Annotated in this window: 45 protein-coding genes and 1 pseudogene (1 of these 46 only partly in view); 14 read left to right on the top strand and 32 right to left on the bottom strand. The window is 70.7% G+C overall.

The window, feature by feature from the left end:
* Nucleotides 1-212: the 3' portion of a helix-turn-helix transcriptional regulator gene (locus GVL05_RS07005; protein ID WP_123937069.1), read on the top strand. The gene continues 676 nt to the left of window position 1, outside the view; only the last 212 of its 888 coding nucleotides appear in the window; its start codon lies off the left edge, out of view; the stop codon is at nucleotides 210-212.
* An 18-nt stretch (nucleotides 213-230) separates the two neighbouring features.
* On the opposite strand, the gene GVL05_RS07010 is transcribed toward GVL05_RS07005, so the two are convergent.
* Genes GVL05_RS07010 through GVL05_RS07025 form a run of 4 tightly spaced genes read right to left on the bottom strand, consistent with a single transcriptional unit; the run spans nucleotide 231 to nucleotide 4,225 of the window.
* Nucleotides 231-1,205: a S1C family serine protease gene (locus GVL05_RS07010; protein ID WP_131877841.1), complete on the bottom strand. Its 975-nt coding sequence runs from the start codon at nucleotides 1,203-1,205 to the stop codon at nucleotides 231-233.
* 16 nt (nucleotides 1,206-1,221) lie between these two features.
* The gene (locus GVL05_RS07015) at nucleotides 1,222-2,217 is read right to left on the bottom strand and encodes a VWA domain-containing protein (protein WP_123311449.1); all 996 of its coding nucleotides are present in this window, start codon (nucleotides 2,215-2,217) and stop codon (nucleotides 1,222-1,224) included.
* Nucleotides 2,214-3,128, bottom strand: coding sequence for a DUF58 domain-containing protein (locus tag GVL05_RS07020; protein ID WP_133938153.1), 915 nt, complete (start codon nucleotides 3,126-3,128; stop codon nucleotides 2,214-2,216). Before GVL05_RS07020 ends, GVL05_RS07015 begins: the two co-directional genes overlap by 4 nt.
* Nucleotides 3,125-4,225, bottom strand: a complete 1,101-nt coding sequence (locus GVL05_RS07025; protein WP_235035891.1) for a MoxR family ATPase — start codon at nucleotides 4,223-4,225, stop codon at nucleotides 3,125-3,127. The genes GVL05_RS07020 and GVL05_RS07025 overlap by 4 nt, the downstream gene beginning before the upstream one ends.
* 138 nt (nucleotides 4,226-4,363) lie before the next feature.
* Here GVL05_RS07025 and GVL05_RS07030 point away from each other — a divergent pair.
* Nucleotides 4,364-5,053 (top strand): annotated as a pseudogene (locus GVL05_RS07030) (response regulator transcription factor); the annotation flags it as partial.
* 101 nt (nucleotides 5,054-5,154) lie between these two features.
* Complete coding sequence (locus tag GVL05_RS07035; RefSeq protein WP_200849173.1) at nucleotides 5,155-6,420, top strand: cell wall metabolism sensor histidine kinase WalK; 1,266 nt, start codon at nucleotides 5,155-5,157, stop codon at nucleotides 6,418-6,420.
* 72 nt (nucleotides 6,421-6,492) lie between these two features.
* On the opposite strand, the gene GVL05_RS07040 is transcribed toward GVL05_RS07035, so the two are convergent.
* Nucleotides 6,493-7,377, bottom strand: a complete 885-nt coding sequence (locus GVL05_RS07040; protein ID WP_131920877.1) for an aldo/keto reductase — start codon at nucleotides 7,375-7,377, stop codon at nucleotides 6,493-6,495.
* Nucleotides 7,378-7,463: 86 nt separating this feature from the next.
* Here GVL05_RS07040 and GVL05_RS07045 point away from each other — a divergent pair, with 86 nt between their 5' ends.
* From GVL05_RS07045 to GVL05_RS07060, 4 genes are all read left to right on the top strand, one after another.
* A complete protein-coding gene (locus GVL05_RS07045; protein ID WP_159572499.1) occupies nucleotides 7,464-8,336 on the top strand; it encodes a helix-turn-helix transcriptional regulator in 873 nt (290 codons plus the stop codon).
* The gene (locus GVL05_RS07050; RefSeq protein ID WP_159572501.1) at nucleotides 8,333-8,536 is read left to right on the top strand and encodes a hypothetical protein; all 204 of its coding nucleotides are present in this window, start codon (nucleotides 8,333-8,335) and stop codon (nucleotides 8,534-8,536) included. The genes GVL05_RS07045 and GVL05_RS07050 overlap by 4 nt, the downstream gene beginning before the upstream one ends.
* A 570-nt stretch (nucleotides 8,537-9,106) precedes the next feature.
* Nucleotides 9,107-9,538, top strand: coding sequence for a hypothetical protein (locus tag GVL05_RS07055; RefSeq protein ID WP_159572503.1), 432 nt, complete (start codon nucleotides 9,107-9,109; stop codon nucleotides 9,536-9,538).
* 77 nt (nucleotides 9,539-9,615) lie between these two features.
* A complete protein-coding gene (locus tag GVL05_RS07060) occupies nucleotides 9,616-10,245 on the top strand; it encodes a hypothetical protein (RefSeq protein WP_159572505.1) in 630 nt (209 codons plus the stop codon).
* A gap of 83 nt (nucleotides 10,246-10,328) precedes the next feature.
* On the opposite strand, the gene GVL05_RS07065 is transcribed toward GVL05_RS07060, so the two are convergent.
* The gene (locus tag GVL05_RS07065) at nucleotides 10,329-11,075 is read right to left on the bottom strand and encodes an SDR family oxidoreductase (protein WP_159572507.1); all 747 of its coding nucleotides are present in this window, start codon (nucleotides 11,073-11,075) and stop codon (nucleotides 10,329-10,331) included.
* Nucleotides 11,072-12,088, bottom strand: a complete 1,017-nt coding sequence (locus GVL05_RS07070; protein WP_123292981.1) for an aldo/keto reductase — start codon at nucleotides 12,086-12,088, stop codon at nucleotides 11,072-11,074. The genes GVL05_RS07065 and GVL05_RS07070 overlap by 4 nt, the downstream gene beginning before the upstream one ends.
* Before the next feature lie 123 nt (nucleotides 12,089-12,211).
* On the opposite strand from GVL05_RS07070, the gene GVL05_RS07075 reads away from it, so the two are divergent.
* Entirely contained in the window at nucleotides 12,212-12,910 is a 699-nt protein-coding gene (locus tag GVL05_RS07075) for a carboxymuconolactone decarboxylase family protein (protein WP_159572509.1), read from the top strand.
* Nucleotides 12,911-12,926: 16 nt separating this feature from the next.
* On the opposite strand, the gene GVL05_RS07080 is transcribed toward GVL05_RS07075, so the two are convergent.
* A complete protein-coding gene (locus GVL05_RS07080; protein ID WP_159572511.1) occupies nucleotides 12,927-13,898 on the bottom strand; it encodes an NAD(P)-dependent oxidoreductase in 972 nt (323 codons plus the stop codon).
* Nucleotides 13,898-14,386: a DUF4126 family protein gene (locus GVL05_RS07085; RefSeq protein ID WP_111083622.1), complete on the bottom strand. Its 489-nt coding sequence runs from the start codon at nucleotides 14,384-14,386 to the stop codon at nucleotides 13,898-13,900. The genes GVL05_RS07080 and GVL05_RS07085 overlap by 1 nt, the downstream gene beginning before the upstream one ends.
* A 107-nt stretch (nucleotides 14,387-14,493) precedes the next feature.
* Here GVL05_RS07085 and GVL05_RS07090 point away from each other — a divergent pair, with 107 nt between their 5' ends.
* On the top strand, nucleotides 14,494-15,144 hold the full coding sequence (locus GVL05_RS07090) for an SDR family oxidoreductase (RefSeq protein WP_123292977.1): 651 nt from the start codon (nucleotides 14,494-14,496) through the stop codon (nucleotides 15,142-15,144).
* 64 nt (nucleotides 15,145-15,208) lie between these two features.
* Here GVL05_RS07090 and GVL05_RS07095 read toward each other — a convergent pair whose 3' ends face one another.
* The 6 genes from GVL05_RS07095 to GVL05_RS07120 form a co-directional block, all read right to left on the bottom strand.
* The gene (locus tag GVL05_RS07095) at nucleotides 15,209-16,222 is read right to left on the bottom strand and encodes a matrixin family metalloprotease (protein ID WP_159572513.1); all 1,014 of its coding nucleotides are present in this window, start codon (nucleotides 16,220-16,222) and stop codon (nucleotides 15,209-15,211) included.
* Nucleotides 16,223-16,347: 125 nt separating this feature from the next.
* Complete coding sequence (locus GVL05_RS07100; RefSeq protein WP_123937079.1) at nucleotides 16,348-17,439, bottom strand: acyl-CoA desaturase; 1,092 nt, start codon at nucleotides 17,437-17,439, stop codon at nucleotides 16,348-16,350.
* 96 nt (nucleotides 17,440-17,535) lie between these two features.
* Nucleotides 17,536-18,252, bottom strand: a complete 717-nt coding sequence (locus GVL05_RS07105; protein WP_123339354.1) for a GAF and ANTAR domain-containing protein — start codon at nucleotides 18,250-18,252, stop codon at nucleotides 17,536-17,538.
* Between the two features lie 12 nt (nucleotides 18,253-18,264).
* The gene (locus tag GVL05_RS07110; RefSeq protein WP_131845127.1) at nucleotides 18,265-18,963 is read right to left on the bottom strand and encodes a GAF and ANTAR domain-containing protein; all 699 of its coding nucleotides are present in this window, start codon (nucleotides 18,961-18,963) and stop codon (nucleotides 18,265-18,267) included.
* A 118-nt stretch (nucleotides 18,964-19,081) separates the two neighbouring features.
* The gene (locus GVL05_RS07115; RefSeq protein WP_123339352.1) at nucleotides 19,082-19,540 is read right to left on the bottom strand and encodes a hypothetical protein; all 459 of its coding nucleotides are present in this window, start codon (nucleotides 19,538-19,540) and stop codon (nucleotides 19,082-19,084) included.
* 150 nt (nucleotides 19,541-19,690) lie between these two features.
* Complete coding sequence (locus GVL05_RS07120) at nucleotides 19,691-20,392, bottom strand: SDR family oxidoreductase (RefSeq protein WP_159572515.1); 702 nt, start codon at nucleotides 20,390-20,392, stop codon at nucleotides 19,691-19,693.
* 96 nt (nucleotides 20,393-20,488) lie between these two features.
* Between GVL05_RS07120 and GVL05_RS07125 the strand changes: the two genes are divergently transcribed.
* Nucleotides 20,489-20,884, top strand: a complete 396-nt coding sequence (locus tag GVL05_RS07125; protein WP_159572517.1) for a MerR family transcriptional regulator — start codon at nucleotides 20,489-20,491, stop codon at nucleotides 20,882-20,884.
* Nucleotides 20,885-21,036: 152 nt separating this feature from the next.
* Here GVL05_RS07125 and GVL05_RS07130 read toward each other — a convergent pair whose 3' ends face one another.
* The 7 genes from GVL05_RS07130 to GVL05_RS07160 form a co-directional block, all read right to left on the bottom strand.
* Entirely contained in the window at nucleotides 21,037-22,719 is a 1,683-nt protein-coding gene (locus tag GVL05_RS07130; RefSeq protein ID WP_132099210.1) for a CBM35 domain-containing protein, read from the bottom strand.
* 86 nt (nucleotides 22,720-22,805) lie between these two features.
* Nucleotides 22,806-24,083 carry a family 1 glycosylhydrolase gene (locus GVL05_RS07135; RefSeq protein WP_159572519.1) on the bottom strand — a complete coding sequence of 426 codons (1,278 nt, stop codon included), beginning with the start codon at nucleotides 24,081-24,083 and terminating at the stop codon, nucleotides 22,806-22,808.
* Between the two features lie 53 nt (nucleotides 24,084-24,136).
* Nucleotides 24,137-25,009 (bottom strand): carbohydrate ABC transporter permease, encoded by an 873-nt coding sequence (locus GVL05_RS07140; RefSeq protein ID WP_133938137.1) that lies wholly within the window; start codon nucleotides 25,007-25,009, stop codon nucleotides 24,137-24,139.
* On the bottom strand, nucleotides 25,006-25,959 hold the full coding sequence (locus tag GVL05_RS07145) for a carbohydrate ABC transporter permease (protein WP_111083634.1): 954 nt from the start codon (nucleotides 25,957-25,959) through the stop codon (nucleotides 25,006-25,008). The genes GVL05_RS07140 and GVL05_RS07145 overlap by 4 nt, the downstream gene beginning before the upstream one ends.
* Nucleotides 25,960-25,968: 9 nt before the next feature.
* Entirely contained in the window at nucleotides 25,969-27,231 is a 1,263-nt protein-coding gene (locus GVL05_RS07150; RefSeq protein ID WP_123937085.1) for an ABC transporter substrate-binding protein, read from the bottom strand.
* Between the two features lie 110 nt (nucleotides 27,232-27,341).
* Complete coding sequence (locus GVL05_RS07155; protein WP_235035892.1) at nucleotides 27,342-28,361, bottom strand: LacI family DNA-binding transcriptional regulator; 1,020 nt, start codon at nucleotides 28,359-28,361, stop codon at nucleotides 27,342-27,344.
* A 112-nt stretch (nucleotides 28,362-28,473) separates the two neighbouring features.
* Nucleotides 28,474-28,974, bottom strand: a complete 501-nt coding sequence (locus tag GVL05_RS07160) for a MarR family winged helix-turn-helix transcriptional regulator (protein WP_159572523.1) — start codon at nucleotides 28,972-28,974, stop codon at nucleotides 28,474-28,476.
* A 107-nt stretch (nucleotides 28,975-29,081) separates the two neighbouring features.
* Here GVL05_RS07160 and GVL05_RS07165 point away from each other — a divergent pair, with 107 nt between their 5' ends.
* A complete protein-coding gene (locus GVL05_RS07165) occupies nucleotides 29,082-29,873 on the top strand; it encodes an SDR family NAD(P)-dependent oxidoreductase (protein ID WP_131845123.1) in 792 nt (263 codons plus the stop codon).
* An 8-nt stretch (nucleotides 29,874-29,881) separates the two neighbouring features.
* Here GVL05_RS07165 and GVL05_RS07170 read toward each other — a convergent pair whose 3' ends face one another.
* Entirely contained in the window at nucleotides 29,882-31,108 is a 1,227-nt protein-coding gene (locus GVL05_RS07170) for an FAD-dependent monooxygenase (protein WP_159572525.1), read from the bottom strand.
* 59 nt (nucleotides 31,109-31,167) lie between these two features.
* Between GVL05_RS07170 and GVL05_RS07175 the strand changes: the two genes are divergently transcribed.
* The gene (locus GVL05_RS07175; protein WP_235035893.1) at nucleotides 31,168-31,707 is read left to right on the top strand and encodes a MarR family winged helix-turn-helix transcriptional regulator; all 540 of its coding nucleotides are present in this window, start codon (nucleotides 31,168-31,170) and stop codon (nucleotides 31,705-31,707) included.
* Here the strand turns inward: GVL05_RS07175 and GVL05_RS07180 are convergent, their stop codons facing one another.
* From GVL05_RS07180 to GVL05_RS07190, 3 genes are all read right to left on the bottom strand, one after another.
* Nucleotides 31,708-31,965 carry a hypothetical protein gene (locus GVL05_RS07180; protein WP_131920855.1) on the bottom strand — a complete coding sequence of 86 codons (258 nt, stop codon included), beginning with the start codon at nucleotides 31,963-31,965 and terminating at the stop codon, nucleotides 31,708-31,710. It abuts the gene before it with no gap.
* Nucleotides 31,966-32,086: 121 nt separating this feature from the next.
* Nucleotides 32,087-32,737 (bottom strand): dihydrofolate reductase family protein, encoded by a 651-nt coding sequence (locus tag GVL05_RS07185; protein WP_159572529.1) that lies wholly within the window; start codon nucleotides 32,735-32,737, stop codon nucleotides 32,087-32,089.
* A gap of 17 nt (nucleotides 32,738-32,754) precedes the next feature.
* The gene (locus GVL05_RS07190) at nucleotides 32,755-33,477 is read right to left on the bottom strand and encodes an SDR family NAD(P)-dependent oxidoreductase (RefSeq protein WP_159572531.1); all 723 of its coding nucleotides are present in this window, start codon (nucleotides 33,475-33,477) and stop codon (nucleotides 32,755-32,757) included.
* 138 nt (nucleotides 33,478-33,615) lie between these two features.
* On the opposite strand from GVL05_RS07190, the gene GVL05_RS07195 reads away from it, so the two are divergent.
* Entirely contained in the window at nucleotides 33,616-35,025 is a 1,410-nt protein-coding gene (locus GVL05_RS07195) for a hypothetical protein (RefSeq protein WP_159572533.1), read from the top strand.
* Between the two features lie 23 nt (nucleotides 35,026-35,048).
* Here GVL05_RS07195 and GVL05_RS07200 read toward each other — a convergent pair whose 3' ends face one another.
* From GVL05_RS07200 to GVL05_RS07210, 3 genes are all read right to left on the bottom strand, one after another.
* A complete protein-coding gene (locus GVL05_RS07200; RefSeq protein WP_123937103.1) occupies nucleotides 35,049-35,618 on the bottom strand; it encodes a manganese efflux pump MntP family protein in 570 nt (189 codons plus the stop codon).
* A gap of 175 nt (nucleotides 35,619-35,793) precedes the next feature.
* On the bottom strand, nucleotides 35,794-36,444 hold the full coding sequence (locus GVL05_RS07205; protein ID WP_159572535.1) for an NADPH-dependent F420 reductase: 651 nt from the start codon (nucleotides 36,442-36,444) through the stop codon (nucleotides 35,794-35,796).
* A gap of 64 nt (nucleotides 36,445-36,508) precedes the next feature.
* Entirely contained in the window at nucleotides 36,509-37,294 is a 786-nt protein-coding gene (locus GVL05_RS07210) for an inositol monophosphatase family protein (RefSeq protein ID WP_159572537.1), read from the bottom strand.
* Between the two features lie 105 nt (nucleotides 37,295-37,399).
* Here GVL05_RS07210 and GVL05_RS07215 point away from each other — a divergent pair, with 105 nt between their 5' ends.
* On the top strand, nucleotides 37,400-38,311 hold the full coding sequence (locus GVL05_RS07215; protein ID WP_159572539.1) for a LysR family transcriptional regulator: 912 nt from the start codon (nucleotides 37,400-37,402) through the stop codon (nucleotides 38,309-38,311).
* Between the two features lie 100 nt (nucleotides 38,312-38,411).
* On the opposite strand, the gene GVL05_RS07220 is transcribed toward GVL05_RS07215, so the two are convergent.
* The 3 genes from GVL05_RS07220 to GVL05_RS07230 form a co-directional block, all read right to left on the bottom strand.
* Nucleotides 38,412-39,266: a LamG domain-containing protein gene (locus GVL05_RS07220; protein ID WP_159572541.1), complete on the bottom strand. Its 855-nt coding sequence runs from the start codon at nucleotides 39,264-39,266 to the stop codon at nucleotides 38,412-38,414.
* Nucleotides 39,263-40,147 (bottom strand): S26 family signal peptidase, encoded by an 885-nt coding sequence (locus GVL05_RS07225; RefSeq protein ID WP_159572543.1) that lies wholly within the window; start codon nucleotides 40,145-40,147, stop codon nucleotides 39,263-39,265. The genes GVL05_RS07220 and GVL05_RS07225 overlap by 4 nt, the downstream gene beginning before the upstream one ends.
* Before the next feature lie 149 nt (nucleotides 40,148-40,296).
* Nucleotides 40,297-40,950: a hypothetical protein gene (locus GVL05_RS07230; protein WP_159572545.1), complete on the bottom strand. Its 654-nt coding sequence runs from the start codon at nucleotides 40,948-40,950 to the stop codon at nucleotides 40,297-40,299.
* Nucleotides 40,951-41,130 lie beyond the last annotated feature (180 nt).

Consider the following 41,130-nt stretch of genomic DNA (forward strand, 5'->3'; position numbering starts at 1 on the left):
ACGCCGGCGTGAAATCCTTCCGGCACGCTGTCGTCGGTCCGCTCGAGCTGCACTTCCAGACGCTCGAACTCGCCGAGGACCCCGGGCTCGCGCTCACGATCTACCCGGCGACCCCGGGCAGCCCGACCGCCGATGCGCTCCGCCTGCTCGCATCGTGGGCGGCGACGGAGCAGATCGCGGAACGTGCGCGCAGCGCGGTCAGCCCCGGATGAGCGGTGCCCCGCGGAGCGTCAGCCCCGGATGATGTCGTCCGCGATCCGTGCGGCGTCGTCGATGGGCACCGCGAAGCCGATGCCGATGTTGCCGGAGGAGTAGCCGAGTGTCGCGATCGACGTGTTCACCCCCACGACGCGGCCGTCGAGCCCGACGAGCGGCCCGCCGGAGTTGCCGGGGTTGATCGACGCGTCGGTCTGCACGAGCGGCTGCGCCGATCGCTGCGAGGTCCGTTCGAGGGCGCTGATGATGCCCGAGGTGACGGTGCCGTTCAGGCCGAGCGGGGACCCGACCGCGATGACGGACTCGCCGATCCGCAGGTCGGCGCTGCGTCCGAGGTCGGCTGCGGGCACGGTCAGGCCGGTCGCCTCGATGACCGCGATGTCGCTGTCCTCGTCGCTGCCGACGACCCGGCCGTCGGTGCTGGTGCCGTCGGGCAGTACGAGCCGGACGGCCGACGATCCGTCGACGACGTGGTGGTTCGTCATGACGTGTCCGGCGTCGTCGATGACGAAGCCGGAGCCGCTCCCGCCGGTCGTGCGGACCTGCACGACGCTCTGCAGCATCCGCTGGGCGGCGTCCTCGGCGTCGGTCGCAGTACCGCCGGACGAGCCGGACGTCCCCGACGAGCCGGACGTACCGGACTGCTGCCGACCGGCCACCGGGGCGCTGACCGGGGAGTCCGGGGTGACGAGCAGGGCGCCGGTGACCCCCGCGGTGCCGCCGAGGACGAGCGCGGCGACGAGGACGGTCGCGGTCCGGCCGCCGCCCCGCCGCTCGCGGCGCGGTGCCGGCTCGTCGAACTCGGACCGGCGGGTGGCCGGGTCCGGTGGGGGGCCCTGGACGGGCGTGGGGACGGACGGGAGGCCCGTTGCGAGCTGGTCCCGGGCCTCCCGTCCGCCGTCTGGTCGCGCAGATCGCTCGGGCGGTGCGCCGGTGGACCAGTGCTGTGGACCTGCGGGCCGGCCGATGCCGGGAGGGGTGTCACTCATGGTCGTGTCCTCGTGTTCAGACGATGCGGGCGAACCAGCGGAGGGAGAGCGCGCCGGCGGTGAGGGCGAGGAGCATGCCGAGCAGGGCGAGCCACGGCGTGATCTCGACGGGTTCCTCGTGCCAACCGATCGACGAGCCGATGTCCTGGTAGACCTCGCGGAGTTCGTCGGTGCTGGACGCCCGGTAGAACCGTCCGTCGGTCTCGTCCGCGAGCTGGCGGAGGGAGGTCTCGTCGACGGGGACGGCCTGCTGCGTCCCCCAGAGGTTCGCGACCCCGGAATCGGTGCCGTAGGCGATGGTGGAGACGGGCATGCCGGCTTCGCGAGCTGCTTCGGCGGCCGCGGCGGGTTCGCGCCCGGTGGTGTTCGCGCCGTCGGAGAGCAGCACGAGTCGCGCCGGGATGCGCTCCGGTTCCCCGGACCCGCCGGGGGTCGGGGACGGCGACGCCGAGCCGGTGGCACCCTCGTCACTGAGGCGGTCGACCTCGCCGACCGCCTCGAAGACGGCCTCGCCGATCGCCGTCCCACCGCCGCCGTCGTCCATGCCGGCGATGGCCTCCCGGACCGCTTCGTGGTCGCGGGTGGCCGGAGCCAGGACGTCCGCGCCGCCGGCGAAGGCGATCGCCCCGACGTTGAACGTCTCCGGCATCTCGGCGACGAAGGACTCGGCGGCGGACTTGGCGGCCTCGAGCCGGTTCGGGTCGACGTCGTCGGCCTGCATCGAGCCGGACGTGTCGATCGCGACGATGACCGTGGCACGCTCGTACGGCACCCGGACGTCGATCTCGGGGCGCGCACCGGCGAAGCCGAGGGCGGTCAGGCCGACCAGGACGAGCGCCGCGGGCAGGTGCCGACGCCACCGGGGCTGCTTCGGGACGAGCTTGTCGAGCATCGGCAGGGTCGCGAAGCGCACGGCGTACCGCCGGCGTCGGCGCTGGACGAGCAGGTACGCGACGGCGAGCGCCGCCACCGGCACCAGGGCGAGCAGGAACCAGGGTGTGAGGAAGGTCATCGGGTCCTCCGTGCCGATCGGGCGGGCGTGCGGTGCCGGCGGTGGATGAAGCGGGTGAGTTCGCGGCCGAGGTCATCGTCGGTGCGCAGGACCAGGTGGTCGGCCCCGGCGGCGCGGACGGCGGTGGCGGTGGCCGCGCGGTGGGCGGCTGCTCCGGCGGCGTAAGCGGTGCGGAGTGCCCGGTCCGAGGTGGCGACGACGCGCTGGGCGCCGGACTCCGGGTCGACGAAGACGACGTCGCCGACGTCGGGCAGGTCGAGTTCGCGGGGGTCGAGCACCTCGACGACGATGACCTCGTGGCGTGCCGACAGCCGACGCAGGGCGGGCTCCCACGGCAGCCGCGCGCTGTCGGTCGCCGGCTGGTCGAGCAGGTCACTGATGACGACCCGCAGACCGCGGCGGGGCGCCTGGGCGGCGAACACGCGGAGCGCTGCGGACAGGTCGGTCGTCGGGACGCCGTCGCGGGGGCCTGGATCGGCACGGAGCACGCGGCGGGCGGTGGTGCGACCGGCGCGCGGAGGGGTCCAGCGGATCCCCTCGGTGCCGACGACGCCGAGTCCCACCCGGTCACCCGCGCCGGTGGTGAGCAGGCCGATCGCCGCCGCCGTCCAGGTGGCGACGTCGGCCTTCTCACGGTCGGTGGTGCCGAAGGCCATGCTCGGCGAACGGTCGACCAGCACCCACGTCTCGAGCGCGTGCTCAGCGCGGGTGAGCCAGACGTACGGTTCGCCGGCGCGAGCCGTGGCGTTCCAGTCGATCCGGCGGACGTCGTGCCCGGGCTGGTAGCGCACGAGTTCCTCGGGGTCGCTGCCCGTGCCGAGGGACAGGCCCTGGTGGTCGCCGTGCACCGTGCCGTCGACGCGGCGCCGGACGGTGAGCTCGAGGCGGCGGAGCCGTGCGTCGTCGCTCACGGGGTCGCCTCGTACGGGGTGGAAGCGGCCGCGGCGGGGGACTGCGCAGCTGGGGGGTACTGCGTGTCACCGCCCGCCGCGACCGCGCTCGGGTCCTCGGACGACGCGATCCGAGGCTGCGGGACGGCCGCGAGCACGGCCTCCACAGCGGTCCTGGGGTCGACGCCGTCGGCGACGGCGTCGAAGGTGAGCACGAGGCGGTGCGCGAGCACGTCGGAGGCGACGTCCGCGATGTCACCGGGCAGCACGTAGTCGCGGCCCCGGAGGAGCGCGAGCGCACGGGCCGCGGCGACCAGGCCGAGCGACCCGCGGGCACTGACGCCGTACTCGAGCACTCCGTCGAGGGTGTGCACGCCGTACCGGTGCGGGTGGCGGGTCGCCATCACGAGCTGCACGGCGTACATGGCGACCGCGTGGTGCACGAAGACCTGCTCGGCTTCGGCCTGCAGCCGGACGATGTCGGGCACCGTCAGGATCTGCTGCGCGCGTGGCCGGTCGGCGCTCATCCGCTGCACGATGGTCAGCTCCCCGAGCTCGTGGGCATGGTCGACGTCGACCTTGAGCAGGAAGCGGTCGCGCTGCGCTTCGGGGAGCGCGTACACGCCGTCGTTCTCGATCGGGTTCTGGGTGGCGAGCACGATGAAGGGGTCGGGGAGCCGGTGGGTCTGCCCACCGATCGAGACCTGCTGCTCGGCCATCGCCTCGAGCAGCGCCGACTGCACCTTGGCGGGAGCGCGGTTGATCTCGTCCGCGAGCACGAGGTTGGCGAACACCGGTCCGGGTTCGACGTCGAAGGTCTCGGTGGACGGCCGCCAGACCCGCGTGCCGACGATGTCGGACGGCATCAGGTCGGGGGTGAACTGCAGGCGGACGAAGTCCCCGCCGACGACGGTGGCCAGGGTGCGCACCGCGAGGGTCTTCGCGACGCCGGGGACGCCCTCGAGCAGCACGTGGCCCCGGGCGAGCAGCCCGATCATCATCCGTTCGACCATGGCGTCCTGGCCGACGACCACGTGCTTGACCTCGAACAGTGCGCGTTCGAGGACGGCTGACGCGGACGGCATCGTGAACGGGTCGGCGTGGGCGGCTTCGGTCATGGTGTCCTCCTGTCGTTCGGGTGCGTCCCACTCCAGTCGCCAGGGGCGAAAACGACGGGAAGCCGGATCGAAACCGGACCGAAAAGGGGGAACGGACAGTACCTGTCAGTCGCCCAGCCGCCCTGGTTACCGTGAGGCATGCGCGTGCTGATGGTGGAGGACGAAGCCGGTCTGGTGACCGCGTTGCGCGTCGCCCTGCAGCGTGAGGGGTACGCGGTCGACGCCGCCGGCACGCTCGGGGACGCCCGCGCGAAGCTCGCCGTCACGCACTACGACATCGTCCTGCTCGACGTGAACCTGCCGGACGGGGACGGCTTCGAGCTCGCCGGCGAGCTCCGGTCGACCGGCGAACCCGGTGGGTCCGGTGGGTCCGGTGGCCCCGGCCCACGGATCCTCATGCTCACCGCCCGCGGCCAGCTGCGCGATCGGGTCCGCGGGCTCGACCTCGGTGCCGACGACTACCTTGTGAAACCGTTCGCGCTCGTCGAGCTCACCGCCCGGATGCGCGCACTCACCCGGCGCTCGGGCGAGGCCGCGTCCTCCGTGCTCGTCGACGGCCCGATCGTCGTCGACACCGCGCGGCAGCTCGCGCGCCGTGGCGACCGCGAACTCGCGCTGACCCTGAAGGAGTTCGGGGTGCTCCGGTACCTGCTCGGCCGTGTCGGCTACGTGGTGTCGGCAGAGGAACTGCTCGAGCACGTGTGGGACGAGAACGCCGACCCGTTCACGCAGACCGTCCGGGTCACGGTGGGCACGCTCCGCCGGAAGCTCAGCGTCGCAGACGAAGAGCCGGCGATCGAGACCGTCGTCGGCCGCGGGTACCGGCTCCGGGAACTCACCGAGGACGGCACCGGGGACTCGTCGACGCTCGGAGCGCCAGCCGCGCCGGTACGGGCGGTCGGCGCGGCCGGCGCTGCCGGCGCTGCGTCGTGAGCGCGCTCGACCGCGCCAGGCGCGAGGTCGGCCACCGCCGGTTCCTCCGCCTGCCGGCCTGGGCACGCACGATCCGGATGCGCCTGACCCTGACGTACAGCGCCGTCCTGTTCGGGATCACCGCACTCGCCCTCGCCGCCGTCTACGTCGCCCTGTCGAGCACGGTCAGCGCCGAGCCCCTCAACCCCGTCACGGTGAAGAAGTTCTACAAGGCCGCCGACGGCACGATCGTCTACAAGCCCGGCGAGCAGTTCCAGGTCGCCGACCTCGAGACGGTGCAGCGCGCCGTCAACTACACGTCCCTGCAGTCGCTGCAGCAGTACTCGATCATCGCCCTCGTCGTGATGTTCGTCCTGAGCCTGGCGATCGGCTGGTGGGTCGCCGGCCGCGCGCTCCGCCCCGTCGGTGCGATCACCCGGGCGACGCAGGAGATCACCGCGACCGACCTGTCACGCCGCATCGACGCGTCAGGACCTCCCGACGAGCTGCACACCCTCGCCGACACCATCGACGGGATGCTCGACCGGCTCGACCGCGCGTTCCGGGCCGAACGGATGCTCGTCGAGGACGTCTCCCACGAACTGCGGAACCCCGTCGCCGTCGTGCAGTCGAACGTCGAGGCCGTCCTCGCCGACGACGCCGCCACCCCGGCCGAACGGCAGGCGTCAGCCGACGTCGTGCTGCAGTCCACCCGGCGGATGAGCCGCCTGCTCGAGGACCTGCTCGCGACCGCCCGCACCCGGTCCGAGGCCTTCACCGACCGCGACGTCGACGTCGCGCGGCTGGCCGCGTCCGCTGCTGCGGAGTACGGGATCCTGGCGAGCCGCCGCGACCTCACGATCCGCGAGCGGATCCACGGTGGCCCGGTGGTGTTCGCCGATCCCGACGCCCTGTCGCGCGCACTCGGCAACCTGCTCTCGAACGCCGTCCGGCTCGCACCCGTCGGCTCCACCGTGACGATCGGCGTCGGGAGCGTCCGTGGGTGGGCGTGGCTCGCGGTGCATGACGAGGGCCCCGGCATCGCCGACGATGCCCGGCCACGGGTGTTCGACCGCTTCTACCGGGAGTCCTCGGACGCCTCCACCGGCAGCGGCCTCGGGCTGTCGATCGCGCGCCAGATCGTGGAGAGCCACGAGGGCCGCCTCCGCCTCGAGAGTCGCGGCTCCGACGGGTCGACCTTCGTCATCTGGTTGCCGGAGCGCGCCGTGCCGGGCGCCCCGACGAGGACGGACGAGCCGCCGGACGGCGACCCGCTCGCCTGAGAGCCGACCCCGTGACGGCCAGGAGGCCCGTGGCGGCGCCGCCACGGGCCTCCTGGCCGTCTCCTGGTCGCGTCAGGCCTCCGGGATCACCCGCTCGAAGCGGCTCGTGTCCGCACCGTCGGGGTCCGGGCCGTTCCGGCGGCCCGTGTCGAGCGCGTCCAGGGCCCTGAGGTCGTCGTCGGACAGCACGAAGTCGAAGACGTCGAAGTTCTCCGCGATCCGTCCGGGGTTCGTCGACTTCGGGATCGCGTTCCGCCCCTGCTGCACGTGCCAGCGGAGCATCACCTGAGCCGGCGTCTTGCCGTGCGTCTGGGCGATGGTCCGGATCGTCGGGTCGTCCATCACGCTGACCCGCTCGTCACCCCAGCCCGGGTAGAAGGTGATCCCGCCGATGGGGGACCACGCCTGGTCGAGGACCCCGTGCTCCGCGTCGGCGCGCTGCACGTCCGGCTGCGTGAAGTACGGGTGCAGCTCGACCTGGTTGAGCGCCGGGATGACGTCGGTCGCGTCGAGCAGCGACTGCAGGTGGTGCGGCATGAAGTTGCTCACGCCGATCGCTCCGACCCGACCGTCGGCGTACAGCGTCTCGAGCGCCTTGTACGCCTGCACCGTCCGTTCGAAGCGGTCCGGCGCGGGCTGGTGCAGGATCAGCACGTCGACGCGGTCGAACCCGAGCTTGCCGGTGGCCTTCTCGAACGCGTGCAGGGTCTCGTCGTAGCCGTAGTCGGAGACCCAGATCTTCGTCTCGACCACGATCTCGTCGCGGTCGACGCCGGAGGCGCGGATGCCCTCGCCGACCTCGCGTTCGTTGCCGTACGCGGCGGCGGTGTCGATGTGGCGGTACCCGGTCTCCAGTGCCGTGCGGACCGCGTCCACGGTCTCGTCGGGTGCGCTCTGGAACACGCCGAAGCCGATCGCGGGGATCTCGAGTCCGTTGTTGAGGGTGAGTGTGTCCATGCCCACGACGCTAGGCCGGTGCCCCTGACCCTGACGGGTACCAGCAACCCCTTCTTCCCCGTCCGGCACCGTCCTACCGTGGACGCATGGACACCAAGAGCGAAGTGCGCGACTTCCTCCGCACCCGCCGCGAGCGCGTCACGCCGCAGCAGGTCGGGCTGCCCGACTTCGGTGGCGCCCGACGGGTCAAGGGTCTCCGCCGCGAGGAGCTCGCGCTCATCGCCGGCATGAGCGTCGACTACTACATCCGCCTCGAGCGCGGGAACCTCACCGGCGTCTCGGAGAGCGTGCTCGAGTCACTGTCGCGCGCGTTGCGCCTCGACGACGCCGAGCACGCGCACCTGTTCGACCTGGCCCGCGTGCAGAACGCCTCGGCGACCACGCGGCGGAAGCCCCCGACGTCGAAGGTCCGACCGAACGTGCAGCGCATGCTCGACGGCATGACCATGCCCGCGTGGGTGCGCAACGGCCGCTCGGACTTCCTGGCCGGCAACGCCCTGGCACGTGCGTTGTACTCGCCGCTGTTCCTCGACCCCGCCGGCACCCCGAACACCGCCCGCTTCGCGTTCCTCGACCCACGCGGTCAAGAGTTCTGGCGCGACTGGGACGTCGTCGCGAGCGACATGGTGGCCGTGCTCCGTGCCGAGGCCGCCCGGTCACCGTACGACAAGGGACTGACCGACCTGATCGGCGAGCTCTCCACCCGCAGCGAGGAGTTCCGGCAGCGCTGGGCAGCGCACGGCGTCATGCGGCACCTGAACGGCTCGAAGCGGGTGCACCACCCCGAGGTCGGCGACCTCGACCTGACGTACGAGACGATGGAGCTCGCGACCGACACCGGTCTGACGCTCATCGCCTACGGCACCGAGCCGGGCTCACCGTCCGAGGAACGCCTGCAGCTGCTCGCGAACCTCGTCGCCACAACGGCCGTGGCCGTCCCGGAACCGGAGGACGCATGAGCGAGACCGAGTCCGTCCCGACGACCGCAGCCGCTGCACCGCTCGGGTTCCTCGGCCGGTTGCGGTTCCGCTGGCGCGCGGAGCAGGAGATCCACGACGTGACCCGCAACCGTGCGCTCGAGGAGCGGGTGCGTGCCGAGGCCGCCGTGCGGCTCGCGCCCGGCCCGTGGCACCTCGGCGAGCTGTTCCGACGTCGCTGACGCGACGGCAGGGCGACCGCCCAGGGTGTTCAGCACTCCCGCGCGGTCGGCCTCACGGCCGTCGCCAAGGTTGTCTCTGCACCCAGAAGAAGAACGCAGCGGTTGCCGCCACCCCGGAGATCGTCGCAAGCACCGGATTCCCTACCGAACTGCTGATCCCGCTGACGATCACTCCTACGAAGAACGCCCAGAGATACGGCGACCTCCAACCGGTGCGCACTCTGGACTTAGCCGGCTTCACCACTTCTGCCCTCTTCCTGGTTCAGTTCTCGAATACCGATTCGTAGCGCCTGCAGCGCTGTGCGATGTCGGCTCCACTGACGCGACTGCGACACAGCCACGATTTCCGCCGGGAGCCCATCGTTCTGCGCAAAGCGCAGAAGCATAGAACGAGCCGGTGTGGTCCTGGTCGGATCGTTCCGCCCTCGTGCGCTGCCTACTTCCACCATCAGGTCCCCTAGATCTCGTAGAGCGACATCACGATCTTCCGATATCACCGATGTGCGCCAGTGTATCCCATACTCTCCGGCAGTATGTCAGTCTTGGCTCGACATCGAAGGAGAACATCCAATGAAGCGCAGACTCTCCATTGCGGGGTCGGTAGTGGTCATGGCCGTGCTCGCCACGGGAATGGCCACCCCTGCCCACGCTGCCGCGAGCTACGAAGTTTCGGTCATTCCCAAAACCACCCCGGGTGGAGTCTCATGGGGGAGACCCACCTCACCGAAGACAACATCGGTCAAGTTCTACTCACGAGCCTCCGCCCAGATGAAGAAGATCTCGACCCGAGCGATCGTCAAGCAGTATCCGCAGAACAAACTGCTCTACGACACCACTCGCGCCTCAACGAACTCGAACATCAATTCCCTGACCTACGCCGTTCCCGCGTCCCTGCAATCGGGTACCGGATTCAATGCGTCGATGACGTCGAAGTTCACGAAGAAGTCGGGCGCTGTGGCCACGAGATCCACTTCGAAGAAGTGGATCACACCCAAGGTGTGACACGCGTCGGGCGCGCTCCGAATCCCAGTACGGCGCGCGCCCGCGCGTTCTTGTCCACCCTCACTGCACTGTCGATCTTGAACGCCGCGACGGCATGTACGAAAGTGCCAGGGGACACAGTCATTGAGAGCATCGAATACGAAACGTCGGCGAGTTCAAGCTTCTCGAACCCCAACCCAGCTCGGTTCGAGCTTGATGCGGAATCCGGTTTGACGGCATACATCAGGGTCGATGCCGACGGGCTCGGAGTTCTCCAGTTCCAGACACTCGTCACGGTGGACGGGAAGTATGCGGGACGGGCCCGCGAAATCGCTCGCCGCCCCGGAAACGTTGTGGACGTTCAGGTGAAAGCAAGAAACCTGCACAACAGGAGCGGCCTGGCAAGTGTTTACTTCATCTATGAAGATGGAAGTGGAGTATCGATGACTCCCGTGGTCGCCGTTCCGTTGCGCGTCGGCACCGTGTTCAACACAGACGGCTGCGCCAGCGAAGCCAGGCATCCGAACTTCGTCGCAGTGGACGTGAACACAAGGAATCCCGCCGAGACCTCCTGCCGCCTCATTTCATCCGAACCCGATGCGCAACAGGTCGATGTGTTCCGGGAAGAGTTTTCGAACACCGTTCCCATTTCACTCCCACTGAGCTCGTACGAGGCCTCAGAGCTCTCGGGGAACAATTACCCAGCTAGCCTCGAAGACCGTTCGTAAGCGAAGTGTGGGTGCCGCACTCGGACGGGAGGCCCGTGGCTAGCTGGCCACAGGCCTCCCGTCTGCCACTCGGTCGTGTCCGGTCAGCCGCGTGCGTCCGCAAGGTCCTGACGGACCGCCGCGGGTTCCGCATCGAGCGGCTGGTTCTCCTGGTCGCGGATGCCGTCGACACCCGTGTCCGGGTCGAGCGCCGCGAACAGCGGCCCGAGGGCGGCCTGCTCCGGACCGCGCTCGGCGACGAGTTCGAGCGTCCGGCCGACCGCGGTCTCCGCGGTCAGGGCGTCGACCAGGACCCGCGCGATCTGCCGTCGGGCGATCACCCCGTCCGCCGGGCTGCCCGCATGACGGGTGTCGCCCTGCAAGAACGTGACCTCGAGCTGGTGCGGGCCGTTCATGTCGAACCACGACGGCCGGACGATCGTGTACGCGTTGCCGGAGGCGCGCACGAGTCGTTCGCCGCGGCGCTTCCAGTCGTGCGTCGTGCCGCGTCGCGTGACCCCGATGCTCGTCATCAGCGCGATGCGCACCGGGCGACCGTCGAGCGCGATCAGGACGTTCCTGACCGCGCCGTAGTCGACCGCCTCGGCGTCGCTGCCGTAGGCCGCACCGTGGGTGAACACCACGGCGTCGATGCCGGCCACCGCGTCGCGAAGGGAGTCCGCGCGGGTGAGGTCGCCGACCACGACCTCGGCAGCCGGATCGAGCCGACCGTCCCGCGACCCATCACGCACGAGGGCACGGGTGGTGTGCTCCTGGCGCACCGACTCCGCGACGACGAGGCGACCGACGCTGCCGGTCGCCCCGACGACGAGGACCGTCAGGCCGTTCACCGGCGACGTGCGGCGGGCACCAGGGTGTGCTGCCCGTAGCTGTTGTCGTCGGGGTTGATCGTCACGCCCGGTGCGACGAGCTCGTCGATGCGGTCCAGGACCTCGTCGCTGAGCACGCGGTCGGCGGCGGGGAGCTGCGACTCGAGCTGCTCCATGGTTCGCGGGCCGATGATCGCGCTCGTGACGCCGGGGTGCCGGATCACCCACGCCAGCGACATCTCGATGAGGGACATGTCCTGCGACTCGGCCAGGAGTGCGAGTTCCTCGACGATGTCGAGCTTCCGCTGGTTCGCGGGCGTCGACATGTCGAACCGGGCCGCGGGGCGGTGCTTCGCCGTCGGGGTCCCGGGAGCGTCCTTGCGCCAGCGGCCACTGAGCCAGCCGCCGCCGAGCGGGCTGTAGACGAGGGTGCCCATGCCGTAGCGCTGCGTGGTCGGCAGGACGTCCTCCTCGATGCCACGCACCAGGATCGAGTACGGCGGCTGCTCGGTGCGGAAGCGCTCCAGGCCACGGCGCTCCGAGGTCCACTGGGCCTCGACGATCTCGGCGCCCGAGTACGACGACGATCCGATGTTCCGGACCTTGCCCTGGCGGACCAGGTCGGTCAGGGCGCCCAGGGTCTCCTCGACGTCCGTCGTCGGGGACGGACGGTGCACCTGGTACAGGTCGATGTGGTCGGTGCCGAGGCGGCGCAGGGAGTTCTCGACCTCCTGCATGATCCAGCGGCGCGAGCCCCCGGAGCGGTTCGGGCCCTCACCCATCGGCATGAAGAACTTGGTGGCGAGCACGACGTCGTCACGGCGGTCCTTGATGGCCTTGCCGACGATCTCCTCGGAGACGCCGTCCGAGTAGGCGTCGGCGGTGTCGACGAAGTTGATGCCCGCGTCGAGGGCACGGTGGATGATCCGGATCGAGTCGTCGACGTCGGCGTTCGCCCACGGGCCGAACATCATGGTGCCCAGAGCGAGCGGGCTCACCTCGACGCCGGTGCGTCCGAGCTGGCGGTACTCCATGGTTTCCTCTCCGTGCCCGCGGGTCTCGCCGGGCACGGCTGCCACGCTAGGCCGGTCACCCACGGTGAAAGGGGGGAGGCCCTTACCTCCCTCGGTCGGCGGGGCGGTCGTAGCGTCGGGGACATGACGTTCGCCGAGACCGACCCCGAGTTCGCCCAGTACCACGCCGACTTCGTGGACGAGACGCTGCAGCACGCGTCGCTCAGCAGCCACGACCGCGCGGTCGTGCAGCTCGGCGCGATGATCGCCGCCGGCGCGCAGACCGCCTTCCGACAGCTGCTCGGCACCGCGCTCGACGGCTCGCTGACCCCGGTCGAGGCGCAGGAGATCGGGTACCAGGCCGTCGCCTACGTCGGGTCCGCACGCGCCTCGGACTTCCTCACGATCACGAACGACCTGCTGATCGCGCGCGGTGTCGAGCTGCCGCTCCCGGGCCAGTCGACGACCACCCCCGACCACCGACTCGATCGGGGCCGTGCGGTCCAGAGCGCCGTCGTCGGCGCCGGACGTGTCGACGCGATGTACGAGAACGCGGCCGACGACACCGTGCACTTCCAGCGGTTCCTGTCCGGCAACTGCTTCGGCGACACCGTCGGACGGGACGGGCTCGACCTGCCGACGCGTGAGCTGCTGACGTTCGCGGTCCTCGTCGCGCTCGGCGGTGCGGACGCGCAGGTCACGGGACACGTCGCGGGCAACCTGCACGTCGGGAACACCCGGCAGCAACTGCTCGACGTGCTCACCGTCCTGGTGCCGGTGATCGGCTACCCGCGGACGCTCAACGGGCTCGCCGCCGTGAACGAGGGCGCGCCCGCCGCCTGAGGTCGCGGCCGGTCCGTCAGACGACGAGGGGGCCGGCGACCTCGAGCTGGTCGTGGTCGACCTGCCAGCGGATAGCGTCGAGCACCGTCTGTTCGGCGGTGAACCCGGGCGCGTGACCGAGCAGACGGCGGGCCTTCTCGACGCTGAACACCTGACTGCGTGACAGGTGCTCCCAGCTGGCGCCAGCGTGCTCTGGAGTCGTGGTCTCGCGGAAGCGGTCCCAGCTGACGGGCTCGAGCCGGGCCTCCTGGCCGAACCACGACGCTGCCAGGTGGGCGTACCCACGCGCGGTGAGCGCCGTCGGGGCCGTGATGAAGAAGTCCTCGCCGACCGCCGCCTCGCGGCGTTCGACGGCGAGCTGGAAGGCTTGCGCGACGTCGTCCGCGTGCACGTGGGCCATGGTCTCGGCGCCGAGACCGGGGACCTCGATCGCCTCGCCGGCGGACAACCTCGTCAGCACCGACGGGTCGAGGTTGCCGAGCGGACCGATCGGCATCCAGCCCGGACCGCTGATGTGACCCGGGTGCAGCGTCGTCGTCGCCAAACCCCCTGACGCGGTTTCTTCCTTGAGCATCCGGGCAATCGCATCCTTCTGCACGCCGTAGTCGCCGAAGGGCGGCGTGAAGTCGTCCTCGGTGATCGGCAGCACACGGGATGCACCCGCGCGCCAGATCGAGCCGCAGTGCACGAGGTGCGTGCCCGTGCCGCGGAGCGCTTCGACGAGGGCGGCGGCTGACGACTCGGTGAAGCAGACCAGGTCGACGACGGCATCGGCGTCGAGCGCAGCGATCCGCGTTCCGAACGTGCCGTCGCGGTCCTCCTGCTCACGGTCCGCGGTGACGCGTTCGACCCGCTGCCACTCGGGGGAGTCGGCGTAGGGGGTGCTGGTGCCGCGGCTGATGGCGACGACCTCGTGACCGGCGCGGACGAGGCGGGGGACGAGGAACGTGCCGATGTGGCCGGTGGCTCCGATGACGACGACGCGCATCAGTCGGCGGTGATGACCTTCACGGAGCCGGCGATGGTCGCGGCGTCCTCGGCGAGCGCCACGACCGGGTCGGGCAGGCGGGTGGTGGCACCGACGAGCTTGCGGGCACCCCACCCGACGAACGACCCGACGATCGCACCGACGCCGCCGAGGATCGCGCCCTCGATGCGCAGGTCGCGCTTGCCGGTCGTGCCGAGTGCCGCGCCGACGAGCGCGCCGGACCCGATGCGGCCGATCAGGCCGGCGGGGGAGATGCGGTTCGGGGTCATCGGCAGCTTGTCGCCGATGAGTTCACCGACGGCCGAGGCGACGAGCAGCCCGCGGCCGAGCGGGGTGCTGAAGACCTTCCAGTCCTGCCACGACCCCTTCAACGAGGACCGGTCGTGGTTCAGCGCCAGCACCGCGAGTGGGGTGGCACTGCGGCCGCCGCTCAGGATGCCGAGCACCAGGGTGCGGACCAGGGTGTGCTGCTCGTGCTGCTTGCTCATCGTGTCTCCAGTCGTGATCAGGTCCGACCGTACGCACGCGGGCCGCGAGCGCTCCGAGGGTCCTCACGGACTGCGGGTACTGAGCCGGCCCGAGTAGCGTCCGCCGCATGAGCAACGTCATCGTCTTCGGCGGCCACGGCAAGGTCGCACTCCTCACCACCCGCATCCTCAGCGACCGCGGCCACTCGGTCACCTCGGTCATCCGCGACGCGGACCAGTCCGACGAGATCCGTGCCCACGGCGGCGAACCCCGTGTCGCGGACATCCAGCAGCAGTCCCTGACCGACTTCGCGGAGCTCGTCCACGGCCACGACGCCGTCGTGTGGTCGGCCGGTGCCGGCGGCGGGTCCGTCGACCGCACCTGGGCGATCGACCGCGACGCCGCGATCCTGTCGGTGCAGGGTGCGAAGCAGGCCGGCGTCGACCGCTACGTCATGGTGTCGTGGTCCGGGTCGCAGCTCGACCACGGGGTACCGCAGGACAACGACTTCTTCGCCTACGCGCAGTCGAAGGCGATCGCCGACGCCGTGGTGCGCGACTCCGGTCTGCAGTGGACCATCGTGGCGCCGAGCACCCTGACGGACGACGACGCCACCGGTTCGGTCGACTGGGCGGGCTCGTCGAGCGACGTGCCGCGCGGCGACGTCGCACACGTGATCGCCGACGTGCTCGAGACCCCCGGCACGGCGGGCAACACCATCCGGTTCAACTCGGGATCGACCCCGATCGCGGACTTCCTGCGCGCCGACGCCGTCTGACGACGGGGCGCGGTCTGACGACGCCGACGCGGTCTGACGACGGGGCGCGGCCCGCGGCCGCGCTTCAGTAGATCGCTGCGATGCCGGTCATGTCGCCGAGCCCGAGCGTGCGTGAGCCGGTGTCGCAGTACCCGCCGGACGGCTCCATGACCTGACCGGTCCCGGTCTTCACGTGGCCGAGTCCGTACAGGTGTCCCCACTCGTGGGTGGCGACGGCCTGGGTGTCGAACCGTGCGCCCGAGCAGGTGGTCGTCGAGCTCCACTTGTAGCTGGTGGCGTACCGCTGGTCGGACTCCTTCGCGACGCCGTTGCCGTCGTACCAGACGCACGTCACGCCGAGGGTGCCAGAGGGCAGCTTGCCCCATCCGACGACGCTGTAGCCGTTGCTCTTCGAGCAGCCGCCCTTGTCGGTGAGCCCGGGCACCTGGGTCGCCAGGCGCACGTAGGAGTTCCGGGCCGACGAGGTCACCGTGCGGTCGCACGACGCGATCGTGCCGGTCCACGCGTTCGCCGCCTTGCGCAGGGCGTCCTTGGCGTACGACGACTTCTGGCCGGACTCGTTGTAGTACCACTGCACCGTGCTCGACCAGCGGTAGGGGTTCCGTTCGTTGGCCGTGCTGGTGCACTTGGTGGTGGCCGCGGTCGTGGCGGCCGGCGCTGCGGGTGCGTCGGCGGCACCGCTGGCTGCCGCGCTCCTCGCCTGCTCGCGGCGCACGGCGGGCGCCGAACCGCTCCAGGTCTCGTCGATGCGGACCGCGACACCGCCGGTGCCGGTGTTCGCGATGACGACCTCCGCCAGCTCCGGAGCACCCGGCGCCGCCGAGCTGCTGGCCATGACGCTCTCACCGGGCGCCGGCACGGCGAACGTGCGGCCGTCCGGCAGCGCGACCGTGCCCGACGAGACCGTGCACCCCGACCGGAGCGTCTGCACCGAGAGCGTCCCCGTGGCGCAGCGGGTACCGGCCCCCGGCGTGGATGCCCCCGGCGTCGCCGCCTGCGCGGGTGCCGCCGTCGCGGTGAGGCCGACGACGAGTGCGATGACCGCTCCGGTGGTGAGCGTGTTCCTGACAGGACGCATGGTTGCCCTTCCCGCGGTGGGTCCCTGTGCCCGCCGTCCCTGATCGGGTCCATGCTCGCCGATGAGCCCCCGTCAGGTCCAGGGCTGCGCCAACAGGACAGGAAGCGCCCAGCCGTCGCGGTCGGTCAGCGCAGCCGCTCGACCATCGGACACGCGAACGGATCGCGAGCCGCCAGACCGACCTCGTTGAGGTAGCGGACCACGATGACGTAGGAGTGCACCAGCGTCGTCTCGGTGTACGGCACGTCCTGGTCCGCGCAGTACTTCCGGACCATGTCCCGGGCGGCCCGCAGGTTCGGTCGGGCCATGCTCGGGAACAGGTGGTGCTCGACCTGGTGGTTCAGGCCGCCCATGAAGTACTCGACCCAGGCGCCACCACCGATGTCGCGCGAGGTCAGGACCTGGCGCGAGAAGAAGTCCACGCGGCGGCCGGGTTCGATGACGGGCATGCCCTTGTGGTTCGGCGCGAACGCGATCCCCATGAGGAACCCGAACACGGCGAGCTGCACACCGAGGAACGCGAAGGCCAGGCCGACCGGCAGGAACCAGAACACGACACCCAGGTAGAGCACGAACCGGCCGACGAAGACCGATCCCTCGGCCCACCGCCGCTTCACCGGGCCACGGCTCGTGTACGTGCGGATCGACTGCCAGTGCAGGTTCACGCCCTCGACCAGGAGCATCGGGAAGAACGCGTACCCCTGCACGCGGACGAGCACACGCAGGAACCCGGTCCGGCTGGCAGCGTCTTCGGGTCGGAACGAGATCGCGTCGAACGAGATGTCGGGGTCCTTGCCGACGGTGTTCGGGTTGGCGTGGTGCCGGGTGTGCTTGTTCATCCACCACGCGTAGCTGATGCCGGTCAGGAACGTGCCGGCGTACCGGGCTGCTCGGTCGTTCCAGTGGTGCGACGCGAAGACCTGTCGGTGGGCGGCCTCGTGCGACAGGAACGCGAACTGCGTGAACAGTGCGCCCAGCACCCCGGCGACGATCAACTGGTACCAGGAGCCGCCGAGCACGGCGAACGCCCCGCCGGTGATGCCGAGCAGCGCAGCGAGCACTGCGATGAGGCCCCAGTACCAGCCCGTGCGGCGACCGAGCAGCCCAGCGGTGCGGACCTGCGCGAGCAGCGCGGTGTACGTCGAGGTGGTGTCGGTCCGAGGCGACCGTCGTTCGGTCTTCCGGTAGCCCGTCGGTACGACCAGTTCGTCGCCCATGCTTTCCTCCTGGATCCAGTGCTGCGCCTGCAACCGGGGTCCGGGGCTACGACTTGCTCGTGATCGTACGCCGGCCCGGACCGGGGACACACGGGATCAGGCGGGGAGGACCAGGCGGCGTTCGACGATGGCCCGGGCGACGTCGGCGAGGCGCTCCTGGTTCGACCGCGCGTACTGCCGCAGCAGTTCGAACGCCGCCTCGGTGTCGACCGAGTGCGTGTACGCCACGAAGCCCTTGGCCTGCTCGATCACGACCCGGCTGTCGAGGGCTCGCTGCAACTGCGCCTGCGTCAGCGCCGCGTGCTGCAGGGTCCGCTGCTGCAGGATGCTGATGGTCGCGACGTCGGTCAGGGCCTGAGCAGCCAAGGCATCGTCGCGGTTCAGCGCACCCTCGGTCTCGCGGAACAGGTTCAGCGACCCGAGCGTGGTGTCCCGCAACCGCATCGGGATCGCGTGCACCGACGCGTACCCCGACTCGGCGGACGCGGCGGCGAACGTCGGCCACCGGCGTTGCATCTCCGCCTGGTCGCTCACCGACACCGGACGACCGGTCGCGAAGCACTCCACGCACGGCCCTTCGCCGGCGTCGAGCTGCAGGAGTCCGACGAAGCTGGAACGCTCACTGGTCGACGCCACGACCTCGAGTTCCTGGTGCTGGTTGGCCAGCAGGATGCCGGCCGCCGAGGCGTCGAAGATGTCGACGACGCTGTCGACCAGGTTCTGCAGCAGGTCGACGACGTCGTACTCGTCGACGAGGGTGTCGGTCAGCGTGACGAAGGTGTCGATGAGCCGGCGCTCGCGGGTCGGTGCCATGGTGCGTGCTCCTCAGTTCTCGGAACCGTACGGCCGGGCGAGGTCGATGCGGCGAGCGATGACGTCGGTGGCGACGTCGCGGACGGTGCGTTCGGTGGCGAAGGCGTGCGCCTGCAGCACGAGGAGGGCGTCGGTGACGTCCACCCCGAGCTGTGCTGCGACCATGCCGGTCGCCTGGTGCACCTCTCGTCGGGAGTAGCGGCTGGTACCCATGTCGGCACGGCCGTCGGCGGCCGCAGCGAGCAGGGCACCACGGAGCACCCGACGGGCTGCGACCTCGGTGAGCTCCACGGCGCCGCGGATCTGCCCCACGGTCAGGGTGCGCTCGCTGTCCACGGAAAGGTCGACGGCGCCGACGGGGATCGTCCCGATGCGCATCGGGAACGAGAACACCGCCCCGACCCCGGCGCGCAGGAGTTCCTCGAGCGCGAGCGGCCAGTCGGTGTTCGTCGTGCCGGACAGGTCGGACTCCAGGACCGGGCGGCGGGTCGTCAGCGCCTGCCAGCACGGGCCCTCGCCGAGGTCGAACTGGATCTCGTCGATCCGCGCGGCGCGCGCGTCGCTCGCGCACACCGTCGCCGACCCGAGTGGGTTGCCGAGGGTGGAGATGCCGACCCCGGTCACGGGCAGCGTCGTCAGGAACGGCGGGCACATGTCGGTGCCGTCGGGTGCGGCCTGCAGTGCGGAGACTGCCGTCGTGAAGTCGTTCATCGCGAGGAAACCATCCGGGTCCGTGAACACGGGGCTGATCCGGTCCCCGCGTGCTGCAACGCTAGCGCAGTGCCCCGCTGGCGTCGCCCGCCGGGCACGTCGACCCGCGCGGACACGGTCAGCCCGCGCTGACGCGCGACGGCTCCGGCACGAAGTGGATCCGCTCCGCCGCTCGCGTGACCTCGCGGGCCCGGGCCGTGCGGTCGTCGAACTCGATGCGCGCTGCGTCACGGACCTGCTCCTTGTCGAACAACGACGCCCGGCTCACGACGTCGACGATCGTCGCCACCACCGTGGCGAGACCGCGTTCGAGCTGTCCGAGGTTCGTGTTGCCGATGACGAGACGACGGTCCTGCACGTCGAGCGTGACGTCGGGGTAGCCGGCCGTCACGAGCTGCGCGTGTCCGTCGGCACCGCGGAGGCCGGCCATCTCGGCTGCGTCGGGTCGGCGGTTGAACACCGCCGGGACGTCGTAGTACTTCGCCGCCGTGGGCTTGCCGAGCTCGGTGGGCAGGCCGGAGGCCACCACACTCGTGAGCGCGAGCGGCGTCGAGGCCGCCTCGGACTGGTCCGTCATGATGACTCCCTTGGCGGATCCCCGCGGGAGCTCGAGAGGATCTCGGACTCGGTACGGCGACACCGTGGCGTCAGTGTGGGACCCGCGGATGTGAGCACTCCCAGCCGCGGCCCGACGCCGGGGCTCCACCACGCCCCGGCGTCACCCTGCTCAGGCGAACTGCGCGTAGAACGCCGACGGGTCCTGCGACAGCGACGCCTTCACCGCGCTGCTCCACTCGTCGACGACGACCTCGGCCGCACCCCGCTCGACACCGTCCAGCGCGGCCCGCGCCACGTCGGCCGGGTCGACCTTCGGCCCCTCGTAGCCGTCCATCATGTCCGTGTCCGCCGCCCCGAGGTGCAGCCCCTGCACGCTGATCCCCTTGCCGGCGAGCTCCAACCGGACGGCGTTCGTCAGGTTCCACTCGGCGGCCTTCGCCGCCGCGTACGCGCCGGATCCCGGGTAGACGAACCAGGACAGTGCGGACAGGACGTTCACGATGCCGCCGCCGCCGTTCCGCTCGATCACCGGAGCGAACGCCCGGATCATCGCGAGGTTCCCCCAGTAGTGCGTGTCCATCTCGCGGCGCGCATCGGTCAGGTCGTCGGTGAGCAGCGAGCCCGTCGTCGAGATGCCCGCGTTGTTCACGAGCAGGGTGACGTCGCCGGCGGCTGCGGCCGCCGCCTCGACCGACGCCGGGTCGGTGATGTCGAGCGGCAGCGCCACGACGCCCTCGATGTCCACGAGCTCGGGTCGGCGTGCGGTCGCGTAGACCCTGGTGGCGCCGCGCTCCAGCAGCTGCAGGGCGAAGCGGCGTCCGATGCCCCGGTTCGAGCCGGTGACGAGTGCGACCGATCCAGCGATGTCCATGGTGTCTCCTCCTGCCGCGCGGGTCTCTCCCGCAGCGACTCGGTTACGCTAAGACCTCACATCCATGTCAGGGGCAAGCCCCGGATCGGAGTCCGCATGCGGATCGGCGACCTCGCCGCGGAGACGGGCGCCAGCGTGCGCTCGCTGCGGTACTACGAAGAGCAGGGACTGCTCACCGCGTCGCGGACCACCAGCGGGCAGCGCGTCTACGACGCCCCGGCGGTCGAGCGCGTCCAGCTCGTGCAGCAGCTGTTCGCCGCCGGTCTGCCGAGCCGCACCATCGTGCAGCTGTTGCCGTGCGTGGACAGCGGGCACGCGACGCCGGAGTCGTTCGCGCTGCTCGTGGCCGAGCGCGACCGGATCACGGCGCAGATGGCGGAGCTCGAGGCCGCGCGTGGCCGGCTCGACGAGGTCATCGCCATCAGCGAGCACCCGACTGCCGAGCACTGCCCGGCCCTGCGTGAGCCGACAGACGGAGCGGTCGCGGCCTGAGACGGAACGCCAGAACGGACGGGAGGCACGGTGCGCGCCCGCCACATCCTCCCTCGCAGGCTCGGTCGGCGCACCCGCGCGACGCTTCGCGTCGCCGCCGAGCGGGTGCGCCCGTCCGCCACCTGGTCACGACCAGGGCAGCAGGTGCGGCGTCAGGGTTGGAACACCTGGATCTGGTCCAGTTCCGCGAACCCCGTGCCCTTCGTGAAGGTGAGCGTGTTCGCGCCGGCCTTCAGGGTGACGGTCTTCTGCGCCCACCCGAAGCGCCCCCAGTTGACGGTCGGCGCGTAGCTGACCGTCCCCGCCGACGTTCCGTTGACGGCGAGCGCGTGCGTGCTCGTCGCCCCGGTGCCGTTGTCGTACCGGACGTTGACGGTGTACGTCCCCGCGGTCGCCGCCTGCACCGTGAACTGCACGGAGCTGGTCGCGTTGTTGATGTTGCCGACCTTCGCACCGCCGACGGCGTCGGCCTGGGTGACCGTGCTCGTGTCGCTCCGCACCGCCGACTCGGCCTCGTACCGCAGCGCGTTGATCGGGATCGACCCGACCCGCACGTCGTTGTAGGTCGTCGTCAGGTTCTCGACGTTCGTCGCCTGGTAAAGCGTCTTGCCGTCCGCGCTCGAGTCGAAGCCCTGGGCGAAGCCGCTGAACGTGCCACCTTCGGCGTCGCGGGCGTCGTACGTGACCGCGTAGGGCAGTTGCTCCCACGAGCCGGAGCCCTGGTTGCGGTTGACGACGAAGTTCTGCCCGCCGTCGATGTTGCCGGCGCTGTCGAGCGACCACTTCGACGACACCACGATCATGCCGTTCGCGTTGCCCGTCGTCGGGACCCAGCGGACTTCGGGCGAGGAACCGACCCCGCGGCCGTCGGGCAGTGCGATCTTCGTCCCGATGCTCGTCTCCGGGCTCCAGGTCAACCCGTCGGGCGAGGTCTTGAAGTACACCGGCGCCGTGTTGTTCGTCTGGCTCGGTCGGTTGACGACCTCGAAGGTCGCCACGTAGTTGCCGTTCGGGATCCGGGTGACCGTGATCATGCCGGGCCGGTCACTCTTGTTCGTCGGCGCCGAGACGTTCACCAGGCCACCCCAGGTGAGACCGCCGTCCGTCGACCGTCGGTAACTGACGGCCTGCAGGACGTTGTTCGCCTTCTGCCGCTCGTCGGAGAAGTACGTCACGAGGCCGCCGTTCGCGTCGACCGCGACGGACGGCTCCCAGACCGTCGAGGTGGTGGACGTCGGACTCGGGTCGTAGGTGGCGGGCCCGCCGGTGTCGACGGTGCTCACGAACGACCAGGTGAGACCGTGGTCGAGGCTCTTGTACATGACCAGACGGCTGCTCGACCGGTCGGTCGGCATGATCATGCCGCTCAGCAGCAGGGTGCCGGCGGGCATGGTGCCGAGCTGGATCGGGGTCTCGTACAGCGAGGGCTGGGCGGTGCGGGTGAGCGTCGGGAACTGCGTGCTCGGCTTCACGGTGGCGACGCGGCTCCACGAAGTGCCGTTGTCGGTGCTGCGGTAGATCGGGTAGACCTGCACGCCGTTCTCGAGCACGAGCTGGTCGAAGGTGACGAACTGCTGGCCGTTCGCCGACCCGCTGTTCTTCAGGACGATGTTCTTGGCGTAGGTCGTGCCGGCAGCACGTCCGCCCTCGGGGTTGAAGGCGGTGCCCGCTGCCGGCGAGTACACGAGGGCTCCGTTGCCGGTCGTGACCGCCTGGGCGGGAGCGGGGCCGGTGACACCGGCGACGAGGGCCGCCGCAGCAGCGGCAGCGGTGACGACGAGCGCGAGCGTTCGGCGTCGACGAGGCGCCGGAGCGGCGCCGAGGCGGAGGGACATGGTGCTCCGTTCGGTTGGTGGTGCAGTGGTGGTGCGCGGAGACGGACGGGAGGCGCGGGACCGACCCGACCCGCGCCTCCAGACCGTCACTGGGTCGCCGACAGGGCCGCTGCCACGGCTCGTTCCTGCCGCGCATGCGCGGCGAAGGCGTCGGCGACCGGGTTGCGACGGCGGTCGAGCCCGCCGTCGCCGTCTTCGACGAGGTCGAAGAGGCCCATCGTGAGCAGGTGCTCCTGGCGGGGTGCGTCCGTGTGCCGCCAGGTCCACTCGTACATGTCGAACAGCGGCCACCAGGTGTACCCGACCACCGGGACGCCCTCGGCACGGAGCTCGTGCACGGCGGCCACGGAGGCGTCGAGCCAGCCGATGCGTTCGTCGACGGACCCGGTGACGCACGTCTCGGTCAGCATGACCGGGGCGCCGTACCGCTCGGCGTACGTCGTCAGCACGTCGCGGAGTCCCTCGGCCCCCGTGTCCCGGTACGGACGCGGGTCGGCGAAGCCGCCGCCGTGGTGGACGCCGGCCTCGAAGACCTCGGTGGAGTGCAGGGGGTAGTAGTTGACGCCCATCACGTCCGGCCGGACCGCGTGCTGGCGGAACCAGTCCAGGTCAGCGTCGGTGACCCCGCCGGAGCGCAGCCGTCCGACGAGCGGATGGTGGTCGTCGACGCCGCCGGTCACGAGGTCCTCGACCAGGAACGTCTGCGCGCGGAGCCGCGCCACGGTGTCGCGGTGCTCGGGGGCATCGACGTCGCCGACGTACCGGATGCCGGCGTCGACGTGCACGAAGGTGGCGGCGTCTCCGAGTTCACGGGCGATCGCGTGCTGGGTGGAGACGAACCCCTTCGCCAGCGCCGAGGCGATCCGGGCAGAACCGTCGGCACCGGTCAGGTACGGGGGCCAGTACCCGTACTCACCCGAGAACAGGGCGTGGATGACGGGCTCGTTGACGGGCGTGTAGTCGGTCGCGACGTCGCCGTACCGGGCGGCGAACCGGGCGGCGTACTCCGTGACGTGCGCCGGGTAGTCGGGGTTCGCGAACTGACCGTCGAGCCAGAGCGGTGTGCCGTAGTGCAGCAGGTCGATGACGGGCCGGAGGCCGGTCTCACGGAAGCGCTGCATGACACCGTCGACCCACGACCAGTCCCACACACCGGGCTCGTGGGCGACCCGGTACCAGGGCACGCCCCAGCGGAGCAGCTCGGCGCCGACGTCGACGGCCAGGCCGAGATCGGCGGCGTACTGCCGGTAGTGGTCGGTGAGTTCGTACTCGTCGATGGGGCGCTCGCCCGGACGGGCCTGCGGGACGAAGGTGTCCTCGATGCCCAGGGCGAAGTGCAGCCGTCCGTCGTCGGACCAGTGCATGGTGTCTCGTTTCGTGGTGGGCGCGTCCCCGAGGGGACCGCGCGGGGTCGTCGTCACTTGAGCCCGGTGCTGGCGACGCTCTCGATGAAGCGGCGTTGCACGAGCAGGAACATGACGGCGAGGGGCAGCACGGCGATCAGGGCGCCGGCCATCATCACGCCCTGCGGGATGATGCCGCCGGGTCCGGTCAGCAGGGTCAGCCCCGAGGTGATGGTCCCCATGTCCTGGTCCGTGGTGAACACCAGCGGCCAGAGCAGGTCGTTCCAGTTGTTGACGAAGGTGAAGATGCCGAGGGTGAGCAGTGCCGGTACGGCGTTCGGCAGGATGATGCTCCGGAAGATCCGCCACTCGGACGCACCGTCGATGCGCGCCGCGTTGTCGAGGTCGCGGGGGAGCGACACGAAGAACTGCCGGAGGAAGAAGATGCCGAAGGCGTCCGCCGCCCGCGGTGCGATGAGGCCGGCGAAGGTGTTCACCCACCCGAGGTCGGACACGAGCTGGTAGATCGGGATCAGGGTGGCCTGGAACGGGATCATCAGGCTGGCGATGATCACGATGAGCAGGACCTTGCTGCCCCGGAAGTCGAGCCGGGCCAGCGCGTAGGCGGCGAGCGCGTCGAACGCCAGCGCGAAGACCGTCACCCCGCCGGCGAAGGCGAAGCTGTTCAGGATGAGCCGGCCGAACGGCAGCTGCGTGAAGATCGCCCGGAAGTTGTCGAGCGTCCACGTGTGCGGGAACAGCGTCGGCGGGTAGGCGTTCACCTCGCTCGCCGGCTTGAACGCCGTGAACACGATGACGAGCACGGGGAGCAGCACCGCGAGGGTGACGATGAGCACCGCGGCGAAGCCGAGCCAGCGCATCGACGGTGCGCGACGGGCGACGGTCCTGCGCCGGACCGCGGTGGCCGGACGGGGGAGTGCGGTCATGATGCGGTGTCCTCTCCGCGCTTGCCGAAGAACAGGAACTGCACGAGGCTCAGCAGCAGGGTCGCGATCAGCAGCACGTACGCCAGTGCGGATGCGAAGCCGAGGTCGAGGTCCTTGAACCCGGACTGGTAGATCTGCATGACGATCGTCTCGGTTGACCGGTACGGCCCGCCGCCGGTCAGGACGTAGATCTGGTCGAACGCCTGCAGTGCGGCGATGAGCGCGACGATGACGACGAACGCCATGGTGTTGCTGAGCATCGGGAACGTCACGTTCGCGAACCGCTGGCGGCCGTTCGCGCCGTCCAGCTGCGCCGCCTCGTACAGGCTGGTCGGGATCTCCTGCAGCCCCGCCAGGAAGATGACCATGTAGAAGCCGAAGTTCTTCCAGACCGCGACGAGCACCACGGTCGGCATGGCGAGCGTCGGGTCCTGCAGGACGTTGCCGAGCCGGATGCCGCCCACCTGGAGCCAGTGGTTCAGCAGGCCGATCTGCGGGTCGAGCAGGTACGACCACGCGAACGCGGCGACCGCCAGGGACACGATGAACGGCAGGAACAGCGCCGAGCGGAAGAAGCCGCGGAACGGCAGCGCCGGGTGGTTGAGCGCCAGGGCCAGCACCAGCGCCACGGCGATCGCGACCGGCGTGAACAGCACCGAGTACAGCGCCGTGTTGCCGATCGAGCGGACCACGTCCGGGTCGGTGAAGACCCGGACGTAGTTCGCGAAGCCGACCCAGCTCGGGTCACCGAAGCCGCTGGCGTCCGTGAAGGACAGCCGCAGTGCCGAGAGCATCGGCCACAGGACGAACGCCCCGAGGATGACGATCGCGGGTGCGAGGAAGCCGACGACGGTCGCACGGCGGCGGAAGGTCCCGTTCAGGGGCGTCCGGCCGCCGAGCTGTCCCGGGGGTCGGTACCGACGGCGTCGGCCGAGTTGCTGCGTGGTCATCGTGGTCCTCTACTTCAGGGCTGACTGCACGTCGGTGTCGGCGGTGCCGAGGAGCGACTCCGGGTCGCCGCCCGCGATCGACTTCTGCGTCGCGGTGTCGAGCGCGGTGAGCACGTCACCGCTGTTCACGACGCCCGGGAGGAGCGGGATCGTCGTGCCGGGCAGACCGGTCAGTGCCGCGACGGTGGGGTTCGCGTCGACGTCGGCGGCGGTCACGTCGGTGCGCAGGGACGGCCAACCCGACCCGAGCGCCCACTTGGTCGCGACGTTCTTCTCGTTGAAGTACCGCAGGAAGTCCTCGGCAGCGGCCTGCTTCGGGTCGTCGGTCTGTGCGGTCACGCCGAGCGAGATGCCGATGGCGGAGGCCACCTGCGCCTTCGGCCCGGCCGGGATCGCGGCGATGCCGTAGTCGATGTCGGACGCCTTCGCGACGCCGGCCATCCACGGGCCGCCGATCTCCATGGCGGTCTTGCCGGCGGTGAAGAGCTTGTCGGCCGCGATGCCGTCGACACCGGTCGGCGAGATCTTGTCCTGCCGGATCGCCTTCGCCCAGTACTCGAGCGTCTCGACGTTCGCAGCGGAGTCGATGGTCGACTTCGTGCCGGCGTCGTTCGTGATCGAGCCGCCGTTGCCGGCGAACAGGCTCGGCCAGATGCCGTTGCCGACCGTCTGGTGGTCCGGCAGCACGAGCCCGTACTGCTCCGGGGTGCCGTCGCCGTTCTCGTCCTTCGTCAGCTTCTTCGCGTCGGCGACCCACTCGTCCCACGTCGTCGGGAACGCGTCGATGCCGGCCTCGGCGAAGAGCTTCTTGTTGTAGATCACGGACAGGGGCACGAAGCCGCTCGGGACGCCGTACTCCTTGCCGTCGACCTGCTCCATCGCGACGGCCTGCTCCTTGAGCTCGCCGGTGTTGCTGGTGTCGTCGTCGTAGAAGTCGCTCAGGTCGACGAGGGCCTTCTTCTCGGCGTAGACGGGCAGTCGGTCCGAGGTCATCGCGACGATGTCCGGGCCCTTCTTCGCCGTCAGCGCGGGGAGCATCGTGTCGTCGATGACCGCCCACGTCTTCGTCTGGGTCGTGATCGTGACCTTGTCCTGCGACTCGTTGAAGTCCTTGACGATGCCGTCCAGGACCTTGCCGTCGGCCTCGGTGTACCCGTGCCAGAACGTCAGGTCGACGTGGGCGTTCGCGGACGATCCGGGGGAGCCGGCGCATCCGGCCAGGGAGATCGCCGCCGCTGTTGCGAGCGCGACGACCGCGATGTGCTTCTTCATCGAAAACCTGCCATCCGTCCCGCACTTCGGTGTGCGAGACCTCGTCCATGCCGGATTTACACCGGTGTAAATCTGGACAGTAGTCCGTGCTCGACGGGCAGGTCAAGACCTCAGGCGGAGACCGTGCGTTCCACGGCGACGGGCGCCGACGACGCCCGCACGACCAGCGCATGCGGCGAGCGCAGCACGCCCGGATCGACGGCCGCGTCCTCCTCGAGCTGCTCGACGAGGACCCCGACCGCCGTCGCCGCGACCCGGTCCAGGTCGGCCGACACCGTGGTCAGCGCGGGCGTCGCGTACGCCGACTCCTCGATGTCGTCGAAGCCGACGACCGCGACGTCGTCCGGCACGGTCCGACCGGCGAGCTGCAACGCGCTCATCGCCCCGAGCGCCAGGGCGTCGTTGCAGCAGACGATCCCGTCGACCTCGACGCCGGAGTCGAGCAGCGCTCGCGCCGCCGCTGCCCCCTCGGCCCGGTGCCAGAGCGCCGTGGGGACGACGAGTTCGGGTCGGAACACCACGCCCTGCTCGGCGAGCGCCTCGCGGTACCCGCGGAGCCGCTCCTGCGCCGTCCGTACCGGCCCCGACGGTTCGGAACCGATGAAGGCGATCGAACGACGGCCCGCGTCGAGCAGGTGCGCCGTCGCGTCGTGCAGCGCGTCCGCGTTCGACATCGTGATGAACGTGACCGGGCTGTCCGGGATCGGCTCGCCGAGCACCACGAGGGGGAACTTCACCTCGAGCGCAGGAGCATCACTCGACCGCACCGTCAGCGGGCTGTAGATGATGCCGTCGATCGAGTGTTCGCGCATCCGGGTGATCGCGTCCGCCTCACGCACGCCGCTCGCGGTCTGCTCGATGAGCACCGTGTAGCCCACGGCACCGGCGGCGCGGATGACGGCGTCGGCGAGCTCGGCGAAGTACGCCTGCCGCAGCTCCGGCACCGCCAGGCCGATGACCTTCGACCGGCCGGCGCGGAAGTTCCGGGCCGAGACGTTGAGCTCGTAGCCGAGTTCGTCCACCGCCGCCATCACCCGGTCGTGGGTGCGGGCGGAGACGTGCTCGTAGCCCGCCAGGACGTTCGAGACGGTCTTCTTCGAGACGCCCGCGACGGCTGCGACGTCACTCATCGTGGGGGGCGAGCGGTGTCCCTGGGCCATCCGCGCTCCCCTCTCGCGTCCGGAATGCGTTGGGCAGGAACCTACCGCACCAGCGTGGTGCGGCCCGGACGTGTCGGTCCGGTCACGGCTGGCGGGCCCTGGGCGGCGTCCACGCCGGAGCTGCGTCCACTGCGTCGCCGATGCTCCGCGCGATGACCCCGAGGTGCCGCGTCTGGGTTTCGGTGAGTGTGTCGAACACCAGGCGCTCGACCAGGGCATGGTGCGCGGGCGTCGACTCGAGGACCTTGCCGTGCCCGTCATCCGTCAAGACCGCGAGGGTGAAGCGGCCGTCCGTCGGGTCGACCACGCGGCGCACCCACCCCTTCGCCTCGAGCCGAGTCACCGCGCGGGACAGTCGCGAGAGCGTCGAGCTCGCGTACCCGGCGAGCGTGCTCATCCGCAGGGTCCTGTCCGGCGCGGCGTCGAGGGCCGTGAGGACCCCGAGTTCGAAGTGCGTGAGGCCACTGTCTCGTTGGAGTTGGGCGTCGAGGGCGACCGGGAGCCGTTCGAGCATCGTCGCCACGGCTGCCCAGATCTCGAGTCGTTCGCCGCGCAGGCCGTGTGGTTCATCGGGCTGTGCCATCACGGCATCGTACGTCCGGTGACTTGCCTGAGCAAGTAAACGACCGTACGGTGACTTGCTCAGGCAAGTCACCGGGTCGAGTGACGCGGGACGACGAAGGAGGATCCATGGACCTGCAACTCCGAGGCAGAACGGCGTTCATCAGCGGATCGACGCAGGGCATCGGGTACGCGATCGCCTCCGCACTCGCGGCCGAGGGCATGCGCGTGATCGTCAACGGCCGGGAGGACGCCCGGGTCGAAGCAGCCGTCGATCGCCTGCGGCGTGACCAGCCGGGAACCACGGTGTCCGGGATCGCGGCCGACTTCGGAGACCCGGGCGACGTCACCCGACTGCTCGGGTCCCTCGACGACGTCGACGTCCTCGTCAACAACGTCGGACTCTTCGGCCTCGCCGCCTTCGAGTCGATCGCCGACGAGGACTGGTCCCGGTACTTCGAGGTCAACGTGATGAGCGGGGTCCGCCTGTCGCGGCACCTGCTCGGCGGGATGCTCGAACGCGGGTGGGGTCGCATCGTGTTCATCGGCAGCGAGTCCGGCGTGAACGTCCCCGCGGACATGGTGCACTACGGCGTGACCAAGGCCGCGGTGATCGCGCTCGCGAACGGACTCGCGAAGCAGACACGTGGGACCTCGGTCACGATCAACACCGTCCTCGGCGGTCCCACGTACTCCGACGGTGTCGCGACGACGGTCGAGGCGATCGCCGAGGCGCAGGCTCTTCCGGTCGAGGCGATGCAGGCCGCGATCATCGGTCAGAACCGGACCAGCCTGCTCGAGCGCTTCATCGACCCGGCCGAGATCGCGGCGCTCGTCACCTACCTCGCGAGCCCGCTGTCCTCCGCGACGAACGGCGCCGCGATCCGGGCTGACGGCGGCGTCCTGACCGGGCTCCTGTAGGTGGCACGTCAGCCGAGGTGTGCGTAGTCCGGCAGGTCGATCGCGTCCGCCGGCGGCGTGAAGAAGCGGTCGCCGAGCCGACCGATGAACGGGGTGGAGGCGACCCGAACCGCAGCACCGAACGCGGCGATCCCGAGCCGGCTCTTCGGGTTCGCGACCCGCGGCACCCCCGGCGGCAGCTGCTGCGCCTGGGTGACGTACGGCCGCATGATGCGCTCGTAGCCCCGGAATGCATCGCGGTGGTCGACGTGGGCGGCGAGTTCGCCGGCCAACACGTACGCCCCCGTGAGCGACAGGCTCGTGCCCATGCCGCTGACCGGCGAGGCGCAGTACGCGGCGTCGCCGACGAGCGCGACCCGACCCTCGGACCACCGCGGCGCACGGACCTGCCCGATCGACTCGGAGTACAGGTCGTCAGCGGCGTCGATGCCCGCGAGCACACGACGTGCTTCCCAGCCGGCATCGGCGAAGACCTCGTGCAGTCGCCGGCGCTGCTCCTCGATCGACCGTCGCTCGGAGCCGGCGCGCTCCCGTGTCCGGTCGGTCACGAACGACAGCGTCGCCCGGATCGTGCCGTGCGGGTCCGGACGGAGGGTGACCGACCGACCACCCGGTGCGTTGTACCAGCGCCACCAGTCGTCGTCGGCATCGGTGCGGGGGATCGTCGCGTAGGAGGTCTCGAGGCCGAGGGACCGGATCTCGGGCTCGTCGCCGAAGACCAGTCGCCGGGTGCTCGACCCGATGCCGTCCGCCGCCACCACCAGGTCGAACCGCTCGTCGGCGGCGTGCTCGAACTGCACGGTCACGCCGTCGCCGGCGCCGCCGTCGTCGTCCGCGATGCCGGTGATGCGGTCGCCGAACCGGTACTCGGTGGTGTCGGTGGTCCGGCTGACGAGCAGCTGCGCGAGGTCACCGCGCAGGATCTCGAGCTCCGCCGTGGCGCCGCCCGAGTCCGTGGTTCCGGCCGGGAACTCCGCGATGACCGAACCGGAGCGGCCGATGAACCGCGTGCCGACCTCACCGGTGGTGGCGGCACGGATGTCGTCCTCGATCCCCATCCGCCGCGAGACCTCGCGCCCGGCGCCCCGCACGTCGACGTTCTGGCCGCCGGTCCGGAGTTCCGGCGCGCGCTCGACGATCGTCGTGTCGTACCCGTACCGGTGCAGCCAGTAGGCCAGGGCGGGTCCGGCGATGCTCGCACCGGAGATGAGGACGCGCTTGCGGTCGGTCGACATGTTGCCTCGAATCTTGATTACCAATGAGATTGGCAATCTACACGACTACCATGGACCTCGTGCCGCACGACGAACCGACAGCGCCCACCGACGGACGACGAGAGCGCGACGCCCGGAGCGACCGCGACGACCGACGCGACCGCGAAGCCGCCCGTCGGGACGGACGACCGCTGCCCGACGACGACATCCGCGCTCGGGTCCAACAGGTCGGGGTGCGGCAGCAGCGGTTCGAGCGACACCTGGCCCGGGCACTCGACGTCGACGCGGCCGGGCTCGAGGCGATGGACCACCTCATCACCCACGGACGGTCCACCCCGACCGAGCTCGCGCGGCGACTGGAGATCTCCACCGCCGCCATGACCCTCGTGCTCAACCGACTCGAGTCCGCCGGCCACGTCACGCGGGAGCGGCACCCCAGCGACGGCCGGAAGCTCGTGGTCACCGCAGCCGAGCGGTCGTCCGATCGTGCGTACGACCTGGTGCTGCCGCTGATCGAGGGGATCGAGGACGTCGTCGCCGACATGGACGACAGCGAGCGCGCCACGGTGCAGGCGTTCCTCGACCGCCTGATCGGGATCTACGACGACGCGATGGACTGATCAGTCGACTCCGTCGGGTGACCACGGTCGCTCACCGAGGCTCCACCGCGCCATCGCCTCGACCTGTGCCTTCGCGCTCTCCAGGCTCGTGTGGTCGCCGAAGACCTCGCCCGACCACCCACGGACCTCGTACCGGTTCGTGAAGACGACGGTTCCGATGTGGGACCGGCCGGAGCGGGCTTCCCACCGGCCGACCTCGAGCGCGGTCCAGCTCGTCGGGTCGTGCTGGTGTGGGAGATCGGTCTGCGAGGAGGACATGGCGTTTCCGGTCGGCATCGGACGAAGAGATCGTGCCGGCAGCCGGGGGCCTGGGTCACCTGCGGTCGACGGTAGTCCCCGGCCGACACAACGGCTCAGGTTCGTCCGCCGGTCTGTGCGATCAGTGCGCCACGCGCGTGAACGTGCGGTGCACGACCCCCGACGGCGACGCGACCGTCTCGACGGCGAAGCGCTCCTCGATCCCCTCGAGTCCGTCCCAGAGCCGCTCGCCGCGGCCGAGCACGATCGGTACCTCGACCAGGTGCAGGTGGTCGACCAGGTCGGCCTGCAGGAACTCGCGGACGGTCTCGACCCCGCCGCCGATCCGGACGTCCCGGCCCGGTGCGGCCTGGCGGGCGAGCTCGAGCGCTTCCGCCGGGGTGGCGTCGACGAAGTGGAAGGTCGTCCCGCCCGCCATCTCGAGGGGCTCGCGCGGGTGGTGGGTGAGCACGAACACGGGCGTGTGGAACGGCGGTTCGTCGCCCCACCACCCGGTCCAGCCGTCGTCGGGCCACGGTCCGCGCTGGGGTCCGAACTTGTTCCGCCCCATGATCTCGACACCGATCTCCGGTCCCCAGGCGCGCGCGAACTCGTCGTCGACATCGGTTGTCCCGCCGGACGCCCCCTGCATCGCACGGAAGGTGGCCGTGGCGGCGAACCACGCCATGAGTCGACCGTCGGCGTGCCCGAACGGACGGTCGACCGACTGGTCGGCTCCGGCGCCGTACCCGTCGAGCGAGATCGCGAAGTTGTGGACCCTGACCGTCGACATGGTGCTCCTGTCCTGCTTCAGAGGGTGATGCCCGTCGCCGTCGCCAGGGCGTCGACGAGTTGGCGGCGGAACTGCGGGTCAGCGACCGCCTGGCGCGGCTCCTGCCGCTGTCCGTGGAACCAGTAACCGCCGCTGAGGGTTGCGTCCGGGTCGGTCACAAGGGCCTCTTGGGTACGGTGCCCGAGCTCGAGGTCGTCCGACGCCCCCGCACCGCCCATCTTGGTCGGGACCCAACCCGGGTCGACGGCGTTGCTCAGGACCCCGGGCCGGCGCTCGGCGACCTCGGCGGCGAGCGCGGTCACGAAGAGCTTGGTGTCCGAGTACGTGTTGGTCTCCGCGATGCCGTCCCAGTCGACGCCGTCCAGTCGGGGGCGGCCGCCGCGGTGCATCCCGCTGCTCAGGTACACGTGCCGGGTCGGCGCGTGGAGCAGCGCGGTGAACAGGTACGGCGCGACGACGTTGACCGGGATCAGCGCACGGCCGGAGATCACGCCGGCGTTGTGCACGACCGCGTCGATCGGGTCGCCGGCGTCGAGGTCGCGCGCGGCGGCGATCACGGCGTCGCGGTCGGACAGGTCGGCGACGACGAGCGTGGCACCACGGTCGAGCAGGTCGGCGACTGCCTCCGCCCGTGCCGTGCTCCGGGCGTGCACGACGACGTCGTGCCCGTCGCGGAGCAGGGTGTCGGCGGTCGCCCGCCCGAGGCCGTCGGTCGATCCGGTGACGAGGATGCGGGACATGCGTTCATCATGCGCCGGGTGGCGGGGGCGTGTGCGGCAGGTGGACCAGCAGCGGGGCGGACGGGAGGCGCGGGGCGGGCCCGCACCGCGCCTCCCGTCCGTCTCGGCCCGGCCACACGGCTGCAGTACGGTCGCAGCATGAGCAGCTTCCTCGACCCCGCGGACGCCGTCGCCGTCGGCGACGCGACGATCGTGCCGGACGCGACGCGTCCGGTCGCAGCGGTCGTCACGGGTGACGACGTGCGGTGGGTGACGTGGCCAGACGCCCCGTTGCCCGACGGTGCGGTCGACGACGTCCGCGTCCTGGCGACCACGGATGGCGCGTGGATCGTCTACGGGTCGAACGGTGACGGTGACGACGCGGTGTCCCGGTCCGCCGTCCACGTCACGCCGACCGGTGTGACGTGCGCGGTCGAGCTCGGGGATCGTCGGCCGCACGGTGCCGATGTTGACGGGTTGTGGATCGGTGACCCGCGACCAGCGTCGATGTGGGACGGCGAGGATGACGACGTGGACGTCGATGCGGATGCCGGTGGCTCCGACGACTCCGACGACGCCGACGCCGACGCCGACGATCCGCTCGACGGCGTCGACCCCGAGACCCTGCCGTGGGCGCCGGCCGAGCCGTTCTGGCCGACACCAGAGGAGTGGGCGGCGACGCTCGAGACCGAGGCCGCCGCCGAGCACGATCACGACGACCCGGAACTGCTCGACGACGAGGACGACGGTGGCCCGTACACCTGGAGCATCGGCTTCGGCGACGAGTCCGACGGCTTCGTCCCGTCGATGGAGCCACTCGCCGACCCGGGTCCGCCGCTGCCCACCCCGGCGACCGACCTGGTGCTCGTGCGGCCGGACGGCACCCGCGCGACGATCGCTGTCGACCACCTGGTCGACGGCGTCGGTCGCGAGGGCTCGGTGCTGACCGTCCGGTACGCGCCCACCGGGCCCCGGCGGACTCCGGACTCCGCGGGCGGGCTGGACTACACGTACCAGTACCGCGAAGTCGACGTCGACCTCTCCGATGGCCTGCCGACCACCATCACCACCGATGCCCTGCCGGCGCGGACGGTGGACGAGGACGAGGACGAATCGTCGTGGGAGGCTGAGGAAGCACGGCTCGAAGCGGCTCGCGCCCCGTGGATCGGGCGGCTCGACCTCACCGGGGTCGAGGGCGCCCGGTGGCCGCTCCACGACACGGACGACTCGACGAAGGCGCAGGCGGTCGCCGCACTCGTCGGGGTGTTCGAGTCGCTGGCCGAGCCGGGCATCCTGTGGACCCGCGAGCACCCGGAGCCCCGCCGTGCGGCGAGCGCCTACCGGGCCGTCGAGGTCGTCGTCGAGGGGGAGTGGCCGGCGACCGAGGTCGTCGTGTCGTTCGAGCACAGCGACGTGCCGTACCTGCGGCTCCGTCGGCGCTACCGGGTGTTCGACGACGCCGGCCACGTCGAGGACTGGACGTACGTGACGGTGTACCTCGAGGAGGACATCGCGACCCGGGACATCCCTGCGCGTGACGCCGCCGTGGACGGCGTCCTCGACATCTGACGGATCGCGCCCGTTCCGCAGCCTCAGCCGATGATGCCCGTGTGCTCGAGCACGATGTTCACGCCGATCAGGATGAGCACGACACCGCCGGCGATCTCGGCCGGCTTGCCGAACCGGGCTCCGACGCGGCGCCCGACGACCACGCCGGCGAAGGACAGCACTGCCGTCGTCACACCGATGAGCAGCACCGCGCCGCCGATCGACACCGGCAGGAACGCCAACGTGACACCGACGGCCAGGGCGTCGATGCTCGTCGCGATCGCCAGGACCAGGAGTTCGCGGATCGGCAGACGGTCGGTGTCCTGCTCGGTGTCCTCGTGCTTCGAGAACGCCTCCCACAGCATCTTGCCGCCGATCAGCGCGAGCAGCCCGAACGCGATCCAGTGGTCGAAGGCGGCGATGTACTGCGCGAACGCCGAACCGAGCAGCCATCCGAGCAGGGGCATGAGCGCCTGGAACGCACCGAACGTCAGCGCGATGACGAGCGCGTGCCGCACGTCGAAGCGCTTCATGTGCAGGCCCTTGCCGAGGGCGACGGCGAAGGCGTCTGCGGAGACGCCGAGCGCGATGAGGAAGAGGGCCCAGAACGACATGGGGGCGGCGCCTTTCGAGACGGTCGGACGGAGACGCCGACGTCTCAGGACCTGTCGATCCTGGCATGGTTCCGAGGACGAAAAGGCCTGATCAGCGGTATTCGTCGTGCCGAATCCGGGGGTTGGTGCGCCCGCCCCGGACCCCCGTGGTCGCCGCCGGTCGCGCCTCCGGTCCTCAGCGAGCGACGGACAGGGCGAAGGGCGCGAAACCGATTGCGCCGAGCAGGCTCGGCACCATCAGCGCCATCGACTCCGGGCCGGACGCGGTGGCGATCGGGCCGAGGTCCACGACCCACCCGTCCTGCCAACCCAGGCTGCGAAGCAGGTCGCCCACCGTGGCCTTCGCCGCGGCGTCGTCCCCGGAAACGAAGGCGGTCGGCGGGGTGGCGAGTGCCGCCGGCGCGGTCATGACCGAGAACAGCATCGTGTTGAGGCTCTTCACCACCCGGGTCTCCGGCAGGGCTGCCTGCAGCCGCTCGCCCAGGCTGCCGTCGACGTAGGCGAGTCCGCCCGGCAACCCGTCGGCGGTCCGGGTGGTCGCGTTCGAGACGTCGAGCAGGATGCGTCCGGCGAGTCCGGCTCGCAGTGCCGTCAACCGCTCCAGGGTCGTGTCGCCGGGTGTGGCGTTGACCACGACCGCGGCGGACCGGATCGCGGTCTCGATGTCGGCGACCTCGACCCCGGTGTCGGCCCAGTCCGGTCGGGCGGCCTCGGGGTCGCGGATGCCGATGGTGACGGGGTGGCCCGCGGCGGCGAGGCCACGCGCGAGCGTGCCCCCGACACGTCCGGATCCGAGGACGGCGATGGTGGTGGTGCTGGTGGTCATGGGGTGTCCTTCGTGGTCAGGTGCGACGGGTGGGTCAAGGGGTTGGGGTCAGCGGCTCAGCGGCTCATCGGGCGAGCACTGCTGCGATCGGGCGGGCGAGGTCCGGCGCCGCGGCGATGCAGTCCTCGCTCGCCAGCGTCCAGGGAGCACCGGTCGTATCGATGACTGCGCCGCCCGCCTCGTGCACCAGCAGGGCTCCGGCAGCCAGGCCGGACCGGACCTGCCCGAACTGCCAGAAGCCGTCGACGTGCCCGGTGGCGACCTGCACGAGCTGCACCGTCGCGGGGACCGAGGCCGACACGAGCAGTGCGGCGTCGAGCATCCGGTCGATCGAGTCGCTCATCCGGCGACGGACCGCCGGTGCCTCGCCCGGCTTCGCCTGACCGGTACCGACCAGGGCGGCTCCGAGCTCGGTCTTGTGCGAGGCGCTGATCGGGGTCCCGTTCAACCGCGCACCGGCCCCGCGGACGGCCGTGAACACCTGGCCGAGCGCCGGCAGGACGACGGCGGTCAAGACGGGGACGTCGTCGCGCACGAGCGTCGCCGTCACGCCCCAGTTCGCGGATCCGTGGACCAGGTTGACGTTGCCCTCGGCGGCGTCGGTCACCCACCACTCGCCTGGGCCGAGGGCGCCGTCGCCCTCTTCGTCGTCGTCCCACCGCGCGTCCGGGCGGAGCCGTTCGAGCGCCGGTCGGAGCACCGCCGTCGAGGCCGCGTCGTTCGCGTCGATCGCAGTGAGGAGCGACCGAACGTCGTCGACCCGGTTCGCGGTCGAGAAGCGCTCGAGGAGCACCTGCGCGGCCGCGGTCACCGCCTCGGTCACGCCGTCGAGCAGCTGGTGGTCGTCCATGGTCGTCTCCTGTCCCGGCCGACGCGGTCCGTCGATCCAGGAGCAACGCTAGGAACGTCGACCATTGCGCACCAGTACATTCCGCGCACCGGTAGATTGCGTCTCGTGCAACTGGATCTGAACCTTCTCACCGCGCTCGACGCCCTGCTCGAAGAGGAGAGCGTGACGGGCGCCGCTGACCGACTGCACCTGTCGGCACCGGCCATGAGCCGCGCGCTCGGCCGCATCCGGATCGCCGTCGGAGACGAGGTCCTGGTCCGCAGCGGCCGGGTCATGCGGCCCACGCCACGCGCCCTCGCGATGCGCGAGGAGGTCCGGTCGCTCGTGCTGCGCAGCCGGCAGGTCCTGACACCCGAGACGACCTTCGACGCCGGCGCCCTGCACCGGACCTTCACGATCCGTGCGCACGACGCCCTGGTCTCCGTGCTCGCCCCGTGGCTCGTCGAGCACACGCACCGGGCCGCCCCCGGCGTCGGCCTGCGGTTCCTCGGCGAACCGGACGACGACACCACGGACCTGCGGCGGGGCGTCGTGGACCTGGAGATCGGTTCCGCCGAGCCCGCGACCGCCGAGATCGACCACCGGCACGTTGCGACGGACCCCCTGGTCGGGCTGGCACGCCGCGGGCACCCGCTCCTGGCCTCGGGCACCGACGACGTCGACCTGGCCGCGTGGGCAGCGGTGCCGCACGTCGTCGTCTCCCGCCGTGGCCGGTTCGGCGACCGGATCGACGAGCTGCTCGCTGCGACCGGACGGTCGCGATCGGTGGTCGCGTCGGTCGCGTCCACGAGCGCTGCCGTGGAGATCGTGCGCGCGACGGACGCGGTCGTCGTCATCCCGGCGTCGGTGGCGTCACGTGCCGTCCGAGCGGACGACGCCGTGGTGTTCACGCCGCCCGTCGACCTGCCGGCGGTGTCGGTCGTCCTGACCTGGCACCAGCGCTCCACGTCGGACCAGGGACACCGGTGGCTGCGCGGCCTCGTCGAGCAGGCGCTCGTCGGCACGGTGGAACCCTGACCGGCTCCCGTGACCCGGCTCACGTCGTGGACGTCAGCAGCAGACGGACGGGAGGCCCGTGGCGGGCCCGCCACGGGCCTCCCGTCCGCTCCGCGGCGCGTCAGCGACCGGCTGCTGCGTGCGCGGCGACCTGGGTGGCGGACAGTTCCGTCCCGTAGACGGCCGCGTACCGCATGGACCCGGTGAAGTAGGCGTTGGCGGGTGAACCCGGCCAACCGCCGATCGTGTCGTACCCGATCCGGAACCAGCCGGTGTAGCTCTCCGGCGTCCTGTACGTCGCGTTCGACGCGACCAGCGTGCCGTCGACGTACAGGCGCATGCCGTTCGTCGGCGACATCGTCGTCACGGCGTGGTGCCACGTGCCATCGGTGTACACCTTGGGCGACGTGACGACCTGGGTCGTGCCGTTGTAGGTACCGAACACGAGCTGTCCGCTCGTGTTGAGGTAGAGCTTGCGGTCGTGCTGCCCGGAGCCACCGGTCTGGCTGCTGCCGAAGCCGATGAGCTGTCCGCCGGCGACCGTCGTCTTGAACCAGACCTCTTCACTGAAGGTCGTCGGGTTGGCGTACGAGGTCGGGGTCGAGACGTAGCTCGTCGACCCGTTCAGCACGTAGGCGCTGCCGCTGTCCCGCGGGCAGGCGATCGGGGTCGCCGTGGCCGCGGTCATCGCGCCCTGGTACGTGCCGTTCGCCCCGCGGCCCGACCAGTCAGTCGCGGTCTTCGCGTTCGTCGACTCGGTGAGCCGGTACGCGAACAGGGCGTTCGCGGTGTCCGCTCCGACGGCTCCCGTGCAGGTGAAGTACGGCGCGGTCGCGGCGGTGTTCGTGTCGTTCCGGACGGTGGCGCTGTACGCCGAGCGCGTCGGGGCGAACTGGTTCAGCAGGACGACGACGGCCAGGGCGACCACGAGCAGGAGGGCGACGACACGGCCGTCACGCAGGTGACGGAGGATCACGAGGGACGCACCGCCTCGACGCGGCCGACGGCCAGGCAGGCCACGAGCGGCACCAGGCACACGGCGATCAGCGCCACCCACCCGAGCGGGTCGAGGTCGATGTTCGAGGTCAGCTGGTAGTGCCCGTTCTTCGTGAGCTCGTGGATGACGACCCGGCCGACCTCGCCGTCGACCAGGTGCACGGTGTTGCCGCCGTGGGCGTCGATGCGCACCGGGAAGATGCCGGACGAGATGACGGTGGCCTCGACGCCCGTCGGGCTCGAGGTGTTCGTGATGGTCGTCACGTTGACGAACGGCTTGAGCACGAACGCGGCGTACGAGACCGTCAGGGCGGAGCCGGCGATCCGGAGGCAGGTGCGTGTCACCCGGTCCGTGAAGGCACTGGTCAGGGTCAGGATCAGGAGCGTGCCGATGAGCAGGATCGGGGCGGCGCGGAACAACCAGCCGAGGTGCGGCACCAGGAGCGCCGGGGTACCGATCACGTCGGCCTGCGACAGCGTCCACGGGTCGACCGCGCCGTTCACGTCGCCGCGGGTGTGCAGGCCGCCGTCGGCGTCGATCGCGATGATGCGGTGCGTGTAGACGACGTCCGGGTTCGCGGAGGTCTCGAACGAGACGACGTCGCCGACGCTCAGGGTCGTGACGTCGACCGGAAGGTCGAGCACGAGGGTGCCGACCGGGGCTGCTTCACCCATCGACGGGGTCTCGACGACGAACCAGCGGCCGCCGGCGGACAGGAACAGGATCGCCGCGGTGAGCAGCAGAGCCGCGACCAGGGCGAGCAACCAGGCGAGGACGGTCTCGGAGCGGGTGACCGCACGACTGCGGAGGACCGGACGGTCGAGCGTGCCGCTGAGCGGGATCGCTGCGGTCTGGCTCATGTCGTGCTCCTGCGGCTCGGTGGGGTGCGGCTACTGCGCGTGGTGGAACGGGGGTGGCGACGCTCGGCCGGAGGGGGTCGGTCGAGCGTCGCCGGTCTGGGGTCACGGGACGTCCCGGGACGGCTGGGGGGAGCCGGCCCGGAGCGGGATCAGGCCGTGAACGTCCAGGTCATGGGGACCGAGGCCGCGAGGCCCTGGTACGTGTTGCCCGCCGAGGAGTCGAGGGTCACCGCGAAGTTGAACGGCGTCGAGGCGCCGGCGGCCGGAGCTGCGGGCATCGTGAAGGCCGACGCTGCGGCGCCCTTGAAGCTGGCGAGCGTGCCGCTGAAGACCGTGGTCGAGCCCGAGGTGATGACGAGGTTCATCTTGGCGCAGAGGTCGGTCGCGGTTCCGTTCGAGGAGCCGTTGTTCGACTGGGTGCAGGTTGCGCCCGGCGTCAGGGTGAAGGTGCTCGCGGCAGCGGTGCCGGTGTTCTTGATCGAGATCGCCGTGTTGACCGTGTTGCCCGGCGTCATCGTCGTGCTGCCACCGAACTTGTTGATCGTCGAGCAGGTCGCGGAGTTCGTCGAGACCGAGCCGCCGTCGGTGCTGAGGCAGGTGACGGTCGCGCCGGCGTTCTGCTCCTGCATGATCAGCGTGCCGCTGGCGGCGGTGTTGCTGCTGTTCGTGATGCTCGCCGCGAACCCGGACAGGGTGCCGGTGAGCGAGAGGGAGAGGAGCACGGCGGCGAAGATGCCGGCGAGGAGCGCCACGGGGGCGAAACGGATCCGCTTCAGCGCGGAGGTGCGGAGCTTGGTGGACACGGTGTACCTCATCGGTTCGGTGGTTCGCAGTGGTTGGGGGAAGCAAGTCACTCGGGCGGATTTGCTTCAATCATTAAGATAGTCACCGCTTGACCAAGTTAGCCACTCGCACACCTACCCCAGTGCGGGGGACGCTCCCGTCCCCCGGGTTCCCGACATGGAAGGATTCCCCCCGTGACC

It is taken from the genome of Curtobacterium sp. 18060 (genome assembly GCF_902706105.1).
Classification (GTDB): domain Bacteria; phylum Actinomycetota; class Actinomycetes; order Actinomycetales; family Microbacteriaceae; genus Curtobacterium.

Bases quoted from the DNA above. Each gene is read 5' to 3' on its own strand.
- GVL05_RS07010 (WP_131877841.1), bottom strand. From the start codon at position 1,205: ATGAGTGACACCCCTCCCGGCATCGGCCGGCCCGCAGGTCCACAGCAC.
- GVL05_RS07015 (WP_123311449.1), bottom strand. From the start codon at position 2,217: ATGACCTTCCTCACACCCTGGTTCCTGCTCGCCCTGGTGCCGGTGGCG.
- GVL05_RS07025 (WP_235035891.1), bottom strand. From the start codon at position 4,225: ATGACCGAAGCCGCCCACGCCGACCCGTTCACGATGCCGTCCGCGTCA.
- GVL05_RS07040 (WP_131920877.1), bottom strand. From the start codon at position 7,377: ATGGACACACTCACCCTCAACAACGGACTCGAGATCCCCGCGATCGGC.
- GVL05_RS07045 (WP_159572499.1), top strand. From the start codon at position 7,464: ATGGACACCAAGAGCGAAGTGCGCGACTTCCTCCGCACCCGCCGCGAG.
- GVL05_RS07050 (WP_159572501.1), top strand. From the start codon at position 8,333: ATGAGCGAGACCGAGTCCGTCCCGACGACCGCAGCCGCTGCACCGCTC.
- GVL05_RS07055 (WP_159572503.1), top strand. From the start codon at position 9,107: ATGAAGCGCAGACTCTCCATTGCGGGGTCGGTAGTGGTCATGGCCGTG.
- GVL05_RS07070 (WP_123292981.1), bottom strand. From the start codon at position 12,088: ATGGAGTACCGCCAGCTCGGACGCACCGGCGTCGAGGTGAGCCCGCTC.
- GVL05_RS07075 (WP_159572509.1), top strand. From the start codon at position 12,212: ATGACGTTCGCCGAGACCGACCCCGAGTTCGCCCAGTACCACGCCGAC.
- GVL05_RS07080 (WP_159572511.1), bottom strand. From the start codon at position 13,898: ATGCGCGTCGTCGTCATCGGAGCCACCGGCCACATCGGCACGTTCCTC.
- GVL05_RS07085 (WP_111083622.1), bottom strand. From the start codon at position 14,386: ATGAGCAAGCAGCACGAGCAGCACACCCTGGTCCGCACCCTGGTGCTC.
- GVL05_RS07090 (WP_123292977.1), top strand. From the start codon at position 14,494: ATGAGCAACGTCATCGTCTTCGGCGGCCACGGCAAGGTCGCACTCCTC.
- GVL05_RS07095 (WP_159572513.1), bottom strand. From the start codon at position 16,222: ATGCGTCCTGTCAGGAACACGCTCACCACCGGAGCGGTCATCGCACTC.
- GVL05_RS07100 (WP_123937079.1), bottom strand. From the start codon at position 17,439: ATGGGCGACGAACTGGTCGTACCGACGGGCTACCGGAAGACCGAACGA.
- GVL05_RS07105 (WP_123339354.1), bottom strand. From the start codon at position 18,252: ATGGCACCGACCCGCGAGCGCCGGCTCATCGACACCTTCGTCACGCTG.
- GVL05_RS07110 (WP_131845127.1), bottom strand. From the start codon at position 18,963: ATGAACGACTTCACGACGGCAGTCTCCGCACTGCAGGCCGCACCCGAC.
- GVL05_RS07115 (WP_123339352.1), bottom strand. From the start codon at position 19,540: ATGACGGACCAGTCCGAGGCGGCCTCGACGCCGCTCGCGCTCACGAGT.
- GVL05_RS07120 (WP_159572515.1), bottom strand. From the start codon at position 20,392: ATGGACATCGCTGGATCGGTCGCACTCGTCACCGGCTCGAACCGGGGC.
- GVL05_RS07125 (WP_159572517.1), top strand. From the start codon at position 20,489: ATGCGGATCGGCGACCTCGCCGCGGAGACGGGCGCCAGCGTGCGCTCG.
- GVL05_RS07130 (WP_132099210.1), bottom strand. From the start codon at position 22,719: ATGTCCCTCCGCCTCGGCGCCGCTCCGGCGCCTCGTCGACGCCGAACG.
- GVL05_RS07135 (WP_159572519.1), bottom strand. From the start codon at position 24,083: ATGCACTGGTCCGACGACGGACGGCTGCACTTCGCCCTGGGCATCGAG.
- GVL05_RS07140 (WP_133938137.1), bottom strand. From the start codon at position 25,009: ATGACCGCACTCCCCCGTCCGGCCACCGCGGTCCGGCGCAGGACCGTC.
- GVL05_RS07145 (WP_111083634.1), bottom strand. From the start codon at position 25,959: ATGACCACGCAGCAACTCGGCCGACGCCGTCGGTACCGACCCCCGGGA.
- GVL05_RS07150 (WP_123937085.1), bottom strand. From the start codon at position 27,231: ATGAAGAAGCACATCGCGGTCGTCGCGCTCGCAACAGCGGCGGCGATC.
- GVL05_RS07155 (WP_235035892.1), bottom strand. From the start codon at position 28,361: ATGAGTGACGTCGCAGCCGTCGCGGGCGTCTCGAAGAAGACCGTCTCG.
- GVL05_RS07160 (WP_159572523.1), bottom strand. From the start codon at position 28,974: ATGGCACAGCCCGATGAACCACACGGCCTGCGCGGCGAACGACTCGAG.
- GVL05_RS07165 (WP_131845123.1), top strand. From the start codon at position 29,082: ATGGACCTGCAACTCCGAGGCAGAACGGCGTTCATCAGCGGATCGACG.
- GVL05_RS07170 (WP_159572525.1), bottom strand. From the start codon at position 31,108: ATGTCGACCGACCGCAAGCGCGTCCTCATCTCCGGTGCGAGCATCGCC.
- GVL05_RS07180 (WP_131920855.1), bottom strand. From the start codon at position 31,965: ATGTCCTCCTCGCAGACCGATCTCCCACACCAGCACGACCCGACGAGC.
- GVL05_RS07185 (WP_159572529.1), bottom strand. From the start codon at position 32,737: ATGTCGACGGTCAGGGTCCACAACTTCGCGATCTCGCTCGACGGGTAC.
- GVL05_RS07190 (WP_159572531.1), bottom strand. From the start codon at position 33,477: ATGTCCCGCATCCTCGTCACCGGATCGACCGACGGCCTCGGGCGGGCG.
- GVL05_RS07195 (WP_159572533.1), top strand. From the start codon at position 33,616: ATGAGCAGCTTCCTCGACCCCGCGGACGCCGTCGCCGTCGGCGACGCG.
- GVL05_RS07200 (WP_123937103.1), bottom strand. From the start codon at position 35,618: ATGTCGTTCTGGGCCCTCTTCCTCATCGCGCTCGGCGTCTCCGCAGAC.
- GVL05_RS07205 (WP_159572535.1), bottom strand. From the start codon at position 36,444: ATGACCACCAGCACCACCACCATCGCCGTCCTCGGATCCGGACGTGTC.
- GVL05_RS07210 (WP_159572537.1), bottom strand. From the start codon at position 37,294: ATGGACGACCACCAGCTGCTCGACGGCGTGACCGAGGCGGTGACCGCG.
- GVL05_RS07225 (WP_159572543.1), bottom strand. From the start codon at position 40,147: ATGAGCCAGACCGCAGCGATCCCGCTCAGCGGCACGCTCGACCGTCCG.